Here is a 57,671-nt window from a genome sequence, read left to right on the forward strand (position 1 = left end):
GGCTCGGTACCAGATTTTCGAAATTACCGCCGGTTGCGCCGGTAATCGTAGTGCTGACAGTGCTGCCGTTGTTGTAGACGTCGTTCGCTGGGGTATCGACGGCCACCGAGCCAGTGGTTTGCCCAGCAGCGATGGTGATGACCGAGCCGTTGCTCAAGGTGACGGTCACCGGCGTTTGCGCCGGGTTGGTCAGCGTCGCGGTGTAGGTGATCTGGCCGCCTTCGGTGACCGTATTGCCTGCGGTCAACGTGACGGTGGTGGTGTCGACTGTATCGGTGATCTGGGTTACCGCCGGTGCGGTAGGCAGAGTCACGGCGATGCCGCTGCCGCCGGTGGTGCCGGTAACGGTTACGCTGATCTGGCTTGGGTCGTTGTAGACGGTGTTGTTCGGTGCCAGTGGGACGTTGACGGTGCCGGTGGTTTGTCCGGCGGGAATCACGATCACCGAGCCATTGGACAGCGTCACAGTCAGGTCGGTCAGCGGCGCCTGGGTCACGGTCGCCGTGTAAACCAGCACGCCGCCGGCTTCGGTCAGGGTTGGCGTGGCGCTCAGGGTCATCGTCGCATTGACGACGGCGTTGGCGGTCGTGTCGGCGGTGGTATCGCCACCCAAGGTGTTGTCATCGGTAGCGGCAGCCGCCGCGAGACCTTCCGTCGGGAAACCGATAGTCGGGTCGACGCTTCCAGCCGTGGCATCCAGCACTACCACGCTATGGCCGCCCCCGGCGGTCCCGCCTGCGCTCGCTTCGCCAGCGCCGGCTGCGGTCGCTTCGAGGGCTGTCGTCGGGTCGACGCCCGCCGCAATGGCTTGCTGCAATTCTTCTACGGACGGCGCGGCCTGGGCAGTGGCCTGCGCAAGATCGGTAGATGAGTCGGGCGCGTTGGCGCTCCACTGGGTGTCGCGACCCAGGTCCAGGGTGCGGCCATCGGCCAGGTCCAATGTGACGGCCCCGGCAGGCCCGGTGTCCAACTGGTCGCCGGTGTACAGGCGATCACCTTCAATGAGTACGCGCCGGATGCCCTCGGGGGATACGGCGAAAACCTGACCAACAATGCTTTTGACGACGGCAACAACACTGCTCATTGAAGACTCTCCGGGTGCCACGCTCTGTAGACTTCCATGGACCCGGCAGCTTGTGGCTGAAGTGGTCTGGACGTTTTCGATTCTGTAGATGAAATATTTTGACGTATTAAATCGTCAATATTTTGGCTTGTTTTTTCGTTTTATTTGTTCATGCCAAAGTATTGACCTTCTGCGGCCCATCCTAAACAATCAAGCCAGTAATGTCACATTGATATTTAAGCGGCGGCCTGTTCTTTCGGTGCAAGATTCAGTACCTGTTTCGAACTTTCCGACATACGGTCATTCCGGTTGCCATCATCCGATGCAGCGCCACGTTTCGCTGTGATCCACGACAAGAGTTTTCGGGAAATTTCCAACCATGCGTTCGCATCTGCTCAAGGCTTTACCTTTCGCCCTCGCCGCCAGTTTCGTACAAGCACAAACCTTGCCGCAGGCCATGCAACAGGCACTCGATGTCCACCCTGAAATCCAGGCCGGCGTGAACAGCCGACTGGCAGCCGACTATCAATTGAAGGCAGCCAAGGGCGGCTACCTGCCTAGAGTGGACCTTGCAGCCGGATACGGCCGTGAAGGTACAGACAGTGTTTCCACCCGCTCGGGCAGCAATAATCACTGGGAAACCCTGAACCGCAGTGAGTCGAGCCTGCGTCTGTCGCAAATGGTTTTTGACGGTTTTGCGACGTCCAGCGAAGTGGGGCGTCAACAAGCCAACGTCAACTCACGTGCGTATTCGCTGCTGGATGCTTCCGAGCGCACCGGGCTGACCGTGGCCCAGGTCTACCTGGATGTGCTGACCCGTCGCGAGTTCGTGCGCCTGGCCGAGGAAAACCTCAAGAGCCACGAGCGTATCTTCGACCAGATCAAGCTGCGCACCGAGCGTGGCGTAGGCAATCGCGCCGACCATGACCAGGCCGAAGCACGCGTGGCCCAGGCACGCAACAACCTGATCACCGAGCAAACCAACCTGGCCGACGCGGAGACCAACTACCTCAGCGCCGTGGGCCAACTGCCCGACCAACTGGAGCGTCCCGCCGATTCCATGGCGCTGTTGCCGGCCAACCTGAACGAAGCCCGTGCGCAAATGTTGGAGAACAGCCCGGTATTGCGTTCGGCCGAGGCGGATATCGCCGCCGCAGAGCAGCAATATGAAGCCGCCAAGTCGAGCTTTTACCCTCGCTTCGACGCCGAGCTGGGCCGCACTGCCGACAACGACCTGGACGGCCAGAACGGTCACAACAATGAATGGCAAGCCATGCTGCGCATGCGTTTCAACCTGTATGCCGGCGGCAGCAACAAGGCAGACCTGGAGTCCAAGTCCTACCTGTCCAACCAGGCCCTGGACATCCGCAACAATGCCTTGCGCCAACTGAATGAAGAACTTGGCCTGGCCTGGAACGCCTTGAACAACGCCAACACCCAGATACCGATTGCCCAGCAGTATGTGGACCGCAGCGCCAGCGTGCGCAATGCTTACCAGAAGCAGTTCAGCCTTGGCGAGCGGACCCTGCTCGATCTGCTCGACAGTGAAAATGAGCTGTTCAGCGCTTCCCGTCGCCTGGCGGAAATCAGGAACGTGCAGCTGTTCACCCAATACCGAATCAAGGCAACCATGGGCCAGTTACTCAAAAGCCAGGGTGTAGTCGCGCCGTTGGCATCCGTTGTGCAGACTGACGTGAAACCCAAGGTCCAGTTGCCTGGGATGAATTGAGTCATCCATCCAGTTTGATCAGTAAAGAGTGCAGAGCGTGGAATCAGAAGTCAGTCGAGTCGAACTAGTCCATGACCCGCGCACGCTGCACGACGACCCGTTGCTGGACGGGTTGCTGGCACTCTGCATGCTGCATCAGAAGCCCGCCAGCGCGGCGATGCTCACTACCGGCCTGCCGCTGCCCAAGCAGCGGCTGAGCGTCGAATTATTGTCGCGCGCGGCGGCCCGGGCTGGTTTGCAGGGGCGGGTACTGCAACGCCGGCTCGAGCAGATTCCGGCCATTGCGATGCCTGCGCTTTTGCTTCTCAAGGAAGGCCGTAGCGCCGTGCTGCTGGGCTGGACGGAGGATGATCGGGCGCGGTTGCTGCTCAGTGAAAGCGACGGTGGCGAAGTGACGGTCAGCCGTGAGCTGCTGTCGGATGACTACAGCGGCAAGGTTTTCTTCGCCCAGCCGCAACATAAATTTGACGTGAACCACGGCACGCTCATCCCCCGGGCGCGCTCCTGGTTCCGTGACACCCTCAAGCGTTCCCGCTGGCTGTACGCCGATGCCATCGCCGCCAGCCTGCTCATCAACATCATCGCCATGGCCGCGCCGCTGTTCGTGATGAACGTCTATGACCGCGTGGTGCCGAACCAGGCCGAGTCGACCCTGTGGGTGTTGGCCATCGGCATCACGGGCGCCTACGTGTTCGACCTGATCCTGAAAATGTTGCGTAGCCTGTGCCTGGACCTGGCCGGCAAAAAAACCGACCTGATCATTTCGGCGACGCTGTTCGAGCGGATCGTCGGCATGGCCATGAAATACCGACCGGCGCGGGTCGGCAGCTTTGCTCAGAACATCCATGAGTTCCAGAGCCTGCGGGATTTCCTCGCGTCGCTGACCCTCACCAGCCTGATCGACCTGCCGTTCACGCTGTTGATCCTGATGGTCATTGCGATCATCGGCGGACACCTGGTGTGGATTCCGGTCGTGGCGTTCCCGCTGGCCCTGTTGATCGGCTACGCCTTGCAGAAGCCCCTGGTGGCAACCATGGAGCGGACCATGGCCCTGGGCGCCGAGCGCCAGTCCAGCCTGATCGAGACCCTGGCCGGCCTGGATGCGGTAAAGGTCAACAACGCCGAGAGCGAGCGTCAGTATCAGTGGGAGCAGACCATCGGCACCCTCAGCCGCCTCGAACTGCGGGTGAAGATGCTGTCCGGGCTGGCGATGAACATCACGTTGCTGATCCAGCAGTTGGCCGGCGTGGTCATGATCGTCTTCGGCGTCTACCTGATCATCGCCGGTAACCTGAGCATGGGTGGGCTGGTGGCCTGCTACATGCTCAGCGGCCGCGCCCTCAGCCCGTTGGCTTCGCTGTCGGGCCTGCTGACCCGCTACCAGCAGGCGGGGGTGACCATGACTTCCGTCGATCAGATGATGGAGCTGCCTCAGGAGCGCAATTTCGACGAGCGTCCGTTGAGTCGCAACGTCCTGCAGGGCGCCATCGAATGCCGCCAGTTGAGTTTCACCTACCCGAATCAGCAGAACGCTGCGCTGAAGAACATCAACCTGGTGATCAAGCCCGGCGAGAAGATCGGCATCATCGGCCGCAGCGGCTCGGGCAAGAGCTCCCTGGCCAAGTTGCTCGTGGGCCTTTACCAGCCGGACGACGGCGCCTTGCTGGTGGACGGCGTGGACATCCGCCAGATCGATGTCAGCGAATTGCGCTACAACGTCGGCTACGTGCCCCAGGACATCCAGCTGCTGGCCGGTACCCTGCGGGACAACCTGACCTCCGGTGCCCGTTACGTCGAGGATGAGCTGGTGCTCCAGGCGGCGGAGTTGGCGGGTGTGCATGAGTTCGCACGGCTGCATCCGCAGGGCTATGAACTGCAAGTGGGTGAGCGCGGGCAGAACCTGTCCGGCGGCCAGCGTCAGAACGTCGCCCTGGCTCGTGCGCTGCTGCTCAATCCGCCCATCCTGTTGCTGGATGAACCCACCAGCGCCATGGACAACACCGGTGAGGAACGTTTGAAACAACGCCTGGCTGCCGTGGTGGAAAACAAGACGGTGCTGCTGGTGACGCACCGGGCATCCCTGCTGTCGCTGGTGGACCGTCTGCTGGTGGTCGACCGTGGGCAGATCCTGGCCGACGGCCCGAAAGCTGCCGTAATGGAAGCGTTGAAGAAGGGGCAGATCAGTGTTGCTTAAGTCGGGTTTCAAGGGGGCCGTAGGCCGTTACTTCAAAGGCTCCGACTCGCTGCACGGCCAGCCGCTGCCCGAGGTCAACAAAGCCTTGATCGAGGATGCTCCCCGTGTGGTGCGTCTGACGATCTGGGGCATCATTGGCTTCTTCGTGTTCCTGGTGCTGTGGGCCAATTTCGCCGTGGTCGACGAAGTGACCAAGGGCGACGGCAAGGCGATTCCCTCGTCCAAGATCCAGAAAATCCAAAACCTGGAAGGCGGTATCGTCGCCGAGCTGTTCGTCAAGGAAGGGCAGATCGTCGAGGCCGGTGCGCCGTTGATTCGCCTGGACGACACGCGGTTTGTCTCCAACGTCGGGGAAACCGAGGCCGACCGCCTTTCCATGCTGTTGCGGGTCGAGCGCCTGAGCGCCGAGGTCGAGGACCGGCCACTGAATTTCCCGGCCGATGTGCTCAAGGCCGTACCGGGCCAGGCGGCCAGCGAAGAGTCGCTGTACATCAGTCGTCGCCAACAACTGCACGATGAAATCGGCGGGTTGCAGGAACAGTTGGTCCAGCGCCAGCAGGAATTGCGCGAATTCGTTTCCAAGCAGGCGCAATACCGTTCCGGCCTGGCGTTGCAACGCCAGGAAATCAACATGTCCGAACCGCTGGTGGCCCAGGGCGCGGTTTCGCCGGTGGAAGTGCTGCGACTCAAGCGCGCTGAAGTCGAAACCCGTGGACAACTGGACGCCACGACGCTGGCGATCCCCCGTGCCGAATCGGCGATCAAGGAAGTGCAACGCAAGATCGACGAAACCCGCGGCAAATTCCGCAGCGAAGCCCTGACACAGCTCAACGAGGCACGCACCGATCTGAATAAGGCCCAGGCTACTGGCAAGGCCCTCGAAGATCGGGTGAGTCGCACCCTGGTCACCTCGCCGGTGCGGGGTATCGTCAACAAGATGCTGGTGAACACCATCGGCGGGGTGATCCAGCCCGGCAGCGACCTGGTGGAAATCGTGCCGTTGGACGATACGATTCTGGTAGAAGCGAAAATTCGTCCCCAGGACATCGCCTTCCTGCACCCCGGCCAGGACGCCACGGTGAAATTCACCGCTTATGACTACACCATCTACGGTGGACTGAGGGCCAAGCTGGAACAGATCGGCGCCGACACCATCACCGACGAAGACAAGAAAACCACTTACTACATCATCAAGCTGCGCACGGAGCGTAGCCACTTGGGCACTGATGAGAAACCGCTGCTGATCATCCCTGGCATGGTGGCCTCGGTGGACATCATCACCGGCAAGAAAACCGTGCTCAGCTACCTGCTCAAACCGATCATCAAGGCACGGGCCGAGGCACTGCACGAGCGATAAGGCTGCGCCTCATCCTGTGGGAGCGGTGATCCCCCCGTGGGAGCGGTACCCCCTGTGGGAGCAAGGCTTGCCCGCGATGGCGGTGAGTCAGCGACAGATAGGTGTCTGATCTGGCGCTATCGCGAGCAGGCTCGCTCCCACATCAGGTTCTTCATTTTCAGGCTGAAAATCATATCGATATTCCTTATCGGTATTTAATTTAATTTTCTTATATCGATAAAGTCATTCTCTGCGTACCTGCCGACCAATCGGCGCGCCGCACGACCTGAACCCTAACGGCATCGCCGTCAGTTTTGATCGATGCGCGCCCGTGAAGCGTGCGTGGGAGTGATGTATGCCAGCCGTCTCTTATTCTCCAGATCCAAGCGCCGTCAATGTCGCGCCGCAATCCTTCGAAATCCGCCCGTTCAACGGCGCCGTCGGTGCCGAGATCGTCGGCCTGGACCTGTCCCGGCCAGTCAACGATCAGGATTTTTCCCGTATCCATCGCGCTCATCTGGACCACCACGTACTGGTGTTCCGCAACCAGCGCATCACCCCCGAACAACATATCGCCTTCAGCCGCCGCTTTGGCGTGTTGCAGATTCATGTGCTCAAGCAATTCCTGCTGGCCGGGCATCCGGAAATCCTCATCGTTTCCAACATCATCGAGAATGGCCAGTCCATCGGCCTGGGCGATGCCGGCAAGTTCTGGCATTCCGATCTCTCCTACAAGCCACTGCCCAGCCTGGGTTCGATGCTGCACGCCCAGGAACTGCCGAGCGAAGGCGGTGACACGCTGTTCGCCGACATGCACAAGGCCTGGGATGGCCTGCCCGAGGCGCTGCGCAAAGCGGTCGAAGGTCGATTGGCGGCGCATTCCTATACGGCGCGCTACAGCGAAAGCAAATTTGAAGGCAACTGGCGACCGACGCTGACCCCGGAACAGTTGGCCCAGGTCGCTGAAGTCGTGCACCCGATCGTGCGCACCCATCCGGAAACCGGGCGCAAGGCGTTGTTCGTCAGTGAAGGCTTCACCACCCGCATTCTCGGTCTGCCGGAGGACGAGAGCCAGGCGCTGTTGGCCGAGTTATATGCCCACAGCGCGCTTCCCCAGAACATCTATCGCCATCAATGGCAGCCCCACGACCTGGTGTTCTGGGACAACCGCTCGTTGATCCACCTGGCCGCCGGTTGCCCGAGTCATCTGCGCCGCAAGCTGTACCGCACCACCATCCAGGGCGACGCCCCTTTCTGATCGGCTGCGCCTCGCGCAAAGAGCCCGGAGAATCATCATGTCCAAACGCATTGCCTTTGCACCTTTGGCCGCCGCCATCGGCCTGGGATTCAGCCTGCTGGCCGGCAGCCTCGTTGCCCCCGCCGGCGCCCACGCCGAAGGCGAGATTCGTATTGCCGAGCAATTCGGGATCGTTTACCTGCTGCTCAATGTCGTGCGCGACCAGCAGTTGATCGAGAAACATGGCAAACAGGAAGGGATCGACATCAAGGTCGACTGGACCCAGTTGTCCGGCGGTGCGGCGGTCAACGACGCGCTGCTCTCGGGGTCCATCGACATTGCCGGGGCCGGTGTCGGGCCACTGCTGACGATCTGGGATCGCACCCGTGGCAAGCAGAACGTCAAGGGAGTGGCTTCCCTGGGTAACTTTCCCTACTACCTGTTGAGCAACAACCCCAAGGTCAAGACCATTGCCGATTTCACCGAGCAGGACCGTATCGCGGTACCGGCGGTAGGCGTTTCGGTGCAGTCGCGTTTCCTGCAATACGCCGCTGCGAAGCAATGGGGCGACAAGGAATTCAACCGCCTGGACAAGTACACCCTCGCCGTCCCTCACCCTGACGCCACGGCTGCCTTGATTGCCGGTGGCACGGAGCTGACCGGGCATTTCTCCAATCCACCGTTCCAGGACCAGGCTCTGCAAAACCCGAGCGTTCATGTGGTACTCAATTCCTATGATGTGCTGGGGCCGAATTCGCCCACGGTGCTGTTCGCCACCGAAAAATTCCGCAACGAAAACCCGAAAACCTACAAGGCGTTCGTCGAGGCGCTGACCGAAGCGGCCGAGTTTGCCCAGAATGACAAGGGCGCGGCGGTGGATACCTATCTGCGAGTGACCAAGGCCAAGATCGACCGGGCCACTTTGCTGAAGATCGTCGACAATCCGCAGATCGAATTCACCGTCACGCCGAAAAACACCTACCCGCTGGCCGATTTCCTGTACCGCGTTGGTGCGATCAAGAACAGGCCGGCAACCTGGGAAGACTATTTCTTCCAGGACGCCAAGCCGTTGCAGGGGAGCTGAGCGCCATGAACGCGACAGTGCAAGGCCACGCGGCCAGCAGCTTCGCCAGCGTCGATACGGCGCTGTTGTCGGTGGATAACGTCAGCCTGGAATACCGCACCCCACAGCGTGTGGTGCGGGCCACTCACCGGGTGAGTTTCGAGGTCGATCCGGCGGACCGTTTCGTGTTGCTCGGCCCATCCGGTTGCGGCAAGTCCACCTTGCTCAAGGCCGTTGGCGGTTTCATCACCCCCTGCGAGGGTGAGATTCGCCTGCAAGGGCAAACCGTTCGCGCACCGGGGCCAGACCGGGTCGTGGTGTTCCAGGAGTTCGACCAGCTACCGCCCTGGAAAACCGTCAAGCAAAACGTGACGTTCGCGCTGCTGGCTTCGCGCACCCTCAAGCGCCAGGAAGCCGAGGAGCGTGCGCTGCACTATCTGGACAAGGTCGGTCTGGCAGCGTTTGCCGATGCCTACCCCCACACCTTGTCCGGCGGTATGAAGGCCCGTGTCGCCATTGCCCGGGCATTGGCGATGCAACCGAAAATCCTGCTGATGGACGAACCCTTCGCCGCCCTCGATGCCCTGACCCGGCGCAAGATGCAGGAAGAATTGCTGCTGCTGTGGGAAGAGGTGCGCTTCACGCTGTTGTTCGTCACCCATTCCATCGAAGAGGCGTTGGTGGTGGGCAATCGCATCCTCTTGCTGTCGCCGCATCCGGGGCGTGTACGGGCGGAAGTCCACAGCCATCAATACGGTTTGCACAGCCTCGGAGGCGAGGCGTTCCAGCACACGGCACGGCGCATCCATGGGCTGCTGTTCAATGACGACCTGACGGCGCAAACCGAGCCTGAGCTGGATTTCACCGACATTCGTATCGCGTACTGAGGGGGAGTTTTTCATGAGCCAGTTATCGCCCGTGCGCGAAGAATACGAAGTCGACCTGCAACCCCTGGCCCACGTGTCGCTGGAGCGGGCACTGCCCCTGAGGCAGCGCCTCTGGCAACAAGGCTGGCTGCGCAAAAGCCTGATCCTGTTACTGCTGGCGCTCTTGTGGGAAGCGGTGGCGCGTTATCAGAACAACGACCTGCTGCTGCCGGGGTTCCTGCAAACGACCACCGCGTTGTACGACGGTTTGCTCAGCGGTGAATTACTGGGCAAGGTCTGGCTTTCCCTGGTGGTGCTGCTCAAGGGGTATCTGCTGGGGATTGTCCTGGCGTTCGGCCTGACCACGCTTGCGGTGTCGACGCAGTTGGGCCGCGATCTGCTCAGCACCCTGACCTCGATGTTCAACCCGCTGCCCGCCATCGCCCTGTTGCCATTGGCCTTGCTGTGGTTCGGCCTGGGGCAGAACAGCCTGATTTTTGTGCTGATGCATTCGGTGCTGTGGGCGCTGGCGTTGAATATGTATGCGGGCTTTCTCGGCGTCTCCGACACGCTGCGCATGGCCGGGCGCAACTATGGGCTCAAGGGCCTGCGCTTCGTGTCGTTCATCCTGATCCCGGCGGCGCTGCCGTCGATCCTCGCCGGTTTGAAGATCGGCTGGGCCTTTGCCTGGCGCACGTTGATCGCGGCCGAACTGGTGTTCGGTGCTACCAGCGGCAAGGGGGGGCTGGGCTGGTACATCTTCCAGAACCGCAACGAGCTGTACACCGACAAGGTGTTCGCGGGGTTGGCGGTGGTGATCCTGATCGGGTTGTTGGTGGAGAACCTGGTGTTCGACAGTTTGGAGCGGGTGACGGTGAAGCGGTGGGGGATGCAGCGGTGATGGTGCGGTGTCAGGGCGGACGCCATCGCGAGCAGGCTCGCTCCCACAGTGGATGGGTGTCGTTGCGAATAGTGCATTTAACACCGAACCCTGTGGGAGCGAGCCTGCTCGCGATAGCGGTAGCCAATTCACTGCAAGAACATCAGCCCGACGCCTGAACCTCAAGACGATCCATCGCTCGCTCCACCAGCAAATGCCCGCCATCGGCGATTCGACTGATCGCCAGGATTACGCTGCGGCGCGTGCCGTCGACATCATCGGCCAGGTCGGCGGCGATGGCGCTGATGGAGCGCAAGTCTTCGGAGGCATTGGCCAGCAGGGTTTCGATGTCGATGTCCGGGGCGACCCTGAAGAGATGGGATGTGTCCGCGGTTTTTTCATCGGTGGGCTTGGGGTTGAGGTAGTAATCGAGGGCGCGTTCGGCGGCTTCGTCGAGCTTCTTGGCTTTTGCGGATTTGTCGGAGACGTTGCCAGGGCTTTCTGGCGGATTCGGGGTTACTTTGAACATGAGATATTACCTAAACAGTCAGTGGAAACCGTCACCGTTCGCTTGCACGCGAATAGGGGTGGCGGCCGTACGCAGGTGTGCAAGACCGGGCCTGTTTAGGACACCCAGCAGATCCAGGGATCTCCTGCGCGCAGCCGCCATAAAGCCAGTGGGCAGCAGGGGCCCCTGATCAATGTAGCGTCGCAACCTAAACAGTTTGTTCGGACTTGCACGTCCGTGTCACCGTTTTTTCAGTGACAAACCCAGACTAGCGGTGGGCCCGAAGCCGGACAAGTTCACCAAAACCGCTACAACTTGAAGGAAATCTCCTAGGACGCTGCTGGCCGCAATTAGCCCGGTAAAACCGCTTCCTTTTCCATTAGACTTGCAGCCCTCAAGCACGTCTCCAGGACACGGAATGCCAATCCCTCCCAACCCGCTGCGCAAAGCCTTGGTCGTTTGGCTCTATGCCGCCGCCCTGGTGCATCTGCTCGTTGGTATCACGTTGAGCTGGGCAGGCCAGTCGGGATTGCTCGATGCGGGATTGCTCGATGGTTATCTGCAAACCCTCGAACAGGTTTTCTGGGGCGTCGATGGGGCACCCGCAGCCGCCCGTGCGCAACAGGTCTGGTGGCTGGCCTTGTTCGGGGCCACGTTACAAAGTTATTCGCTGTACATGCTGGCCCTCGTGCATATCGGCCATCGGCTGAGGCGTGCCATGCCGTGGGGCTGGTTGATCGCCGGCATCGTGCTCTGGGCGCCCCAGGACATGCTGATCTCGGCCCAGATGCGGGTCTGGTCCCATCTGGCGTTCGACGCCTTCGCCCTGTTGACGTTACTGCCGCCGCTGTTCTGGCTCTATTGCCATGATCGTCGCCATTTTCCCGATAACGCCTTGAGTCCATCGAACCATGCCTGAGATTTCTCCTCTCGACTGGGCCATTACCCTGTTGATTGCCCAAGCCATCCTGGGTGCGCTGGACACCCTGTATCACCATGAACTCACTGTCGCGCTGCCTTATCGCCACAGTGCCCGCCTGGAGCTGTCGATTCACGCGTTGCGTTCGTGCTTCTACGGGATTCTGTTCCTGGGCATCGCGCATCTGGCGTTCCAGGGCACATGGGCCATTGTGATTGCGTTGCTGTTCGCGCTGGAGATCGGCCTGACGCTGTGGGATTTCGTGGTGGAGGATCGCAGCCGCAAACTGCCGGCTATCGAGCGGATCATGCACACGGTGCTGGCGGTCAACGGCGGGGCCTTCTTCGCGTTGTACGGGGTGCAACTGGCGCAGTGGGCGAGTTTGCCGACCGGCCTGGGTTCGATCGACCTGGGCTGGCGCGGTTGGCTGCTGACGCTGTTCGCCATCGGCGTCAGCGCATCGGGCATTCGCGACGGGTTGGCGGCGCTGCGCATGCAACGCAAAGGCATGCCGGCCAATCCGTTTGCCGGCGGTGCCTATAAACGCGTGCTGGTGACAGGTGGGACCGGGTTCATCGGTGAAGCCTTGGTCAACCAGATGCTGGACGCCGGGCATACCGTCAGCGTGTTGGCCCGCGATCCATTGAGAGCGGCCTACCTGTTCGACGGTCGCGCCCGTTGCCTGCGTTCGCTGAGCAAGCTGGGCCACAATGAAGCCTTCGATGTCGTGATCAACCTGGCTGGCGCGCCGGTAGCCGGCCCGCGCTGGAGTCCAAAGCGCCAGGCACAGCTGCTGGCCAGCCGGGTCAACACCACCGAAGCGCTGATGACCTGGTTGAAGAATGCTCGGTACAAGCCGGCGTTGTGGGTCCAGGCCTCGGCCATCGGTTTCTATGGAGTGCGCGATGCCAGTGAGAGCCTGGATGAGCATGCCGCCAAGGGCGACGGCTTCATGGCCGAACTCTGTGCCCGCTGGGAAGCCTCGGCGCTGCCGGCCACTGAGCTGGGCGTGCGTCAGGTGGTGATGCGCCTGGGCGTGGTGTTCGGTCCGGGCGGCGCACTGTTGCCGTTGCTGATTCCGTTTCGCTTGGGGTTCGGCGGGCGGATGGGCGACGGCCGGCAGATCATGAGCTGGGTGCACCGCGACGATGTGATTGCCGTCATCGCACGGGCCTTCGACGACGACAATCTCAGTGGAACCTACAATCTCGTGGCGCCGGAGACCGTCAGCCAGGCCGTGTTCGCCGAGCGCGTCGGCAAGGTCCTCAAGCGCCCGGTGTGGTTCCACATTCCTGCCGCGCCGGTACGCGCCCTGGCGGGCGAGATGGCCCAGTTGTTTTTCGATGGCCAGCGGGTGGTGCCGAACCGTCTGATCGAGGCCGGCTATGTATTCCGTTACCCGGCACTCGATGCAGCCCTGCGCGACCTGGCCTGAGGAGCATCCATGAGCAAGCCGCTGATGTACCTGTTGGCTGGCAATGGCAGCGCCGCCGATTGGTGGGACGACGTGTTGCCGCACTTCGAAGATCACGAAGTGGTGCCGCTGGAGCTGCCCGGCTTCGGCAATCATCCGGACGCACCCTGCGAAGACCTGGCCGCCTACGCTCAGGCGCTGCTGGCGATGACGGTCAAGGGCAGTGCGATCGTCGCAGTCGGGGTGAGCGCGTTGCTGGTGCTGCATGCCTTGCAACGTCGACCGGGGCACTTTTGCCGCAGTGTGTTGCTGGCGCCGGTGGGCGCCTTCCTGTGGCAGCGACGGCTTCCGGCATTGATGTCGCCGCTGCCGGTTCGCAAGAGCATTCATTGGTTGTTGGCGAACTCGCCGACGCTGTTTGCCCGCAAGTTTTCCAACCAGACCTGGACGCCTGAGCAATACCAGCGCATGGGCGCCGGCTATGCCCGCTGCCGCGCCTTTGTGCCGCTCTGGGATCTGCTGCGTGCGGACACCGCGTTGCCGTTGCTGGAATGGATCACTGATCCGGTCGAGTTGGTCTGGGGTGATCAGGACAACCTGCTGGGCATCGAGCAGGCGGCCGCCTGGTCCGCCATTCTCGCCCGGGCCGACCTGACCATCAGCCTCAAACCCGGCTGGGGTCACTACCCCTGGATCGACGCGCCGGCCGAGTTCGCTGCGTGGCTGGAGTCGGGTGAGCTTGGGTTCGTCGCCCATACCAAGGGTGGTCGCTTGCAGCTGGCCGCATTGGCCGGCCAGGCGGTGCCCCCCGCGCTGACGCTCAACGCGGCTGACGATCCGCGCCTGCCGGCATTTCTCGACAATCAACCGGACGCGAGCTGGGCGGTGCGCTCTTCCAGTTATGGTGAGGATCAGGCCGACGCGGCGAATGCCGGCTTGAGCAGCACCTTCCTGCGAGAACCGACCGGCAACGTGCCGGCGCGTATCGCCGAGTTGACGGCGGCGGGTGTCGAGGAAGTGGTGGTGCAGCGGTTCATCACACCGGTGCTGTCCGGGATCGCTTTTGTGCGTCACGTGTCAGTCGAGCTGGAGTGGGTCGAAGGTCATCTCGAGTCCTTGGCCGATGGTCAGGTGACCCCGGAACGCGCGATCATTTCCCGCCTCGGCGATTCCTGGAGCAGCGGCACGTTCAGGCCATCCCATGGCCTGACTGCCGACGTACTGTGGCGTTTCCTGCAGGGTGTGTTGCGGGTTTTCCACTACGTGCCCGGTGACGTCGAATGGGCTTGGGACGGTGCCCGGCTCTGGTTGTTGCAGTACCGGCCGATCAGCGATTACGGCTGGCGTCGACACCTGACCGCCGCCAACATCGCCGAGATCCTGCCGCCGCAACCCAGCGTAATGGTGGAATACGCCCAGCGGCGGGCGGCGGCGAGCATTCCGGCGGTCATGGCCCGTTGGGACTGCCGGGTGTTGCAGGACAACGAACCTTTCACGGCGGTGTTTGGCGGGGCTTCGTACATCAACAATGACTTGTTTCTTGCACGACTGGCAGATTGGGGCATCAGCTCCAGCAACTACTCGGGTGAGGTTGGCGGTGCCACGCCGAATTTGCCTTGGCGACCGCTGCGCCTGATTCGTTCGCTGCCGTTGTTCCTGCGCATGCAGCGCGTAGCGCGCGGGCATCTGTCGACGCTCGAAAAAGGCTTGCGACGTTTCGATCGGGAGCTGACTGAGTTGATCGGGCAGGGCGCTGACGGACAACAATTGGCCGACTGGTTCACCCGGTTCTACGTGTTCGTAGTGCAGGGCAACCTGTGCATCGCCACCGCGCTGGCGAGCAGTGGCGGTGACGCATTGGGGCGGCCTCCGACCGCGTATGACAATCTGCAAGCCGCTCCTCATCGCCTGCCCTGGGAAACCGACCCGGCGACGCCGCGCCCGGCGCGGACCGAACTGCCCTTGCAGGCTTTTCCGCGTTGGCCCCTGGCGGTTCGCCTCGCCCATTCAGCCGGCCTGCCGGGTCTGCGCGGTTACTATTTGCAAGTGCGCGAGTGGTATCGCGACAACCTGATGCGAATGTTCTTTCGCTTGCATCACGCCATGCCGACGGATGATCGGGCCCACTGGTTCGCTCCGCACCCGGACATCCGTACGCGTGAGGGCAGCTTCTGGCAGGATGGTCGCGAAGGCACCGAGCAGGCCAGTGGATTCCTGATCTATCCGGGCCAGGCCCAAGGCATCCTCGGTGACGACATTCTTTTGGAGGACACCCTCGACCCCGGTCGTCATGCCCACTATCAGCAGGCTCGGGCGGTGATTGCGCGTATGGGCGGACGCCTGTCCCACGGTTCGACCTTGCTGCGTGAATTGCGCAAGCCTTCGGCGGTATTGCCTCAGGTGAACGTGGGCTGGCTGGGACGGGAAGTGGTGTATCGCGATGGTGAACTGACGCTGGTGGAGTAGGCGTGTTCGAAATTTGATCTGATAGGATTGCGCCTGGATCAATCCTGATTGAATACGAGTGCTCACTATGCAACTCCCGGACATGAACCTGCTGGTCGCCCTCGACGCGCTGCTCGATGAGGGCAGCGTGGTCGGTGCCGCGCGGAGGATGAACCTCAGCCCCGCCGCCATGAGCCGCACCCTGACGCGAATCCGCGACGCCATCGGCGACCCGATCCTGGTGCGCGCCGGTCGCGGGCTGGTGCCCACGCCCAAGGCGCTGGCCTTGCGCGAGCAGGTGCGCGACGTAGTGGAACAGGCGGCGCTGGTGTTTCGCTCGGCCGATGCCGTGGACCTGAGCACCTTGCGGCGACGCTTCAGCATTCGCGCCAACGATTTTTTTGTCGGTGTGTATGGCGGCAAGCTGTTCGACACCCTGGAGCGCCAGGCCCCCCATTGCGAGTTGCGTTATGTTCCGGAGGGCGACGGTGACGATGAGGCCCTGCGCGAGGGGCGTATCGACCTGAGCATCAGCAACACCCGGCCGGTGATGCCAGAGGTGAAGGTGCAGAACCTGTTTTCCACGCATTTCGTTGGCCTGGTGCGCGAAGACCATCCGCTGCTCGATGGCGAGATCACCGCCGAGCGATTCGCCGGTTTTTCCCATATCAGCATGTCACGGCGCGGTATCGCCCGCGGTCCCATAGACACTGCGCTCAATGCCCTTGGCCTGGAGCGGCGGGTGGCGGTCATCGCGCCGAGTTTCCATGCGGCGATGTTCACCTTGCCCGATTCAGACCTGATCCTGCCGGTGCCCAAGGAAGCCTTGCTGAGCGTCAAGCGCCTGGGGTTGCGCCTGCGTTCGTTTACCCTGCCGATCCCGCTGCCAACGCTGATGCTGACCCAGGCCTGGCATCCGCGCTACGACAACGACCCCGCCCACCGCTGGCTTCGGGAAACCCTCAAGGCCTGTTGCGAGGAGACGTGGACGGCGGCGCAGCCTGAATCAAACGCAGCCCAGTGAATCCTGTGGGAGCGGGCTTGCTCGCGAATGCGGTGTGTCAGACGCCATTGTTGTTGTCTGACACACCGCATTCGCGAGCAAGCCCGCTCCCACAGGGGGATTCATTGCTGCGCAGAACGCATTTATAAACTGCCAATAAGTCACTTTTTGTCAGTCCTCCCGCTTTTTAAACTGCTCCGGTATTCTTCCGGAGTTTTCCAATCCATGACCTCCCTCACGACCACGGCACTCCCCGCGGCAACCGCCGCGCCGTCGGCGTTCGGTCCGCGAGTCGTCATCGGCTTGGTGGGTGTGTTGCTGGCGGTGCTCGTTTCGGGGTTGAACGAGATGGTGACCAAGGTCGCCCTGGCGGATATCCGTGGCGCGATGGCCATCGGGTATGACGAAGGCACTTGGCTGGTGGGGTGTTATACCGCTACCTCGGTGGCCGCCATGGCCTTCGCGCCTTGGTGCTCGGTGACCTTTTCGCTGCGCCGCTTCACGCTGTGGGCCATCGGCTTGTTCGCCCTCCTGGGCGTGCTGTGTCCGTTGGCGCCGAACTACCAAAGCCTGCTGCTGATGCGGACCTTGCAAGGTCTGGCCGGCGGCGCGTTGCCGCCGATGCTGATGACCGTCGCCCTGCGTTTCTTGCCGCCCGGCGTAAAACTTTATGGCCTGGCCGGTTATGCCTTGACCGCCACGTTCGGTCCAGGCCTGGGTACGCCCCTGGCAGGCTTGTGGACCGAATACGTCGGTTGGCAATGGACCTTCTGGCAAATCATCGTGCCCTGTCTGATCGCCATGGCTGCAGTGGCCTACGGCCTGCCTCAGGACCCGCTGCGCCTGGAGCGCCTCAAGCAGTTCAACTGGCGTGGCCTGCTGCTGGGTTTCCCGGCGATCTGCATGCTGGTGATCGGCGTGCTGCAAGGCAACCGGCTGGATTGGTTCGAGTCGAGCCTGATCTGTACCTTGCTGGGTGGCGGCGTGGTGCTGCTGGTGCTGTTCATGATCAACGAATGGTCGCAGCCGGTGCCTTTCTTCAACTTGCAGATGTTGGGCATACGCAACCTGACGTTTGCACTGGTGACGCTGGCCGGTGTGTTGGTGGTACTGCTGGCGGTGATCATCATTCCGTCCAGTTACCTGGCCCAGGTCCAGGGATATCGGCCGGTGCAGACGGCGCCAGTGATGCTGTTGATGGCGTTGCCGCAGGTGATTGCACTGCCGCTGGTGGCGGCGTTGTGCAATCTGCGTTGGGTCGATTGTCGCTGGGTGCTGGGGATCGGCCTGGGCATGCTGGCGTTGTCCTGCATCGGCAGTTCGCAGTTGACCTCTGCGTGGATTCGCGATGATTTCTACGGTTGGCAACTGCTGCAGATCTTCGGCCAGCCAATGGCGGTGCTGCCGTTGCTGATGCTCTCCACCGGCAGCATCTCGCCAATGGACGGCCCGTTCGCTTCGGCCTGGTTCAACACGGTCAAGGGCCTTGCCGCCGTGATCGCTACCGGTGTGCTGGATGCGCTGACCACATCGCGCCTGCATTTCCACTCCACGATGCTGGTGGACAGCCTCGGTAACTCACCGTTGGTCGACACCGACTCCGCCTCGCTCGCCCATCGCCTTCACGAGCAGGCCGTGGTGCTGACGTTCTCCGATCTTTACCTGTGCATGGCAGGCGTTGCGCTCGTCCTGATCCTGCTCATTTTCTGGCTGCCGACGCGGATCTACCCGCCTGGCGCGCCACGTTGAATCCGGGAGCTCCCATGAAGACTCAAGTGAAAAAACCAGTTGTGCTCGCCGTTGCCGCGGCGATTGCGCTTGGTGCGTTGGTTTACCTGCTGGCCCCTGGTAAACGTGTGCAGCAGAGCACCAACGATGCGTTCGTTTCGGCTGACTACACCCTGGTGGTACCGCGTGTGGCGGGTTTCATCAAGGAGGTGCTGGTGGAAGATCACCAGCAGGTGAAGGCTGGGCAATTGCTCGCGCTGATCGACGACCGAGATCTGCGCGCCGCGGCCCAGGCCGCCGATGCACAGACCCTGGTGGCGCGTGCCCAGCTGGAAAACGCCCGGGCAACCCTGGAGCGTCAGGCTTCGGTGATCGCCCAGGCCCAGGCCACGGTGGTCGCCGCCAAGGCGGAGATGGCCTTTGCCGAGCATGAGCGCAATCGTTACCAGCACCTGGCCGGCGTGGGTGCCGGGACGGTGCAGAATGCCCAGCAGGCCCAGACCCGGATCGACCAGGCCACTGCGCGGCTGGCCAATGCCACGGCGGTGCTGGCCGCCGAACGTAAGCAAGTGGAGATCCTGACGGCCCAGCGTGACGCTGCCGAAGGCGGATTGAAGAAGGCTCAGGCCGCGCTGGAAATCGCCAGTTACGAGCTGTCGTACACCCGCATCGTCGCGCCCCAGGATGGCATGGTCGGCGAGCGGGCTGTGCGGGTCGGCGCCTACGTGACGCCGGGCAGCAAGCTGCTGGCGGTGGTGCCGCTGGCCCAGGCCTATGTGGTCGGCAATTTCCAGGAAACCCAACTCACCGATGTGCAACCGGGCCAGCGGGTAGATGTACGCGTCGACACGTTCGGCGGTGAAACGCTGCATGGTCGCGTGCAGAGCATCGCCCCGGCGACTGGCGTGACCTTCGCTTCGGTCAAGCCGGACAATGCCACCGGTAATTTCACCAAGGTCGTGCAGCGCATACCGGTGAAGATTGTCCTGGATCCCGGCCAGCCCCTGGCCGAGCGGCTGCGAGTGGGGATGTCGGTGGAGGCGCGGATCGATACCGCCAGCATGGGGAGTGATGGGCGTGAGGTGACGCAGCGATGAAAAGATGGGTTGGCTGGTCGGGCCTCATCGCGAGCAGGCTCGCTCCCACACTGGATCTGCGCCATGCAGGAAGTTCGGAGCCAAGTCAGAATTCCCTGTGGGAGCGAGCCTGCTCGCGATGGTGCCAGTGGCGTCTCACACCTGCCAGTGCCTTGCTCATGATCAGCCTGTCAGCCTGCACCGTCGGTCCGGATTTCCACCGGCCCGAGCCGCTGCAGGTGACCCAATGGTCCAAGCCCGCCAACGCGGCCGTCAGCCAGGTGATTCCCACCGACATGAACGAACACTGGTGGGAGGTTTTCAATGACCCGACCTTGACCGCGCTGACCCGTCGCGCCTTGGCCGGTAATCTTGACTTGAAGCTCGCCGACAGTCGATTGCAACAGAGCCGTGCCGCTCGGCAGGTGATCACCTCGGCGCAGTTTCCGAACAGCGCCGCCACTGGCGGTTATGGCCGTAAGCGCAACAGCGGCGAGGGGCTGAATGACCCGTCGGGGAACAATGGTGACGCGGCTTTTTACCTGTGGGAGGCAGGTGTCTCTGCGTCGTGGGAACTGGACATGTGGGGCCGTGTGCGCCGTGAAGCCGAAGCGGCGGACGCCCATCTGGAAGTCGTCCGCAATGACCGTCGTGGTGTGCTGGTGGCGGTGCTCGCCGAGACTGCCCAGGATTATCTGCAACTGCGCGGTGTACAAAGCACCCGTGCCGTCACCGAGCAGAACCTGGAGGTGGCGCGCCACAGTCTGAGGCTTACGCAACTGCGGCTGGCCGATGGTGTTGCCACGGACCTGGACGTGGCCGAAGCGGCAGCTCAGGTTGCGACCATCGAAGCCCGATTGCCCGCATTGCAACAACGCCAGTCGCAGCTGATCAACGCTCTAAGCTTGTTGCTGGGCCAGCCACCGCAGGCGTTGCAAGCCGAACTGTCGGACGACGCACCCGTGCCCCAGGCCCCGCGCCAAGTCGCCATCGGCCTGCCGTCACAGCTGGCCGAGCGTCGACCGGACATTCGTCAGGCCGAGGCCCGGCTGCACGCCGCCACGGCCACTATCGGCGTAGCCAAGGGGGATTTTTATCCGCGCATCACCTTGTCGGGCAACGTCGGTTCCCAGGCCCTGCAACTGGGTGATTTCGGCTCCTGGGGCTCGCGGGCGTTCGGCATCGGTCCGCAATTCAGCCTGCCGCTGTTCGACGGTGGGCGCCTGCGGGGTGTGCTGCATCTGCGCGAGGCCCAGCAACAGGAAGCGGCGATCGCCTATCAGCAGACCGTGCTCAAGGCCTGGCATGAAATCGACGATCAACTGAGCGCCTACAATGCGAGCCAGCTGCGCCGCGACAGCCTCGCCGAAGCCGTGCGCCAGAACCGGATCGCCTTGCGTACCGCACAACAACAATACGTGGAAGGCGTGGTGGACTTTGTCACCGTCCTCACGGTGCAAGGCGCGTTGCTGGCCACCCAGGAACAACTGGTGGAAAGCTCCACTGGCGTTTCCCTGGCCATGGTGGGGTTGTACAAGGCGCTGGGCGGTGGTTGGGAATCGGTGTATCCGGCGGCGGAAGTGCTTACCAATAATCCGGTTTGATGGCGGGGGCCTTGTGGGTGGGAACCCGATTGGGAAATTGATGGGATTGGAGCTCGTCGCAGGTGACGACGCGGCGCATCCAGTGGGCGCATTCTTTTAAAGAACCTGGCGCCAGTCGTTTGGAGTCGGTTCGATAAGGGAGTACTACGCCGACTTTCAAATGAGGAAAATCCTCTCGAATCGCCCTCAATGCTGGAGCCATATCGGTGTCGCCGGAGACTAGCACGAGCTGCTCGATACGCTCTTCCCGCGATTTTGCTTCTTGTCTAGAAGCAGTTCGATACATGCTGATTGCAATGTGGACGTCGGTTTCCTTTTCTTCGAGCTTCCAGATAGGAACCGTATCCTGACGTGAAGCGCCGATCGTTCTGCTTACAAAACGGGGCGCGTTTGCGCGTTCGAGCTGATGACGTCCATAGTGAACGTTGACTTTGTTGGCCTTCAATGCGCGGACGTAGGCGTCATGGGCTTCCTTGGATGCGACTCCTCGCGTTGCCAGCTCCGGCTTGACGGAGGACGTGAAGTAATCGACGGAGACGAGCGAACTCTTGGGATTCTCGACCCGGGCGATGTGCGTCAATAACTGCGTCAGGTTTAGCCACTTATAGGGTGTGCCGGCAAGCAGTCCATAAAAAACGTTATACCCGTCAACGAAAAAAGCGGTGCGCACAAACTCAATCCCCAAAAACGAAAAAACCGGCCGAAGCCGGTGTTTTCACCCCAACGGCCAGAGAACTTAATCTCTGCGTACGAGGTTGAGCAGTGAGAGGATCCTAATTCTGGAAAGATTCCGCGTCAACCGTGGACGATCTGGCTCTGGCACCGGCAAGACGAGTTTTGTGCGTCTTCACAACTGATGGTCACGCTGTTCTGGAGCCAATGTGTGAGAACGTATTTCAATGGCCTTCCATAGCGTTGGTGGTTGCTGAGGGGCTTGGATTGTCCATCGTCCCTGGTTGATCAAGACGAGCGGATCTACCGAGATATTTGTGGGATTTGATCCCAGCCTCTGTCAGAAAAAACCAAGCGGTGTTTGAGCCCACTCATGGCTTTTTGAAACAAGAGTTTTCCACTCGCTTTTCCCGACTCCCTTGACGCTTCCCACTGCTGTCGTAGACTCCGCCCATCCGTCAGGGAGTAGCGGTTATGTTGCGTTTGGGTAGTTGGGTAATGGGATTGGCCTTGGCCTTCGTAGCGTGTGGCGTCCAGGCGCAGACGCCTGCAGCGGACGATCCGCTGCTGGAGAACAATGTCACCGCGAGTGCACCGGGTGGCAGCGAGGCGCGGGGGGTGCTTCGGGCGCGGGACCAGGCGGTGCTGGCCAGCGAGTTGGCCGGGCGTATCGTGGAGTTGCCGTTCAGTGAGGGCGAGTCGTTCAAGAAGGGCGATACGCTGGCGCGTTTCGATTGTTCGGCCTATCAGGCCCAGCTCAATGCGGCCCAGGCGGCGGCCCGGGGGGCCAGTGAAGAGTTGGCCCATAACCGCCAGTTGGCGTCGTTGAAATCGGTTGGGCGTTTTGAAGTGTCGCGGGCCGAGGCCCGGGTCAGCGAGGCGCAGGCGCAATCCCAGGTTTACCAAGTCCAGGTCAAGCGCTGCAGTGTCGTTGCGCCGTTCGACGGGCAGGTCGTATCGCGCAAGGTCCAGCGTTATGAAAGCGTGGCGGCCGGTGCGCCGTTGCTGGATGTGGTGGATAACCGCACCCTGGAAATCCATCTGCTGGTGCCGTCCCGCTGGATGGGCAGGCTCAAGCCGGGTCAATCCTTTACGTTCATTCCCGATGAAACCGGCAAGCCGCTGCAAGCGACGGTCAAACGGCTGGGCGCACGTATTGACGAGGGCAGCCAGACCCTATTGTTGGTGGCCAGCCTGCCCGACGCCAATGGTCTGTTGTCCGGCATGAGCGGTACGGCACGTTTCGCGGAGCCCAAGTGAACGCGCCGCTGACGGGCAGCACCGAGCAGGTCTTCGCCCGCTTCCTCGACCTGGAACGCCAGACGCGAGCCGCGCGTACTCCGGCGCAATTGAGCTACAGCCTGGTCAATGATGGGCAGGCATTGTTCGGGTTTCGCCACGCTGCGTTATTGATCGCTGGCAAGGTGCAGGCGGTGACCGGCGTCAGCGCCGTGGAGCCCAATGCGCCGTTCGTGGCGTTTGTCGAGCAGGCAGTAGCGCAGTTGTTCAAGCAGGGCCTGCTCGACCAGGCCCGGGTGATCGCCGCCGATGGGGTGAGCGAAGCCGTCCGGGCGGACTGGGCAAGCCTGTCGGCCGGACAGGTGTTCTGGTTGCCATTGATCGATCAGCAGGGCCAGGTCTTCGGCGGATTGTGGCTGGCCCGTGACCTGCCATGGACTCCCCCCGAACAGGTGCTGCTGTCCCAGCTGGGCGATACCTACAGCCATGCCTGGCTCGCGTTGCAACCGCGCAAACCCTGGCGCCTGCGCTGGACGCGCAAGCGCCAGGTCGCATTGGCGGTGGTGCTGTTGCTGGGGTTGCTGATTCCGGTGCGCCAGTCGGTATTGGCGCCGGCCGAGGTGGTGCCTCTGGGTGGACAGGTCGTGGCGGCGCCGCTGGATGGCGTGATCGCCGAGTTCCTGGTCAAGCCCAACCAGACCGTCAAGAACGGCGAGTTGCTGCTGCGCTTCGAAAGCACCAGCCTCAAGGCCCAGGCCGATGTGGCCGAGCGTGCCCTGGGTGTGGCCGAGGCAGAGCTCAAGGCCAATTCCCAACGCTCATTCGCCGATGCCGAATCGAGCTCCAAGATCGATCTGCTGGCCGCCCGCGTCGAACAGAAACGCGCCGAGCGCAACTACGCCATCGAGCTGCTCAAGCGCAGCGAAGTGCGTGCCGAGCGAGATGGAATCGCGGTCTTTCCCGATGCCGAGCGCTGGCTTGGCAAGCCCGTGCAGACCGGTGAGCGGTTGATGGAGATTGCCGACCCGAACCAGGCCGAGTTGCGTATCGAATTGGCGGTGGGCGATGCGATTGCATTGACCCCCGGTGCGCAGGTAGCGCTGTTTCTCGACAGCGATCCGTTGCAGCGGCACCTGGCCTGGCTGGAACGCTCGGCCTACGAAGCGCAGCCCACTGCCGCCGGACAACTGGCGTATCGCCTGGATGCGCGTTTCGATGCGGCGGCGCCGCGTATCGGCTTGCGGGGCACGGCGAAGATCTTCGGTGACCGCGCGCCCCTGGCGCTGTACCTGTTGCGGCGGCCCCTGGCCGGCCTGCGCCAGAGCGTAGGCTTGTAGCATGAGCCTGCCGAGCCTGCGACCGGACCTGCAGTTGTCCCCGGCGGCTCCGGACCCGGACGGGTCCCCTCAATGGACCTTGGCCGATCCGGTGCGCGGTCGTTATTTCAAGCTCGGCGCGGCAGCGATGCGCATGCTGCGGCATTGGTCCCTGGGCGATCCGGAGCAGGTGCTGCACGCGGCGAATCGGGAGCCGGGCCTGCCGCTTACCCAGGAGTCGCTGGAGCAACTGCTGGGTTTTCTGCGCGGGCACGACCTGATCAGTGCGATGGATCCGCAACAGCGCGACAGCTACCTGTTCAAGCAGGTCGCCCAGCGCCAGAGCCTCTGGCAGATCCTGCTGCATCAGTACCTGTTTTTCCGCATCCCACTGTGGCGCCCGGATGCCTTTCTCAATCGGGCCTGGCCGTGGCTCGCGCGATTCGGTCCTGGCTTGCTGCGTTATGGCCTGCCCCTGACCCTGGGGCTGGGCATTTTCCTGGTTTCGCGGGACTGGCAGCGGTTCGTGGCGACCTTCCCGCATCTGTTCAGCCTCGGTGGTGCGCTGGCATTCGGCGTAGCATTGTTGTTCGCCAAACTGTGCCATGAGTTCGGCCATGCCTTCATGGCCAAGCGAGCCGGGTGTCGCGTGCAAAGCATGGGCGTGGCATTCATGGTGCTGCTGCCGATGTTCTATACCGACGTCAGCGATGCCTGGCGGATCAATGACCGCCGGGCCCGCTTGCTGATCGGTGCCGGCGGGGTCCTGGCGGAGTTGTTACTGGCGTGCATCGCATTGCTGGCCTGGTCGTTGCTGGGTGACGGGCCGGCGCGTACGGCGGCGTTCATGCTGGCCAGTGCCACCTGGATCACCACGCTTCTCATCAACCTGAACCCGTTCATGCGTTTCGACGGTTATTTCCTGCTCAGTGATTTCTGGGCGGTGGATAACCTCCAGGGCCGTGCGTTCGCCCTGTGCCGCTGGCGTCTGCGCGAAGCCTTGTTCGGTTACGGAGCGTCGGCGCCGGAACCCTGGTCGCCGAAGATGCGTCGTCGCTTGCTGGTGTGGGGGTACGGCGCCTGGTTGTGGCGGGCGGCGTTGTTCCTGGGTATCGCCCTGGCGGTCTATCACCTGTTCTTCAAGGTGCTGGGCATTTTCCTGATGATGGTGGAATTGGTGTGGTTCATTTTTATGCCCATCGTGAATGAATGGCGACAATGGTGGAGCCGTCGCGAACAGGCCCATGGTCCACGGGTGCTGCTGACCGGCCTGGTGTTGGCGGGGGTGGTCCTGCTGCTGTTGTTGCCATGGCGCAGCGCCGTGGACGTGCCGGCCATGCTGGAGGCCGGTCGCACCAGTGCCTTGCATGCCCCGGTGGCGGCGCGGGTCAAGCAGGTGAATGTGCACGACGGCCAGACCGTTGCCCAAGGCGATGTATTGATTGAGCTGGAGTCGCCGGACATGGCCTCGCGCCTGGCCATCGTGCGTCGGGAAATCGAGATCCAGCAGCTGCAGATGCGCCGCCAGGCCGGGCGTAGCGAAACCGCTGCCGACGCTGGCATTGTCGAACAGCAATTGGCTGAAGCAGTGGCCGAATACCGAGGCCTGGTCGCTCAGCGCGAGCGTCTGTTATTGCGGGCACCGCACGCCGGCCAAGTGCGCGATCTACTGCCGCAATTGACGGTGGGCCGCTGGCTGGCGCCCACCCAGGCGCTGGCGCGAGTGGTGCAGACCGATTCACGATTGCGCGGCTACCTGACCGAAGCCGAGCTCTGGCGGGTCGAGAGCGGCGCGACAGGGCGCTTCATTGCCGATGATCCGGTGCACGCCTCGATAGCCGTACGCCTGGATGAAATCGACACCAATGGCGCGGCCTGGGTCGAGCAGCAGGCGTTGACGTCCGATCATCATGGGCCGATAGCCGTACGCCGTGATGCGCAGCAACGGGCCGAGCCGGTGCAGGCTCAATACGGTGTGCGTTTGAGTGCCATCGAGGCTACGAACGCGCCGGTACAGCCGCTGCGCGGTGTCGTGGTGTTGCAAGGGCAGGGCGAGTCGGTACTGGGAGCGGCCTGGCGACGCTTGGCGGCGCTGGGCGTCAGGGAAAGCGGATTCTAAGGAGCGGGCATGGAATCAGTCGCGGCAGAAGGATTGGTGATACGACCATCGCGGTTCAGCGACGGGCCGTTCTTGCAAAGTCTGTATCAGGCGGCGCGGCCGGATCTGCAATGGATCGATGGCGACCCCGAGCAGGTGCGGCAGGTCATCGACCAGCAGTTTCAGGTGCAGGAACAAGGGTTGGGGGAGAACTTTCCTGACGCCATGCATTACGTCGTGGAAAAGCTCGGCACGGCCATCGGCGCCCTGAGCACCGATTTCGGGCCCAACGAGATCCGAGTGCTGTACCTGGCTTTCATCCCCCAGGCTCGCGGCCAGGGTTACGGTCGTGCGGTGCTGCAGGGGGTGCAGAAAGCCGCGCAACAGATCCGCTGTCCGGTGGCGACGGTGGTCTGGACCCATAATCCCCACGCTCGTCGGCATTACCTGGCAATGGGTTTCGAAGTCCAGGAAAGCAACCTGGCGGCAGAGCGTTTGGTCTGGTATCCGAAAGGCAACTGAGCAGTTGCTGTCGACTGCGGGGGCGAGCTTGCCGGTGATGAGGGTGGGCCATTGGACATGGATGCAAACTGACCCTCCGCCATCGCGGGCATGTTCGCTCCCGCAGGGCATCAGCCTCGTTCAGTTGAATGCGATGTGGAAGTAGCCCACCGTCGGATCCCGACCTGCAGCGGGTACCCTCGACACGAACACCCCTTCGAGCGTGCCCAGCCCGGGCATCTCCAGGTCACAGAGTCCATCCACGAACTCGGTGCTTTCCAGACTGTTGAGTTCCACGTTGAACGGCATCCGTTCGGCGTTCGGCATCCTGGCCCGGGGTGTTTCTTCCAGATGTTCGATCCGCACCGGCAAGCGACTGCCGTCCGGCAGGACCAGGCTTCGGGTCTGGCCCAGCAGCGGCTGGAAATGGTGGCTATGAACCTTTTGCAGCATGTCGTCACTCCACAAGGCCGGAGGGCCGTGGCCCTCCGGTGGGTCGTCAGTTGCGGGAAGGGAAGATACCTTCGAGGGCGATGCTGAAGTTGATCGCCAGGAATGGGTTCATGATCGGCAGGGGCAAGCCGGCTCCGGCGGGAGAAACCGTACCGCTGACGGTCGTGCTCACGCCCTGCAGCGGCACCGGCGAGGCGCCTATCTGGTCGGAATAGATCGCCGCCGAACCTGGCCCTGTACCCGAGGTGCCGATGAATGAGTTGGTGGCCGTGGGTGTGTTCACCGGATTGCTGGCCGGGTTCGCCAATTGCAGGGTAGTCGAGGCGGTAAGGCCGGTGAGTGTGTGGGTGTGGGCAGGCAGGTTGTTCAGCGTCGGGGTGACGTTTTCGGTGCCGGAGACTTCACCGATCACACGGGGAGTCAGGCCCAGGCCGTTGCCCATGCCCATGAGCATGCGCCCTTGCAGGTTGGGCAGCATGAAGGTGGTCTGGCCGTTGCCCCCGTAAGTCACGCCGAGCAAGGAAAACAGCGCCGAGTTTTGCGCGATGCTGATGGTCTGCCCGTTGCACAGCGCCCAGCCACGGGGGGCGAAATTAAAGGCGAACGGCTGGATGGTACCCATGAATACTTCCATAAAATCCTCATCCCTCAGGTCATTGGTCTGGCGGTACCTGGCGGATACGACGAGTAAGATGCGATCAGTCCGACTCCTCACTTCCAGGCCTGGTCACGCACGGCTGAGCGTAGACGGGGATGTTTCGTTCTGCCGGGCCAAGGCGCTGAAAAAAGCAGCCGTGCGGCTTAAACGATTCAGGTTTCCCGGCGCTCCCTACCGTCCATCTTTTTTACGGTTTCAGGTGGATTTGATATCAAAGTACTACTAGGCGACATTTGTTTCCTCGGCTACGCTTTGCGCTACAAAGGGACTACAAATGGTGAAGGGATTTGTCGCAGTTTCACTTTATCTCCGGCCTGCCACGCTCGGGCTCGACCCTCCTCTCCGCGATTCTTCTGCAGAATCCACGCTTCCATGCCGGCATGACCAGTCCCGTTGGCTCACTGTTCAGTGGCGTCCTGCAACAATGCAGCGCCGGCAGTGAGTTTGGCTCGGTGATCGACACCGAGCAGCGTCGGCGTCTGTTGCGTGGACTGTTCGACTCGTACTACGCCGACAAGGCCGACAAGCCTGTCATCTTCGATACCAACCGCCATTGGTGCGCCCGGCTGCCGGCCTTGCAGGATCTTTTCCCTCAGGCCAAGACCATCGCGTGCGTGCGCAACGTCGCCTGGATTCTCGACAGCCTGGAGCGGCTCTATCGCGCCAACCCGTTCGAGAACACCAAGCTGTTCAACGACGATGACGAGCGCAACACCGTCTACAGCCGCTGCGAAACCCTGGCCCAGCGTAATCGCCTGGTGGGGTTTGCCTGGACAGCGCTCAAGGAAGCCTATTACGGGGAAAACGCCGAATCGCTGCTGATCGTTGATTACGACCTGCTGAGCCAGGCCCCCGAGCGAGTGATGCGGCTGGTCTACGAATTCATCGGCGAGCCGTGGTTCGAGCACGATTTCAATCACTTGACCTACGACGCGCCAGCCTTCGACCAGGCCCTGGGCGTGGCCGGGCTGCACAAGGTCAAGCCCAGGGTCGCGCCGCAGGCCCGGCGCACGCTGCTGCCGCCGGATCTGTTTGAAAAATATGCCGAGTTGTCGTTCTGGCGCGACGGGTCCGCCAGCGCTGCCAATGTCATCCGTGTGAAAACCGACGCCGCGATCAGCTGATCGCGGTTTTCTTTCATTCGCGTATTCAAGAAGTTCGAGTCCAGGTGATCGTCATGTGGTGGAGCAAAGGTAAATCGCGGGTAACCGAGGGCGCACAGGCCCTGGCATCGCCAATGATCATGTCCCTGGAGCCGCGAATGTTGTTCGACGGCGCGGTGGCCGCCACCGTGGCCGACGCGGCGCAGCCGGACGCCCAGCCCACGGCCGAAGCCGCCAAGACGCCCACCGCCGATCAGTCGGCCGATAGCAGCCATGCGCCCCAGGGGCAGGTGGATGCCACCCAGGCCGCCGTTCCGGGCAAGTCCGTGGTGTTTGTCGACTCACGGGTCAAGGATGCCGCTAACCTGCTCGAGGGCGTGGCGCCCGGTACCGAGGTGGTGCAACTGGATGCCACCAAGGATGGCCTGCAACAGATCGCCGATTACCTGGACACCCACCAAGGCATCAGCTCGGTGCAGATCATCGCCCACGGTAACGCCGGGGACTTGTGGCTGGGCAACAGCTATTTGTCGGCGGACAACGTCCAGGCCCGCAGCGAAGTGCTGGCGCAGATCGGCCAGGACATGAATGTTGGCGGCGATATCCTGATCTATGGCTGCTACACCGCCGAAGGTGATCGTGGCCTGAGCCTGGTGGATTCCCTGTCGCAGTTGACCGGCCGTGACGTGGCGGCATCCAACGACCGCACGGGCCTGGGCGGTGACTGGGACCTGGAAATCGCCACCGGCAACATCGAAAGCGCCAATGTGCTATCGGCCAAGGCCATGAGCGAGTACCAGTGGGGCCTGGCCACCTGGACCGCCACCAACAATGCCAATTCCGGCGTGGGCTCCTTGCGCGCGGCCTTGGGTTCTGCGCAGAACGGCGACATCGTCACCTTCAACAGCAGCATGACCGTCGCCCTGACCCAGGTACTGGTGGTGAACAGGAACGTCACCATCGATGGCGACCTCAACAATGACAACGTTGCCGATGTCACCCTGGATGGCCAATTCCGTACCCAGGTCATCAGCGTGTCGTCCGGTACCACGGCCACCCTCGACGGCCTGGTGATTACCCGTGGCATCGTCTCGGGTAATGGCGGTAATGGCGGCGACGATGCGCTGGTGGCCAAGGGCGGCGGGATCTATAACGCCGGCACCTTGACCCTGCGTAACGTCACGGTCACTGCCAACGTGGCGGCAGGTGGCGGTGGCGGTGGCGGTGTGACGCCGGAATACGCCGGTGGTGGCGGCGGCGGTGGTGGCGCGATCGGCGGAGGGATCGGCGGCCGCGGTGGCGATACGCTCAACTCCTCGGGCTCCCTTGGCTCGACCAACCAGGGCGGTGCCGGTGGTGGCTTCTTCAATATCGGTGGCCGTGGCGGCTCCTCTACCGGCGGTGCCGGCGGCGCTGCCTATCCCGGCTACAGCACCGGTTCTGCCGGTGGCTCGGCCTCCAGCGCCGGGTTGTCCATTGGTGGCGGTGGCGGCGGCGACGGCTATAACGACATCGGCGGTGCCGGCGGTGGCGCAGTCGGCGGTATCTACAACGACACCGGCGCGACCCTGCGGATCATCGGCAACTCGGTCATCTCCAACAACGTCGGCGCAGGCGGCGGTGGTGGCGGTGGTGGTGCCGGCGGGGGCTACACCCAGGCGGGCGGCGCGGGCGGTGTCGGTGTCGGCGCGATCTGGAACAAGGGGGCGGTGCTGATCACCGCCGCCAACTTCGCGGCAATGAGTGGCAACGCCGGCGGCAGCGGTATTGGTGGGACGAGTGCCGGCACGGCCGGTGTCACTCCGGCGTCAGTGGCCAATGTCTATGGTGACGGCGGTACCATCAATACCAACTATGTACCGGACGAAACCCCACCTACCGCGACCATCGTGGTTGCTAACACCAGCTTGAACTCCGGCGCCACGTCGCTGGTGACCATTACCTTCTCCGAAGCCGTGACGGGCCTGAGTGCCTCGGATCTGACGGTGCAGAACGGCACCATCGGTACGCTGACCAGCGGCGACGGCGGTGTCACCTGGACCGGCACCCTGACCGCGGCCAGCAATATCACCGATACCACCAACCTCATCACCCTGAACAACACCGGGGTCTCCGACCTGGCCGGCAACGCCGGCGTGGGCACCACCGATTCGAACAACTACGCGGTCAACGACACCGTGCTTCCCACCGCCTCCATCGTGGTGTCCGACACCGCACTCAGGGCCGGTGAAACCTCCCTGGTGACCATCACCTTCAGCGAAGCGGTAACCGGTCTCACCACTGCCGACCTGACGGTCGCCAACGGCACGCTCACTGGCCTGAGCAGTGCCGACGGCGGTATCACCTGGACGGCCACCCTGACCCCGGACGCCAGCGTCACTGACACCAGCAACCTGGTGACCCTGGACAATACCGGCGTTGCGGACCTGTCCGGCAACGCGGGTACGGGAACGACCAACTCGAACAACTATGCCATCGACACCGCCCGTCCAACGGCCACTATCGTGGTGGCGGATACAGCGCTGAGCGTTGGTGAAACCTCCCTGGTGACCATTACCTTCAGCGAGGCCGTGACCGGCTTCACCACCGCCGACCTGACTGTCGCCAACGGCACGATCACTGGCCTGAGCAGCGCCGACGGCGGCATCACCTGGACCGGGACATTGACTCCGAGCGCCAGCATCAGCGACACCACGAACCTGGTCTCGTTGAACAGTGGCAGCATTGCCGACCTGTCCGGGAACGTGAATACCGGCACGACCGACTCCAACAACTATGCGATCGATACGCTGCGCCCGACGGCTACCATCGTGGTGGCCGATACGGCGTTGAGCGCCGGCGAAACGTCCCTGGTGACCATCACCTTCAGCGAGGCCGTGACCGGTTTCACCCTGGCCGACCTGACGGTTGCCAACGGCTCCCTGAGTGGCCTGAGCAGCAGCGACGGCGGCATCACCTGGACCGCCACTCTGACGCCGAGCGCCAGCGTCACTGATGCGACCAATCTGATCATCCTGGCCAATACCGGTGTACTGGACGCGGCCGGCAACGCCGGCACCGGCACCACCAACTCCAACAACTACGCGATCGACACCCAGCGCCCGACTGCAACCATCGTGGTCGCCGATACGGTACTGAGCGTGGGTGAAACCTCGCTGGTGACCATCACATTCAACGAAGCCGTGACGGGCCTGACCACCGCCGACCTGACGGTCGCCAACGGCACGGTCACCGGTCTGAGCAGTGGCGACGGCGGCATTACCTGGACGGGAACCTTTACGCCGACGGCGGGCATCAGCGATACCACGAACCTGATCACCCTGAACAACACCGGGGTGACTGACGCCGCGGGCAACGCCGGCAGCGGGACCACCGATTCCAACAACTACGCCATCGACAACGTGCGTCCGACCGCCACCATCGTGGTCGCCGACAGCACGCTGAGCGCGGGCGAAACGTCGGTGGTCACCATTACCTTCAGCGAAGCCGTCACCGGTTTCACCCTGGCCGACCTGACCGCGGCCAACGGTGTGCTGAGCGGGCTGAGCACCAGCGACAACATCACCTACACCGCGACGTTCACCCCATCGGCCGGCATTTCCGATACCAGCAACCTGATCACCCTGGACAACACCGGCGTCACGGACGGAGCGGGCAACGCGGGCAGCGGCACCACCAATTCCAACAATTACGCGGTCGATACCCAGCGCCCGACCGCCACCATCGTCGTGGCCGATACGGCGTTGAGTGTCGGTGAAACATCATTGGTGACCATCACCTTCAGCGAGGCGGTCAGTGGCTTCGACAATTCTGACCTGACCGTCGCCAACGGCACGCTGAGTGCAGTCAGCAGCAGCGATGGCGGCATTACCTGGACCGCTACCTTTACCCCTGCCCTGGGCGTCGTCGACACCACCAACGTGATCGTGCTGAACAACGCCGGCATCAACGACGCGGCGGGCAACACCGGTACCGGCACCACCAGTTCGAACAACTACCAGGTCGACACCAACGTGCCGACGGCGACCGTGGTCATCGCCGACTCGTCGCTGAGCATCGGTGAAACCACGACGGTGACCATCACCTTCAATGAAGCGGTGAATGGGTTCGACAACAGCGACCTGACGATCCGCAACGGGACGCTGAGCAATGTCTCATCCATCGACGGGGGCGTTACCTGGACGGCGACTTTCACCCCGAGCGTCGGTATCTCCGATGCCAGCAACGTCATCACCCTGGACAACACCGGGGTGCGCAATGGCGCGAACAACGCCGGCGTAGGCACCACCGACTCCAACAACTATGCGGTCGATACCGTGCGCCCCACCGCGACTATCGTCGTCGCCGACACGGCCATTGCCGCTGGCGAGACCTCGCTGGTGACCATCACTTTCAGCGAGGCGGTGACCGGTTTCACCAGCGCCGACCTGACGGTCGCCAACGGTTCGATCTCCGGACTGAGCAGCAGCGATGGCGGCATCACGTGGACGGCCACGTTCACGCCGACCGGTGGTATCACCGACACCAGCAACGTCATCACTCTCGCCAATGGCGGCGTCGCCGACCTGGCCGGCAACGTGGGCAGCGGCACGACGGACTCCAACAACTACAGCGTCGACAGCCAACGCCCGGTCGCCACCATTGTGGTGGCCGATTCCAACTTGAGTGTCGGCGAAACGTCATTGGTGACCATTACCTTCAGCGAAGCGGTGACTGGCTTCACAAATGACGACCTGAGCGTTGCCAACGGAACCCTGAGCGCCGTCAGCAGCAGCGACGGCGGCATCACCTGGACGGCCACGTTCACCCCGGCTCCCGGTACCCGGGATGCGACCAACCTGATTACCCTGGACAACAGCGGTGTGAGCGATGCGGCTGGCAATGCGGGTACTGGCACCACCAATTCCGGTAACTATGCCATTGATACCCAGGTGCCGACCGCGACCATTGTGGTAGCCGATACTTCCCTGAGCATCGGCGAGACGTCGCTGGTGACCATCACCTTCAACGAAGCGGTGAGTGGTTTCGACAACAGTGACCTGACCATCAGCAACGGGACGCTGAGTAACGTTTCGTCTTCCGATGGCGGCGTCACCTGGACGGCGACCTTCACCCCGAGCGTCGGCGTTTCCGATACCAGCAACCTGATCACCCTGGACAATACCGGGGTGCGCAACGTTTCGAACAACGCCGGCGTCGGCACGACCGATTCCAACAACTATGCCGTCGATACCGTGCGTCCCACCGCGACTATCGTCGTCGCCGACACGGCCATTGCCGCTGGCGAGACCTCGCTGGTGACCATCACTTTCAGCGAGGCGGTGACCGGTTTCACCAGCGCCGACCTGACGGTCGCCAACGGTTCGATCTCCGGACTGAGCAGCAGCGATGGCGGCATCACGTGGACGGCCACGTTCACGCCGACCGGTGGTATCACCGACACCAGCAACGTCATCACCCTCGCCAATGGCGGCGTCGCCGACCTGGCCGGCAACGTGGGCAGCGGCACGACGGACTCCAACAACTACAGCGTCGACAGCCAACGCCCGGTTGCCACGATTGTGATGAGCGATTCGACGTTGAGACCGGGTGAAACCGCACAGGTGACCATCACCTTCAGCGAGGCGGTGACCGGTTTCACCAACGACGACCTCAGCGTTGCCAACGGCACCCTGAGCGCTGTCAGCAGCAGTGACGGTGGCATCACCTGGACAGCCACCTTCACGCCGACCGTGGGTCTGAGCGACGCCACCAACCTCATTACGCTGGACAATGCCGGCGTGAGCGACGCGGCCGGCAATGCGGGGACCGGTACCACCAATTCGACCAACTATGCGGTCGAGACCCGAGTGCCGACGGCCACTGTCGTGGTTGCGGACAGCTCGCTCACAGTGGGCGAAACCTCCCTGGTGACCATCACCTTCTCGGAAGCGGTCAGCGGTTTCGACAATTCGGACCTGAGCGTTGCCAACGGCACGTTGAGCAACGTTTCGTCTTCCGATGGCGGAGTGACCTGGACCGCCACCTTCACGCCGGCAACCAGTGTCAGCGACACCAGCAACCTGATCAGCCTGGACACCAGCGGCGTGACCAACGTATCGGGCAACAGCGGCGTCGGCGTGGTGGACTCCAACAACTACGCAGTCGACACAGTGCGTCCGGGCGCCACCGTCGTGGTGGGCGACAACACCCTGGGCATCGGCCAGACCACTACCGTGACCATCAGCTTCACAGAGGCGGTGACCGGGTTCGACCTGTCAGACCTCAGCGTTGCCAATGGCGTGTTGTCCAATCTCTCCAGTAGTGACGGCGGCCTGACCTGGACCGCGACCTTGACGCCGACAGTGGGCGTCAGCGACACCACCAACCTGATCCTGCTCGATGCCAGCACGGTGCAGGACGTCGCCGGCAATGCCGGCGTGGGTATCGCCATCTCCGGCAACTATGCGCTCGACGCCACCCGGCCGACCGCGACGATCGTCGTCGCCAATCCGAATCTGGGCGTCGGCCAGACGACCCAGGTGACGTTCACCTTCAGCGAAGCGGTGACCGATTTCGACCTGTCGGACCTCAGCGTCACCAACGGTGAACTGACCAACCTGACCACCAGCGATGGCGGCAGGACCTGGACCGCGACGTTCACCCCGACGGTGAACCTGACTGACCCGAGCAACTTCATCGCCCTGGATACCAGCAATGTCAGTGACCTGACAGGCAACGCCGGGGCCAGCGTGGCGGTGTCCAACAATTATGCAATCGACACCGTGGTGCCTAACGACGTGAAGCCACCACCGGAGTTTTTGACAACGGACCCGATTACGGTCGTTCCACCGTCCGACGTGCCGTTGCAGCCGATCATCTTTAACCCGCCGACAGGCGACCTGGGATCGCCGTTGGGCTTCCCTCCGTTGTTTGAGCAGCGGGATGTGGGCGGCGGCCTGCGGCCGATAGGCGACATCTTCATCAACCGTGGCGAACTGGCGCCGAGCTATATTGCCCAGGTCTTCAGCAACGACGCCGGCGGCGATGGCTCGGGGCATGGGTTCCTGGGCTTTGGGGGCGGCGATGGCGGTGTGTTTGGCATCAGCACGATCTCGAGCCTGTTCAATCAGGACTCCGGTTCCGAAAGCGAGTCGCTGGACGCCTTCGACAACCCGTCGATGCAGGGCGGGGATGTGTCCCAGGGGATACGGGGAATGTTCGGGGCACCGACGCTGGGCCAGCAATTGCAGCACCTCAAGGACACTGAACAGCGTCAGGTCGACAGCCTGGCAACGGCTCTACAACAGGTGGGTATCAGTCGGGTACTGGCCTGAAGAATTCAAAAAAAATTGTGCGGCAGCCAGGGGCAATCCAGGGAATGAATAGAAGTCAGAAGTTATTCGGTATGAGTCTGCTGGCGTTGGTGGTCAGCGGGTGTGCAGTCACCAGTGAACCGATCGATCGCAGCGCCAGTGAACAACGCGCCAAGACCGACTTGCAGAACATGTACAAGGATCAGGAACCCCTCAGTGGTCCGCTGACCCTGCACCAGGCCATGGCCCGGGCAGTGAAGTACAACCTGGAAGGCCGCCTGAAGGTCATGGAAGAGGCCCTGGCCAAGCGGCAACTGGACCTGGCCAGTTTCGACATGCTGCCGCGCATGGCGCTGGACGCGGGTTATGTCGGTCGTAACAACGTCAACGCTTCCAGTAGCCAGAGCGTCGAGACCGGCACCCAGTCCCTGGAACCGTCGACCTCCCAGGACCGCGACCGTGAAGTGGCGGACCTGACCATGGTCTGGAACGTGCTCGACTTCGGTGTCAGCTACATCAGCGCCAAGCAGGCCGGCGACCAGCGCCTGATCGTACAGGAGCGCCGGCGCAAGGTGATCAACACCATCGTCCAGGACGTGCGCTCAGCCTACTGGCGAGCCATGGCCGCCGAGCGGTTGCTCAAGCAGATCGACAGCCTGATGGCCCGTGTCGAGGCGGCGCGCAACAACAGCCAGAGCATGAGCGAGCAGCGCATCGGTGACCCGGTGCAAGCCTTGGGTTACCAGCGTTCGCTGATCCAGGCGACCCGCCAGCTCGAAGAGCAACGGCGCGCGTTGTCCCTGGCCAAGACCGAACTGGCGACCCTGATCAACTTGCCGCTGGGCACCGAACTGACCTTGGCGACGCCGGATGAATACGAGATCCCGGAACTCAAGGTCGACATGGCTCGCCTGGAACAGGAAGCCCTGACCAGCCGCCCTGAACTGCGCGAGCAGGACTACCAGACACGTATCACTGCCGCCGAGACCCGCAAGGCCATGCTGCGCCTGTTGCCGGGGCTGGAGTTTTCTGCCGGCGGGCATTACGACAGCAACTCGTTCCTGGTGGAACAGGGCTGGGCCGACTATGGCGTGAAAGTCACCTGGAACCTGTTCAATGTGATCTCCGCGCCGGCGGCCATCGACGTGGCCAAGGCCGGTGAAGAAGTGGCGGCGGCGCGTCGCCAGGCGATGTCGATTGCGGTGCTGGCGCAACTGTATGTCGCCAATGCCAACTATCGTGATGCGCTGCGCCAGTTCAAGACCAACCAGCAACTGTCGGACATCGACGGGCAAATCGTCGGTCAATTGCGCAGCCGTCATCAGGCCGCCGGCATCGGTGAGCTGGACCTGATCCAGGGCGAGCTCAACACCTTGCAGGCCGATCTGCGGCGGGACCTGTCCTATGCCGACCTGCGCAACGCCTATGGCCAGATCTTCGCCAGCGCTGGCCTCGACCCGTTGCCCGACGAAGTGAAATCCACCGAGGTGCAGTCGATTGCCACGGCGCTGGCCAATCGTGAAGCCGCCTGGGCACAGGGCGACATCACGGTTCCCAAGGCAGCGGTGACGCCCTGACAGGGCGCTGCCATGACGCGCCCTGCGTTCTCACGGCTGCCGGTGGCGGTGAACCTGCCCTTGCTATTGCAAGCACTGGCGGCCATTGAAGATGAGTGCTGGCAGGGGCATTTCAACAATGCCTACCACACCGGCGACTGGAGTGGCGTGGCGCTGGTTTCGGCTGCCGATGCGTTGACCGAATTGTCACCCGGACGCGGCCAGCCCTTGTTCCGGGCGCCCTGGACAGCTGACGGTCGTTGGCAGGAAGCGTTGCGTGATTGGCCTCTGGATATCGTCTCGGCCCGATTGCTGCGACTCGGGCCCGGCGGACGGATTCACGAGCACCGTGACTATGACTTGGGTGGGCCGGACGGTGACCTGCGTCTGCACATCCCCTTGCTCAGTCCGCCTGAAGTGGATTTCTGGCTGGATGGACAACGCATTCCGATGAAGGCCGGAGAGTGCTGGTTCCTCGACTTGTCGCGGCCCCATCGCGTGGATAATCGAGATGCGTTGCCAAGGGTTCATCTGGTACTCGATTGCCGTCCTGACCCATGGCTGGAGCAGCAGATTGTCCAAGGGCTACCTGCCACACCGGCCGCTGGCACCGGCCAAAGCGACTTGATGCGTTTTCAGCAGCAGGTGCAAACCGATCCGCAACTTGCCCGGACCCTGCGAGGGTTGCACGACGTAGAGGCCTTCGCCGAACGTGTCATCGAGTCGGCTGCCCGGTGCGGGCTGCATGTCACTCGCGAAGAACTGCGCGCGGCCATGCGCAACGGCCGTCGGCAGGGGCGTGAGCAATGGAAGGCCTGAGCCTGGACGGCTGGCTGCCGATCCGCGTATGGCAGGAGAGCGGGCAGTGGAAGGTCGATTGGTGCTGGTTCGGGGATCGACGATTGTCGCAGCCGTTTTTCGGCGACGCGGTGGAGCAGGCCCTGCGCTTGCCATTCAACCAGGTGTTTCGTCGCCAGACGCCTTTGAGCAGCCTGGCGCAATGGCAACGGCAAAGTCCTGGTCTTGATCCCGGTGTGTTCATTTTCCACGCCTCCCGATGCGGTTCGACATTGGTCAGCCAGATGCTTGCACAACTGCAAGACCACATCGTCATCTCCGAGCCTGCGCCGCTGGATACCCTTCTGCGTTGCGACTTGCCGCACGCTGAGCGGTGCCTGGCGCTCAAAGGGTTGTTGTCGGCCTACGGGCAACGCCGACGAGGTATCGAGCAGCGGCTGGTAGTCAAACTCGACGCCTGGAATATCGGTGAATTGCCACTGCTGCGCGAGTGCTTTCCCGATACCCCCTGGCTGTTCGTGTATCGCGATCCCGTGGAAATCGCCGTTTCTCACTTGCGCCGTCCCGGCATGCACATGGTGCCCGGTATGATCGGAGCGAGTGTGCTGGACGATGAATTACCATTCGCCGGGCAGGAAGATTTCATCCCGCGACGACTGGGGCGTCTGCTGCAAACAGGCGTGGAACACTGCCGGGCGTTTGCCGGAAGGGTGGTCAACTACGGCGAATTACCCGGGGCGATGGCGGGCAGGCTGGCGGATTTTTTCCGGCTGGATGATACACAACTCAAACAGGCTTTCACTGCAGTCGGACAACACGCCAAACAACCGTTGCAGGCGTTTGCCGGTGATAGCGAAGACAAGCGTCGAGAGGCTTCGCCGCTGTTGCGCGAGCGGGTAATGCATTGGGCCCAGGAGCCCTACGAGGCGCTTGAGCGCCTGAGAAAATCCTGAGGCCACAGGGATGGGCGTACTTTAGGCTCAGTTTGAAAAGTCTTGAGACGAAGGTCAGGCAAGGCGAAAACCGGCGAGGAAGCGCAGTTTACTGGAGTAAATGAGCATTCCGAGCCGGTTTTCAACGCAGCATGAACGAGTATCAAGGCTTTTCAGACAGAGCCTAAGGCTTGTTGGGCGACAGCTCTGCCATCCCCTTGAGCAATTCGATCGGCAGTGGAAACACGATGGTAGAGCTCTTGTCCCCGGCAATGGACCCCAGCGTCTGCATGTAGCGCAGTTGCATGGCACCCGGCTGGCGCCCGAGCATTTCGGCGGCCTGCATGAGTTTTTCCGAAGCTTGCAATTCGCCTTCGGCGTGGATCACTTTGGCCCGTCGCTCCCGTTCGGCTTCGGCTTGCCGGGCAATGGCGCGGATCATCGATTCGTTGAGGTCCACATGTTTGATCTCGACGTTCGCCACCTTGATACCCCAGGCGTCGGTCTGGGCGTCAAGCACCTGTTGGATGTCGCCGTTCAACTGCTCGCGTTCGGCCAGTAATTGATCCAGGTCGTGTTTACCGAGGACGGCGCGCAGGGTGGTCTGGGCCAGTTGGCTGGTGGCCATGAGGAAATTTTCCACCTGGATAATTGCCTTCTGCGGGTCGAGTACTCGGAAATACAGCACCGCGTTGACCTTCACCGAGACGTTGTCGCGGGTGATCACGTCCTGAGGCGGTACGTCGAGCACAATGGTGCGCAGATCGACGCGGATCATTTGCTGGACCACCGGAATCAGCAGGATCAGCCCCGGTCCTTTGACTTGCCAGAACCGCCCCAGTTGGAACACGACCGCCCGTTCGTATTCGCGCAGGATCCGGAATGTGGACGCCGCCAGCGCGATCAACAGTATCAGCAGCAGCGTAAAACCGATTTGCATACCCATCTCATGCTCCTTGTGAATCGGCGGGGGCCACTTCCAGCAGCAGCCCCTTTCGAGCGATGACGCGTACCGCTTGCCCGATTCGCAGCGACGTCGCACAAGCCACCTGCCAACGCTCGCCTTCCAACCGGACCCAGCCATGGTGATGATTACCGGCCTGCAGCTCAGTCACCGTGACGACGCTGCCCAACAAGGCGGAATCGCCGCTGACAGGTTGGCGCGGGTGGGTCTTCAATGCACGAACCAACAGGACGATCAGCAACAAGGCGCTGACCAGCCCCAACCCGATCATCAAGGGCACAGGCACGTCGGCGTTGGTCAGGATAATCGCGCCGATGACACACGAGACAATGCCCCCCAGCCCGGCCACGCCGTAATTGGGCAAGGCCGCTTCAACGACCAGCAGTGCCGCGCCCAGGGCAATCAACCAAAACCCCACCGGGTTGGCGGCCGCCAGCCCGAGGTCCTCGGCGCCGAACGCAGGTGTGCTCATGACCAGCAAGGCGACCAACACGAAGCGAATGTTCACCGGACCCTCCACAGCACCGACTCGGGTGGCTTCACTTACAGTCTAGCCGAGTCATGGATTGATCGAACTCCGAACAGTCTGGCGGTCATTCAAGGGCTAGACTACCAAGAGACTAAACTGCCAAGAGACTAAACTGCCAAGAGAAAAACGCGTCCTGCCATCCTTGAAGTCCAGGAGCCCCCATGGAAAAGCCAGTCCACAACCTCCCTGCGTTGTTCAAGCAACTGGGTCTGCCCGACGATGCCGAGAGTATCGATAAGTTCATGGTCAGCCATTCACCCCTCAAGCCCGGCCTGCACCTGGCCGACGCCTTTTTCTGGAGCGAGGGCCAGCGGCAGTTGCTTCGGGAGGAAATTCTCGAGGACGCGGATTGGGCGGTGGTGGTGGATCAGTTGGATGTGTTGCTCAGGAAAGGGCGTGAGGGGTGATCCGTATTGACTAATATTTTGGTTATTAATAAATAGCTTCTTATTCCTTAAAGAATATAACTCTCCTGCCTATACTCGTGCCTGAACTGACACGCAGGAGAGCACCCATGCGCAACGAATCGATTCGCTACCTGATTGTGCCGGGCTGGCAAGGATCGCCGGAAAATCATTGGCAAACCCACTGGCAGAACAGCCTGCCCAACAGCGTCCGGGTCGAGCAGGCCGATTGGTTGACGCCCCGGCGCGAAGACTGGGTCGCCGCACTGGCCGAAGCCATCGCCGCCGACAGCACGCCAGTGATCCTCATCGCCCATAGCCTGGGTTGCATCACGGTTGCCCATTGGGCCGCCACTGCGCCGTTGCAACTTCTCAGGCAGGTGCGTGGGGCGTTGCTGGTGGCGCCCGCAGATGTCGAGCGCCCGGCCTGCGCTCCGGCGTTGCGCAATTTCGCGCCGATTCCCTGCGACCTGTTGCCATTCCCAAGCCAAGTGGTCAGTTCTGACAACGACCCTGCCATCAGCGCCCCCCGTGCGCTGGAACTGGCGCGCCGCTGGGGAGCCGAGGCCGGGATCCTGTCGGGGGCGGGACACATCAATGTGAAGTCCGGCCACCATCGTTGGGAGCAGGGTTTCGCGTATCTCTACCGGCTGCAAAACCGCCTGGAGCACCACGCCCTGCGTCGCGCGTGAATCGCCCGTGAATATAAGTGCCCTCCCGTCTTGCCGACGGTGCAGGGCTGGAGTCTGCCATGAGTTCGCATGAGCATTTCGGTCAGTCATTGCTGACCTTTCCCGATGCGGAAAAAAGCCCCCTGAGCATCCGCGCCAAGGCGCTGGTGTTTGTCGACCCGCGTTCGCGGCAGTTGCGCCAGGAACTGGAAACATTGGCACCGCGCTCGGTCTCGGTGTTGATCCGCGGTGAAACCGGTACCGGCAAGGAATTGCTGGCCCGTCACATCCATCGCGAGAGCAATCGCGGTGGGTTGTTTGTGTCAGTCAATTGCGGCGCCATCAGCCCGACCTATGCCGACGCCGAATTGTTCGGTTATGCCGCCGGCAGCCATAGCGGCTCAGCCAGCAGCCGGGCCGGGTGGTTCGGCTCGGCCAATGGCGGCACGCTGTACCTGGATGAGATCGGCGATCTGCCGCTGCCGATCCAGGTCAAATTGCTGGCCGCCCTGGAAAATCACGAAGTCACCCGTGTGGGCGCCCATCAACCCAGCCCCGTGGACGTGCGACTGGTCGCCGCCACCAGCATCGACCTGGCGCAAGCAGTGGCCGCCGGGAAATTTCATGACCGGCTGTATCACTACCTGAGTGAAGGCCGGCTCGAGTTGCCGCCCTTGCGCGAACGGGTCGGCGATATCCTGTCCCTGGCCGAATATTTTTTGGGCATCTACAGCCAGCGCCTTGGCCTGGCCGTGCCGCTGATCAGCGAAGCGGCGCAACGTGCGCTTGAACGGCACAGTTGGCCCGGCAACACCCGCGAGTTGGAGAACGTCATTCATTTTGCGTTGTTGGTGAGCATTGGGGATTACATATTGCCGGAACATCTTAATTTGCCGCGTTTAACGGAAGCTCGGATATCCGATTCGCATGTGTAGCAGGAGCAGAGGGCACCATATAAATTATTGATATATGTGAATCTATAAAAGATATTGTTAAGGAATAAAAAATATCGGTATCTTCCGTACCACGCCAGCGATAGCACTTCGCTGGCACCTTCACATAGGCCGTCGTCAATGACGACAGTGATATTCGATAAGGACACTGCATGAAAAAGGTTCTGTTGTTCACCGCATTGGCGGCAGCCCTGACCTCGGGCCTGACCCAGGCGGCGGATAAACTGGTGGTGGCGGCGACTCCGGTGCCCCACGCTGAAATCCTCGAACTGATCAAGCCGGCCCTGGCCAAGGAAGGCGTCGACCTGCAGGTCAAGGTCTTCACCGACTACGTCCAGCCCAACGTACAAGTTGACCAGAAGCGCCTGGACGCCAACTACTTCCAGACCTTGCCCTACCTGAAGAACTTCAACGAAGGCAAAGGTACGAATCTGGTGACTGTGATCGGCGTTCACGTCGAACCGTTCGGTGGTTATTCGAAGAAGTACAAGAACCTGGCCGATCTGCCAAACGGCGCGACCATCGCGCTGCCTAACGAAGGCAGCAACAGCGGGCGTGCCCTGCTTCTGCTGCAGAAGGCTGGCCTGATCGAGCTCAAGGATCCGAAAAACGCCCTTGCAACGCCGAAAGACATCGCCAAGAACCCGCACGGCTTCAAGTTCAAGGAACTGGAATCGGCCATGCTGCCACGGGTCCTGGACCAGGTTGACCTGGATCTGATCAACACCAACTATGCCCTGGAAGCGGGTCTTAACCCAGCCAAGGACGCTCTGGTGATCGAAGGTTCGGATTCGCCCTACGTGAACTTCCTAGTGGCCCGTCCTGACAACAAGGACAACCCGGCCATTCAGAAACTGGCCAAGGCCCTGACCAGTCCTGAAGTGAAGGCGTTCATCGAGAAGAAATACAGCGGCGCGGTATTGCCGGCGTTCTGATCGGACTACGCGTGCTTGAAACCTTCAACGCCGACGGCTTGCCAGCGTCGGCGTTTTTTATTGCCTGGATTCCTCTATGCAGGCCGTGTCTTCAATGCCCGGCGCAAGGCCATCAACAGTTTGACGATATCTTGTGGGTCCAGGGGTTGCGGAGCTTTCACGTTAGCCATTTTTATCGTCCTTGTGATGGAAGCCATGGAGTCTGGCCTTGAGCTGTGATTCCTTGGAGAGGTTGCTAGAAAATTAGACCCATCCTACAGCGCAAAGGAAAATAGCCTTCTTACTCGGCCTCTGCAAATACCGTCAGTCAATCCGGCCAGTTCCACGCAGGAGCATCCAGCATGCCCTGGCCCACTACGCCGGTCTGGCCCAAGTCTTTCTCCAGCATGATGCAGTTGCAATCGTCGTCCTGCTGCAAGGCGGCGATCAGGCGCGTGGCGTGGGATACGACCCAGACCTGGCAATTGGCCGAAGCCCGGATGATCAGCCGCGCCAAGGCAGGCAACAGGTCCGGGTGCAGGCTGGTTTCCGGCTCGTTGAGCACCATCAGCGAGGGCGGTCGCGGTGTGAGCAGGGCGGCCACCAGCAGCAGATATCGCAGGGTGCCGTCCGAGAGCTCGGCGGCGGATAGCGGACGCAGTAGGCCATGCTGCTGGAATGCGATGGCGAAACGTCCGCCCTGGAGTTTTTCGATGTCCAGGCGGGCGCCGGGAAATGCATCGCCGATGGCGGCATGCAGCGCCTCGACGTCGCCGATCTCCAGAATGGTCTGCAGGGCGGCCGCCAGGTCGCGGCCGTCGTGGTGCAGCACCGGCGTGCGGGTGCCCAGTTGCGGCTGGCGCACCGGAGCCTCGGCGTCGCTGCGAAAATGATCATAGAAACGCCAGCGACGGATGAACTCGCGCATTTGCAAGACCTCCGGGGACGTACGCAGGCTGCCCACCTGGTCGAACAGGCTGTCGAAGGTGCTGGTGTGCTGGGCCAGGACATCCCATGAGCGACCCTCCCGGGCGCGCACCATCGGCCCGTTGCGGTCCACCAGCAGGCTGGCGGGACGAAAGACCGGCCCGGCCCAGATGGTCTCGCGCTTGATCTGCGGATCCAGCGAAAACGCGGAAAGACTGGGTTCCGGCAGGCCCAAGGCGATCGAATAGGAAAAATCTTCGGCGGCGAATCCCAGGCGCAGGCGTTTTCTGGCCTGGCGTACGTTGCCCTGGACGGGGACCTCGCCGTTGCGCATGCGTCGGCTGATGTGTTCCGGCCCGGCCCAGAAGGTCGAATCCAGTCCGCCTTCACGAGCCAGGGCGTTGACGACCCCGCCTTGGGCCGTCTCCGCCAACAGCCGCAGGGCGCGATACAGGTTGGATTTTCCGCTGCCGTTGGGACCGGTGATCAGGTTCAGGCGGCCGAGGGGAATGACCAGTTCATTGATGGATCGGTAGTTGGCCACCGCAAGGGTCTTGAGCATGAGAGATTGTCCTGCTGGCTGGACTTGCAGGCGCCGACTCGCTTGGCTTGCCATTGCCTGCGCAAAAAAAGAGCAGTTTGCCTGATTGCTTCTGCATTGTGATTCTGTGCAACCACTGAACCCTGCTCTAAGCTCACAGTCGTATCGTCACTGGCACGTCCGTACAACGCAAAGGAGTCTGCATGGCTGGTCCCCGCATCAAACTGGTAGTTGGCCTGGGCTTGTGTGCGTTGTTGGTGGGGTGTGGTGATAAAAAGCCCGAGGAAAAAGCATTGCCACGGGTGTTCGTACAGCAGGCCATGCCCACCGAGTATGCGGCCTCGGTGACCCTGACCGGCGACGTCCAGGCTCGGGTGAAGACAGACCTGTCGTTCCGCGTGGGCGGCAAGATCATCGAGCGCAAGGTCGACGTGGGCGACCGTGTCTCGGCCCGGCAGGTACTGGCCCGACTCGACCCGCGGGACTTGCAGACCAATGTCGACTCCGCCGAGGCCCAGGTGGCCGCCGAGCAGGCGCGGGTCAAGCAGAGTGCGGCGGCGTTCGTGCGCCAACAGAAGCTCTTGCCCAAGGGCTACACCAGCCAGAGCGAATACGACGCGGCCCAGGCGCAACTGCGCAGCAGCCAAAGTGCGTTGACGGCTGCCCAGGCTCAACTGGCCAACGCGCGGGAGCAATTGAGTTACACCGCATTGATTGCCGACGCCCCGGGTATCATCACGGCGCGGCAGGCGGAGGTTGGTCAGGTGGTACAGGCCACGGAGCCGATTTTCAGCCTGGCCCGCGATGGCGAGCGCGATGCGGTGTTCAACATCTACGAATCCTTGCTGAGCGAGCCACCCTCTGATCCGGCGATCGTCATCAGTCTGTTGGACAACCCCGCGATCCAGACCACCGGCAAGGTGCGCGAGATCACCCCGGCGGTGTCCGCCGAGACCGGCACCGTGCAGGTCAAGGTCACCCTCGACGATCTGCCCGAAGGCATGCGCCTGGGATCGGTGGTCAGTGCCACCGCCAAGTCCGCCGGCAGGACAGCGGTGGAGCTGCCATGGTCGGCCCTGACCAAGGACCTTCGCGAGCCGGCCGTGTGGCTGGTGGACGACGAGGGCAGGGCACGGTTGCGAACCGTCACCGTCGGCCGCTATCTGACCGGCAAGGTCATCATCAGCGACGGCCTCAAGGGCGGCGAAAAAGTGGTCACCGCCGGCGGGCAATTGCTGCACCCCGGCGTACGGGTCGAGATTGCCGAAAATACCTATGAAAAACCCCCGACGGGAGTCCAGCCATGAAGCGCTTATGGATGATCTCGGTCGGATTGTTGCTCGCGGCCTGTTCGAAAGAAGAAGCGCCGCCGGAGCCGGTGCGCCCGGTATTGTCGGTTGAGGTCCGGGCCTTGGATCAACAGGCGCTGGGACGGTTTGCCGGCAATATCCTGGCGCGTTATGAAAGCAACGTCGGTTTCCGTGTGCCGGGACGGATCGCCAGCCGCAACGTCGATGTCGGTGCCGAAGTGAAGAAGGGCGATTTGCTCGCCACCCTCGACCCCACTGATCAGCAGAACCAGTTGCGCGCCGCCCAGGGCGACCTGGCGCGGATCGAGGCGCAGTACATCAATGCCCAGGCCAATGCCCGTCGGCAACAGCAGCTATTCGACCGGGGCGTCGGTGCCCAGGCGCAGTTGGATATGGCCCAGACCGAGTTGAAAACCACCGGCGCCTCCCTGGAACAGGCCCGGGCCTCGGTGGAGCAGGCCCGCGACCAACTCAACTACAGCGAACTGCGGACCGACCACGACGCTGTCGTTACCGCCTGGAACGCCGAGGCCGGGCAAGTGGTGACAGCCGGCCAGCAAGTGGTGACCCTGGCGCGACCGGACGTCAAGGAGGCGGTGATCGACCTGCCGGCCGGGCTGGCCGAGCGTCTGCCCGAGGACGTGGTATTCGAAGTCACCGCGCAACTGGACCCGGCCACCCGCACCACCGCCATCGTGCGCGAGATCGAGCCCCAGGCCCAGAGCGCCACCCGCACCCGCCGGGCGCGCCTGACCCTCACCGATACCCCGCCGGGCCTGCGCCTGGGCACGGCCATCAGCGTGACCCTGAGCTCGGCCATCGAGCCACGGATCGAACTGCCGCTCAGTGCCTTGCAAGAGGTCGATGGCAAAGCTCGGATCTGGCTCGTTGACCCGCAGAACCAGACCGTCTCGCCCCGTGATGTGCGCATCCTTGAGCGAACGGCCGACACGGTGCTGGTGGCCAACGGTATCAAGCCCGGCGACCGCGTGGTCAGCGCCGGTGTGAACAGCCTTCAGCCGGGGCAGAAAGTGAAACTTGACGAGGACGCACGATGAAAGGGCCCTTTAACCTCTCCGAATGGGCCCTGCGGCATCAGTCATTCGTCTGGTACCTGATGTTCGTTGCGCTGTTGATGGGCGTGTTTTCCTACATGAACCTGGGTCGCGAGGAAGACCCGTCGTTCACCATCAAGACCATGATCATCCAGACGCGCTGGCCCGGCGCGACCCAAGAGGAAACCCTCAGGCAGGTCACCGACCGCATCGAGAAGAAACTCGAGGAGCTCGATTCCCTCGATTATGTGAAAAGTTACACCCGGCCCGGGGAGTCGACGGTGTTCGTGTATCTGCTCGATACCACCAGCGCCAAGGACATTCCCGAGATCTGGTACCAGGTGCGCAAGAAGATCAACGACATTCGCGGTGACTTTCCCGAGGGCTTGCAAGGTCCTGGGTTCAACGACGAGTTCGGCGACGTCTATGGTTCGGTGTATGCCTTTACCGGCGATGGCCTGTCGATGCGCCAGTTGCGTGACTACGTGGAGCAAGTGCGCGCCGAGATCCGCGATGTGCCCGGCCTGGGCAAGGTAGAAATGATCGGTGAGCAGGACGAGGTGCTGTACCTGAACTTCTCCACTCGCAAGCTCGCCGCCCTGGGCATCGACCAGCGCCAGGTGGTGCAGAGCCTGCAATCGCAGAACGCGGTGACCCCCGCCGGAGTGATCGATGCCGGCCCCGAGCGTATTTCCGTGCGCACCTCGGGGCAGTTCCAGTCGGAGAAAGACCTGGCCAACGTCAACTTGCGGCTCAATGACCGCTTCTATCGACTGGCCGACATCGCCGAGATCAGTCGCGGTTACGTCGACCCCGCCACGCCGATGTTTCGTTTCAATGGCACACCGGCGATTGGCCTGGCCATCGCCATGAAGAAGGGCGGCAACATCCAGGATTTCGGCAAGGCCCTGCATGCGCGCATGAACGAACTGACCGCCGACCTGCCGGTGGGCGTAGGCGTGCACACGGTGTCGGATCAGGCCGAAGTGGTGAAGGAAGCAGTGGGCGGCTTCACCAGTGCCTTGTTCGAGGCGGTGGTGATCGTACTGGTGGTCAGTTTCATCAGTCTGGGCATCCGAGCCGGACTGGTGGTGGCCTGCTCGATTCCGCTGGTGCTGGCGATGGTCTTTCTGTTCATGGAGTACAGCGGCATCACCATGCAGCGGATCTCCCTCGGCGCGTTGATCATCGCCCTCGGCCTGCTGGTGGACGACGCGATGATCACCGTGGAGATGATGGTCACCCGCCTTGAAAAAGGCGAAACCAAGGAACAGGCCGCGACGTTCGCCTATACCTCTACCGCGTTTCCGATGCTCACCGGGACCCTGGTGACCGTGGCGGGTTTCGTGCCTATCGGCCTGAACGCCAGCTCCGCCGGCGAGTACACCTTTACCCTGTTTGCCGTGATCGCCGTGGCGATGCTGGTGTCATGGGTCGTCGCGGTGCTGTTCGCCCCGGTGATCGGCGTGCATATCCTCAGCACCAACGTAAAACCCCACGACAATGAACCGGGACGGATCGGTCGGGCGTTCAACGGTGGTCTGCTATGGGCGATGCGCAACCGTTGGTGGGCCATCGGCATTACCGTGCTGCTGTTCGTGCTGGCGGTGTTTTGTATGCGTTTCGTGCAGAACCAGTTCTTTCCCTCTTCGGACCGGCCGGAGATCCTGGTGGACCTCAACCTGCCGCAAAACGCTTCGATGGATGAAACCCGCAAGGCCGTCGACCGCCTGGAAGCGACCCTCAAGGACGATCCGGACATCGCGCGCTGGAGCACCTACATCGGTGAGGGCGCGATTCGTTTCTACCTGCCGCTGGACCAGCAATTGCAGAACCCGTACTACGCGCAGTTGGTGATCGTCAGCAAGGGCCTGGAGTCGCGCACGGCACTCACCGAGCGTTTGCAAAAGCGTCTGCGCGAAGACTTCGTCGGCATCGGCAGCTACGTGCAGTCACTGGAAATGGGACCTCCGGTGGGACGGCCTATCCAGTACCGGGTCAGCGGCAAGGACATCGACCAGGTGCGCAAGCACGCCATCGAACTGGCTACCGAGCTGGACAAGAACTCGCACATCGGCGAAATCATTTACGACTGGAACGAGCCGGGCAAGGTGCTGCGCGTCGACATCGCCCAGGATAAGGCTCGGCAACTGGGCTTGTCTTCCGAGGACGTCGCCCGGTTGATGAACAGCATCGTCAGTGGGTCGCCGGTGACTCAGGTCAATGATGATATCTACCTGATCAATGTAGTCGGGCGTGCTGAGGATGCTGAACGTGGGTCGCCGGAAACCCTGCAGAACCTGCAGATCGTCACCCCAAGTGGTACCTCGATTCCGCTGCTGGCATTCGCCACCGTGCGCTATGAACTGGAGCAACCCTTGGTGTGGCGGCGCGACCGCAAGCCGACCATCACCATCAAGGCCGCCGTGCGCGATGAAATCCAACCCACCGACCTGGTGAAGCAACTGCAACCGGACATCGATAAATTCGCCGCCGGCTTGCCGGTGGGCTACAAGGTCGCCACCGGCGGTACCGTGGAAGAGAGCAGCAAGGCCCAGGGCCCGATTGCCAGCGTCGTGCCATTGATGTTGTTTTTGATGGCGACGTTCCTGATGATCCAACTGCACAGTGTGCAGAAGCTGTTTTTGGTGGCGAGTGTCGCGCCCCTCGGCTTGATCGGCGTGGTGTTGGCGCTGGTGCCGACGGGCACGCCCATGGGCTTTGTGGCGATCCTCGGAATCCTCGCGTTGATTGGCATCATCATCCGTAACTCGGTGATCCTGGTGACCCAGATCGATGAGTATGAGCGTGCCGGCTACACGCCTTGGGACGCCGTGGTGGAGGCCACCGAGCACCGGCGCCGGCCGATCCTGTTGACGGCGGCCGCGGCTAGCCTGGGGATGATCCCCATTGCACGGGAGGTGTTCTGGGGGCCCATGGCCTACGCGATGATTGGCGGGATCATCATTGCTACCCTGTTGACCTTGTTGTTCCTGCCAGCGCTGTATGTGGCCTGGTACAAGATTCGAGAACCGCAGCGTGATTGAAGGGGGCTGCTATGCAGCCCATCGCGAGCAGTCTGGCGTTTTACTTACGCAACAACCGCAATCCATTGAACACCACCAGCAAGCTCACCCCCATGTCGGCAAACACCGCCATCCACAGGGTGGCGAATCCGGTGAAGGTTACGCCGAGAAATATCGCCTTCACCACCAGGGCCAGGGCGATGTTCTGCTTGAGGATGGCCGATGTTTGTCGGGACAGCCGAATGAAGGCGGGGATCTTGCGCAGGTCGTCGTCCATCAGGGCGACGTCGGCCGTTTCGATGGCGGTATCGGTGCCGGCAGCCGCCATGGCGAAGCCGATCTCCGCACGGGCCAGGGCAGGGGCGTCGTTGATACCGTCGCCGACCATGCCGACGCGATGCCCTTTGGCGTACAAGTCTTCGATGGCCCGCAGCTTGTCTTCCGGCAGCAAGTCACCCCGAGCCTGATCCATGCCCACCTCCCCGGCAATCGCCTCGGCGGTATGGACGTTGTCGCCGGTAAGCATCAGAGTCTTGATGCCCAGATCATGCAATTGCCGGATGGCTTCGCGGCTGGAGTCCTTCACCGTGTCGGCCACGGCGAACAAGGCCAGTGGGCCCGAGCTGTCGAGCAGCAGCACCACGGACTTGCCCTGTTTTTCCAGGGCGAAGAGTCGCTCTTCCAGTTCTGGCGAGCAGAGGCCCAAGTCTTCCACCAGACGATGATTGCCCAAGTGATAAGTGGTGCCGTCGATATCGCCGCGCACACCGCGTCCCGGTAATGCCTGGAAGTTATCCACAGCCTGCGGTTTACCCGCAGCAGCTATCGCTTTTGACACCGGATGGTCGGAGCGGGCGGCGAGGCTGGCAGCCAGGGCCGGCGCGGTGGTCTCCACCGTCGGATCCAGCGGCAGGTAATCGGTTTGCACCGGTTTGCCGTGGGTGATCGTGCCAGTCTTGTCCAAAGCCAGGTAATCCAGTTTGTAACCGCCCTCCAGATACACGCCGCCCTTGACCAGGATGCCCTTGCGCGCCGCTGCGGCGAGACCGCTGACGATGCTCACCGGGGTGGAAATCACCAGCGCACAAGGACAGGCCACCACCAGCAACACCAGCGCTCGGTAGAGCCAGTCGAACCACGGCGCTGCCATGAACAGCGGCGGGATGAGGGCCACCGCCAGTGCCAGGGCGAACACTGTCGGAGTGTAGATTTTCGAGAATTGATCGACGAAGCGCTGGGTCGGTGCCCGTGAACCCTGGGCTTGTTCCACGGCGTGGATGATCCGGGCCAGGGTGGAATGCTCGGCCTTCGCCGTCACGGTGTATTCCAGCTCACCGGCCTGGTTGATCGTGCCGGCGAACACCTTGTCGCCTACGGTTTTCTCCACCGGCAGGCTTTCGCCGGTGATGGGCGCCTGGTCGATAGTGGATCGGCCGGCCACCACATCACCGTCCAGACCAACGCGCTCACCAGGGCGAACCCGCACCCGCGCGCCTTGAGCAATGGTCTTGACCTCTTGCACTTGCCAGGCGCCATCGGCCTGTTGCACGGTGGCCTGTTCCGGCGCCATCTGCATCAAGCCGCTGATGGCATTGCGCGCTCGGTCAAGGGATTTGGCTTCGATCAGTTCGGCCACGGTGAACAGGAACATCACCATCGCCGCTTCTGGCCATTGACCGATCAACACCGCGCCGGTCACGGCGATGCTCATCAGGGCGTTGATGTTCAAATTGAGGTTCTTGAGGGCGATCCAGCCTTTCTTATACGTACCGAGGCCGCCGCTGAGGATCGAAACCAAGGCGATGATGGCAACCACCCAATTCGGTGCGGCCCCCGTGAAATGGATCACTTCGGCGCCCAACGCGGTGACACCGGACAGCGCCAGCGGCCACCACGGTTTGGTCGGGGCAGGCAGGCTGGCGGTTTCTTTCTCCTGGCCCGGCGTCAGTGGCTCGGCCTGCATGCCCAGGGACTTGATCGCCTCGATGATCGGCGTGTCGTCAGGCAGCGCGTGGGTCACGTCGAGTACGCGGTTGATCAGGTTGAATTCCAGCCGCAGCACGCCCTTGAGCTTGCCGAGTTTGTTCTGGATCAGCGTCTGTTCGGTGGGGCAGTCCATGGCTTCGATGCGAAAACTGCTCTGGCGCGAACCTTTCGTCGGCGCTTTGCCAAGATCGATTACCGCCGGGGGCGCCTTCGAGGCGCAGCAGGAATGCCCGTGGTCATGGCCGTGGCCGGGTTTGTGGGTATGGAGGGAATCGCTCATCAGTGACATCCATGAAAAAGTGCCTGTTGCGCAGTAAAGACCCTGTAGCCACTATAGGGTCAAGCACTTATTCTGGAGGCTGCATGATGAAAATCGGAGAACTGGCCAGACTCACCGACTGCCAGGTCGAAACGATCCGCTACTACGAACGCGAGGGTCTATTGCCGGAGCCGGCCCGCAGCGACGGCAACTACCGCGTCTACACCCAGGCCCATGCCGAGCGGCTGACATTCATCCGCAACTGCCGCACCCTGGACATGACCCTGGACGAAATCCGCAGCCTCCTGGCCCTGCGCGACAGCCCCCAGGACCAGTGCGAAAGCGTCAATGCACTGATCGACGAGCACATCCTCCACGTCAAGGCCCGCATCGACGGCCTGCTGGCCTTGCAGGCTCAACTGATCGACCTGCGCCATCGCTGTGGTGAGGGACCGGACCTGGATCAATGCGGGATTCTGCAGCGCCTGGAAGTGAGCGGAGCGGTGGCGCCGGAGGTGGAGCATTCACATGTGGGGCGCAGTCACGGGCATTGAGTGCCCTTGCGCCGGAACTTGAAGGTCATGAAGATCCAATGTGGGAGCGGGCTTGCTCGCGAAGGCGGTGTATCTGACAAGATTCCTTTATCCGATACACCGCCTTCGCGAGCAAGCCCGCTCCCACAGAGATGGATAGCGGTGTGCTTCAGACCGCCATCGGTGCAGTCATCGGCGCATGGTGCTGGTAGCCTTCGAGGGAGAAGTCGCTCGGCTCCACCCGCTCCAGCCACTCCGGCTGGTAAACGCCGGTCTTGGCAAATTCCGGCACACGCTCGGAAATTACCAGCCTGGGCATCGGGAACGGCTCGCGCTTGAGCTGTTCATTGAGCATGTCCAGGTGGTTTTCGTAGACGTGGGCGTCACCGATGAAGTAGGTGAACCAGCGCGGTGTGTAGCCGGTCAGGCGACCGATCAGGCTCAGCAGGGCGGCACCTTCGGTGAGGTTGAATGGCGTACCCAGCCCCAGGTCGTTGGAGCGGATGTAGAGGGTCAGGGAAATTTCCTTCGTCTCGACGTTCGGGTGGAACTGGTATAGCAGATGGCACGGCGGCAGGGCCATTTCATCGAGTTGGGCGCAGTTCCAGCCGTGGAACAGGATGCGCCGGCTGCCCGGGTCCTTGATGATGGTGTCGACGCATTGGCGCACCTGGTCGATGGCCTTGTACAGCACCACGTAGGCCTGGCCATTTTCCTCGCCTTCGGCGATTTGCCGGTAGCCCTGGGCCAGGGTCTGCTCGATGGCCGCCGGGTTGTTCAGGGGAATCTGCTTGTAGGCCGGCCACTTGCGCCACTGTACGCCGTAGATCTCGCCCAGGTCGTCTTCGCCCTGGCGGAACGGGTTGGCCAGCCACTGGGCGTTTTCATTGGCGTTCTGGTCCCAGACCTTGCAGCCCAGGGTGCGGAATTCGGCGGCGTTGTTGACCCCACGCAGGAAGCCGCACATCTCGCCGATGGCCGATTTGAAGGCCAGCTTGCGGGTGGTGATGGCCGGGAAGCCGTCCTTCAAGTCATAGCGCAGCATGGCGCCCGGGAAACTGATGGTGTTCACGCCAGTACGGTTGGCTTGCTTGGTGCCGTTCTTGATGACGTGGGCCACCAGATCAAGATATTGCTTCATGGGTTACCTGTGTCCTTGAACCCGGAGCGGCGCCCCGGGGTTCGAATTTAAGCCTTGGCCGCCGCTGCCGGCGCGCGGTGATAAGCCAGCCAGATCAGTATCAGTCCACCGATGATCATCGGCAGGCACAGTACCTGGCCCATGGTCAGCCAGTTCCAGGCCAGATAGCCGAGCTGGGCGTCCGGCACGCGGACGAATTCAACGATGAACCGGAAGATCCCGTAGAACAGCGCGAACATGCCCGACACCGCCATGGTCGGTCGCGGCTTGCGCGAGAACAGCCAGAGAATCAAGAACAATGCCACGCCTTCCAGGGCGAACTGATAAAGCTGCGACGGGTGGCGCGGCAACTGCGCCGGATCGCTGAACGGCGGGAAGACCATCGCCCATGGCACGTCGGTTGGCTTGCCCCACAATTCGGCGTTGATGAAGTTGCCGATGCGCCCGGCGCCCAGACCGATCGGCACCATGGGGGCGACGAAGTCCATCAGCTCGAAAAACGACTTGTTGTTGCGCTTGCCGAACCAGACCGCCGCCAGCATCACGCCGATGAAACCGCCGTGGAACGACATGCCGCCCTTCCAGACCTCGAAGATCAGCGTCGGGTTGGCCAGGTAGGCGCTCAGGTCGTAGAACAGCACATAGCCCAGGCGCCCGCCGACGATCACACCCATGGACAACCAGAACACCAGGTCGGACAGTTTCTCCTTGTTCCAGGTGGGATCGAAACGGTTCAGCCGACGCGATGCCAGCAGCCAGGCGCCGCCGATGCCGATCAGGTACATCAGGCCGTACCAGTGGATTTTCAGCGGACCGATGGCCAGGGCCACCGGATCGATCTGCGGGTAAGGCAGCATGGACATTCCTCGTAAACGTCAAAAATACCCGGGCGACCCTGCCACCTCGGGATTAAGCCAGGATTGCGTCAGAACAGAAAACTTACGCCGACGCAGAACAGCAAGGCGGCGAACAGTCGTTTGAGCAAGCGCGGCGACAAGCGATGGGCCAGCCGCGCGCCGAAGCGGGCGAAGACCATGCTGGTCAGGGCGATGCCCAGCAGCGCCGGCAAATACACAAAACCGAGACTATGAGCCGGCAACAGTGGATCATGCCACCCCAGAATCATGAAACTTGCGGCACTGACCAAGGCAATCGGCAAGCCACAGGCCGAAGAGGTCGCCACCGCCTGCTGCATCGGCACACTGCGCCAGGTCAGGAACGGCACGGTCAGCGAGCCGCCGCCGATGCCGAAAATCGCCGAGGCCCAGCCGATCACCGAGCCGGCCAGGGTCAGCCCGGCCTTGCCCGGTACCGTGCGGCTGGCCTTGGGCTTGAGATCCAGGCCCAACTGCGCGGCAACGATCAGGGCGAACACGCCGATGATCTTCTGCAGATGCGGGCCGGCAATCGCTTCGGCGGTGATTGCACCGAAACCGGCGCCGATCAGGATTCCCAAAGTCATCCAGGTGAAAATCGGCCAGCGCACCGCGCCTTTGCGCTGATGCTCGCGCACGGCATTGACCGAGGTAAAGATGATCGACGCCAGGGACGTGCCGACGGCCAGATGCGTCAACACCTGCGGGTCGAAGCCCTGCAAGGTGAAGCTGAACACCAGCACCGGGACAATGATGATCCCGCCCCCCACGCCGAACAGCCCGGCCAGCACGCCTGCGCAGGCGCCAAGCAGCAGATAGAGCACAAATTCCACCAGACTCTCCCCGCCCATCCCCGAAATAAGAGCGGCATGGTAACGGATCCAGGGCTCCAGGCTCTACTGAAGGCGATGGATGCCGGGGCGATGTGTGGGTAGAGTGACCCATGGAGCGGAACCTCTGTGGCGAGGGAATTAATACCCTCGCCACGAAAGCGGATTGTTCGGTTCATTTTTTAACAGGACGACCTGATGTGCCTGATCGTATTTGCCTGGCGACCCGGCCACGCCCAACCGCTGATCGTGGCGGCCAACCGCGACGAATTCTACGCCCGTCCGACCCTGCCCCTGGCGCAGTGGGAAGACGCGCCTGAGGTCCATGCAGGCCGCGATCTGGAGGCTGGCGGTACCTGGCTCGGCGTTGGCGCCGGGGGTCGCTTCGCGGCCCTGACCAACATCCGTGATCCGGGCCAGCTCCCGGCGCTCAAGTCCCGGGGCGAACTGGTGGCGCGGTTCCTCACTGGTCAACTGCCGATTGCCGACTATCTGAGCGAAGTTGTGCCCCGAGCTGCGGAATACGGCGGTTTCAATCTGTTGCTCGGCGACGGCACCGAGCTGTGGCACTACAACGCTCGCGATACGCGGCCCCAGCGCTTGGCCGAAGGCCTCTACGGTTTATCGAATGCCGGGCTGAACACGCCGTGGCCGAAACTGCTCAAGGCCCGAACGGCGCTGGGCGAGGTGCTGGACGATCCGCAGCCACAGGCGTTGCTGGCGCTGCTCAACGATCCGCAACCCGCGCCAGTCGCGGAGCTGCCGGACACGGGCGTGGGATTGGCGACCGAGATGCTGCTGTCGAGCGTGTTCATTGCCAGCCCGGCGTATGGGACGCGAGCGAGTACGGCGTTGATCGTCCATGCCGATGGGACGCGGCACATGATCGAGCGCAGCTTCGGGCCGCATGGGGGGCATTTGGGGGAGGTGGAGATCAGGATTTAGTCTCGGGATGAAAGTGCTGGCCCCTTCGCGAGGGAGCCCGCTCCCACAGGGGACCTTCGGTTGTTCACAAGATATGTGTCCACCAAAGATCTACTGTGGGAGCGGGCTTGCTCGCGAAGGGG

Annotated in this window: 44 protein-coding genes; 32 read left to right on the top strand and 12 right to left on the bottom strand. The window is 62.3% G+C overall.

Going from position 1 to position 57,671, the window contains the following annotated elements; genetic code table 11:
• A partial coding sequence (locus LCU97_RS14880; RefSeq protein WP_232776990.1) for a retention module-containing protein occupies positions 1–1,084 on the bottom strand: 1,084 nt, incomplete at its 3' end.
• A 358-nt stretch (positions 1,085–1,442) separates the two neighbouring features.
• Between LCU97_RS14880 and LCU97_RS14885 the strand changes: the two genes are divergently transcribed.
• The 7 genes from LCU97_RS14885 to LCU97_RS14915 all read left to right on the top strand — a co-directional run bounded on the left by LCU97_RS14885 (position 1,443) and on the right by LCU97_RS14915 (position 10,389).
• Entirely contained in the window at positions 1,443–2,792 is a 1,350-nt protein-coding gene (locus LCU97_RS14885) for a TolC family outer membrane protein (protein WP_232776991.1), read from the top strand.
• 37 nt (positions 2,793–2,829) lie between these two features.
• A complete protein-coding gene (locus LCU97_RS14890; RefSeq protein ID WP_232776992.1) occupies positions 2,830–4,986 on the top strand; it encodes a type I secretion system permease/ATPase in 2,157 nt (718 codons plus the stop codon).
• Positions 4,976–6,343: an HlyD family type I secretion periplasmic adaptor subunit gene (locus tag LCU97_RS14895; RefSeq protein WP_053148157.1), complete on the top strand. Its 1,368-nt coding sequence runs from the start codon at positions 4,976–4,978 to the stop codon at positions 6,341–6,343. The genes LCU97_RS14890 and LCU97_RS14895 overlap by 11 nt, the downstream gene beginning before the upstream one ends.
• A gap of 334 nt (positions 6,344–6,677) precedes the next feature.
• Positions 6,678–7,580 (top strand): TauD/TfdA dioxygenase family protein, encoded by a 903-nt coding sequence (locus LCU97_RS14900; protein ID WP_232776993.1) that lies wholly within the window; start codon positions 6,678–6,680, stop codon positions 7,578–7,580.
• Between the two features lie 37 nt (positions 7,581–7,617).
• A complete protein-coding gene (locus tag LCU97_RS14905) occupies positions 7,618–8,643 on the top strand; it encodes an ABC transporter substrate-binding protein (protein ID WP_232776995.1) in 1,026 nt (341 codons plus the stop codon).
• 5 nt (positions 8,644–8,648) lie between these two features.
• On the top strand, positions 8,649–9,509 hold the full coding sequence (locus LCU97_RS14910; protein WP_232776997.1) for an ABC transporter ATP-binding protein: 861 nt from the start codon (positions 8,649–8,651) through the stop codon (positions 9,507–9,509).
• A 13-nt stretch (positions 9,510–9,522) separates the two neighbouring features.
• Entirely contained in the window at positions 9,523–10,389 is an 867-nt protein-coding gene (locus tag LCU97_RS14915; RefSeq protein ID WP_232776998.1) for an ABC transporter permease, read from the top strand.
• Positions 10,390–10,531: 142 nt separating this feature from the next.
• On the opposite strand, the gene LCU97_RS14920 is transcribed toward LCU97_RS14915, so the two are convergent.
• Positions 10,532–10,897, bottom strand: coding sequence for a DUF6124 family protein (locus tag LCU97_RS14920; protein ID WP_053148146.1), 366 nt, complete (start codon positions 10,895–10,897; stop codon positions 10,532–10,534).
• Between the two features lie 397 nt (positions 10,898–11,294).
• On the opposite strand from LCU97_RS14920, the gene LCU97_RS14925 reads away from it, so the two are divergent.
• The 7 genes from LCU97_RS14925 (at position 11,295) to LCU97_RS14960 (ending at position 21,065) form a co-directional block, all read left to right on the top strand.
• Positions 11,295–11,795, top strand: coding sequence for a hypothetical protein (locus LCU97_RS14925; RefSeq protein ID WP_053148137.1), 501 nt, complete (start codon positions 11,295–11,297; stop codon positions 11,793–11,795).
• Positions 11,788–13,230 (top strand): TIGR01777 family oxidoreductase, encoded by a 1,443-nt coding sequence (locus tag LCU97_RS14930; RefSeq protein ID WP_232777000.1) that lies wholly within the window; start codon positions 11,788–11,790, stop codon positions 13,228–13,230. The genes LCU97_RS14925 and LCU97_RS14930 overlap by 8 nt, the downstream gene beginning before the upstream one ends.
• A gap of 9 nt (positions 13,231–13,239) precedes the next feature.
• Complete coding sequence (locus LCU97_RS14935; protein ID WP_232777002.1) at positions 13,240–15,675, top strand: PEP-utilizing enzyme; 2,436 nt, start codon at positions 13,240–13,242, stop codon at positions 15,673–15,675.
• Between the two features lie 67 nt (positions 15,676–15,742).
• The gene (locus LCU97_RS14940; protein ID WP_053148132.1) at positions 15,743–16,678 is read left to right on the top strand and encodes a LysR family transcriptional regulator; all 936 of its coding nucleotides are present in this window, start codon (positions 15,743–15,745) and stop codon (positions 16,676–16,678) included.
• Positions 16,679–16,882: 204 nt separating this feature from the next.
• A complete protein-coding gene (locus LCU97_RS14950) occupies positions 16,883–18,406 on the top strand; it encodes an MFS transporter (protein ID WP_232777004.1) in 1,524 nt (507 codons plus the stop codon).
• 14 nt (positions 18,407–18,420) lie between these two features.
• Positions 18,421–19,482, top strand: coding sequence for an HlyD family secretion protein (locus LCU97_RS14955; RefSeq protein ID WP_053148128.1), 1,062 nt, complete (start codon positions 18,421–18,423; stop codon positions 19,480–19,482).
• Positions 19,479–21,065, top strand: coding sequence for an efflux transporter outer membrane subunit (locus LCU97_RS14960; protein ID WP_232777006.1), 1,587 nt, complete (start codon positions 19,479–19,481; stop codon positions 21,063–21,065). Before LCU97_RS14955 ends, LCU97_RS14960 begins: the two co-directional genes overlap by 4 nt.
• Here the strand turns inward: LCU97_RS14960 and LCU97_RS14965 are convergent.
• Complete coding sequence (locus LCU97_RS14965; RefSeq protein WP_232777008.1) at positions 21,046–21,735, bottom strand: NYN domain-containing protein; 690 nt, start codon at positions 21,733–21,735, stop codon at positions 21,046–21,048. The genes LCU97_RS14960 and LCU97_RS14965 overlap by 20 nt on opposite strands.
• 476 nt (positions 21,736–22,211) lie before the next feature.
• Here LCU97_RS14965 and LCU97_RS14970 point away from each other — a divergent pair, with 476 nt between their 5' ends.
• The 4 genes from LCU97_RS14970 to LCU97_RS14985 are packed head-to-tail and all read left to right on the top strand — an operon-like array spanning position 22,212 to position 26,912.
• Positions 22,212–22,997 (top strand): efflux RND transporter periplasmic adaptor subunit, encoded by a 786-nt coding sequence (locus LCU97_RS14970; protein WP_232777010.1) that lies wholly within the window; start codon positions 22,212–22,214, stop codon positions 22,995–22,997.
• Positions 22,994–24,313 (top strand): efflux RND transporter periplasmic adaptor subunit, encoded by a 1,320-nt coding sequence (locus LCU97_RS14975; RefSeq protein ID WP_232777012.1) that lies wholly within the window; start codon positions 22,994–22,996, stop codon positions 24,311–24,313. The genes LCU97_RS14970 and LCU97_RS14975 overlap by 4 nt, the downstream gene beginning before the upstream one ends.
• A 1-nt stretch (position 24,314) precedes the next feature.
• Positions 24,315–26,411, top strand: a complete 2,097-nt coding sequence (locus LCU97_RS14980; RefSeq protein WP_232777014.1) for an efflux RND transporter periplasmic adaptor subunit — start codon at positions 24,315–24,317, stop codon at positions 26,409–26,411.
• 9 nt (positions 26,412–26,420) lie between these two features.
• On the top strand, positions 26,421–26,912 hold the full coding sequence (locus LCU97_RS14985) for a GNAT family N-acetyltransferase (RefSeq protein WP_053148116.1): 492 nt from the start codon (positions 26,421–26,423) through the stop codon (positions 26,910–26,912).
• Positions 26,913–27,032: 120 nt separating this feature from the next.
• On the opposite strand, the gene LCU97_RS14990 is transcribed toward LCU97_RS14985, so the two are convergent.
• Positions 27,033–27,344, bottom strand: coding sequence for a DUF6916 family protein (locus LCU97_RS14990; RefSeq protein WP_053148114.1), 312 nt, complete (start codon positions 27,342–27,344; stop codon positions 27,033–27,035).
• Between the two features lie 46 nt (positions 27,345–27,390).
• A complete protein-coding gene (locus LCU97_RS14995; protein WP_053148112.1) occupies positions 27,391–27,978 on the bottom strand; it encodes a phage tail protein in 588 nt (195 codons plus the stop codon).
• 311 nt (positions 27,979–28,289) lie between these two features.
• Between LCU97_RS14995 and LCU97_RS15000 the strand changes: the two genes are divergently transcribed.
• From LCU97_RS15000 to LCU97_RS15020, 5 genes are read left to right on the top strand one after another with little or no spacing between them, the layout of a single operon-like run.
• Positions 28,290–29,126, top strand: a complete 837-nt coding sequence (locus LCU97_RS15000) for a sulfotransferase family protein (protein WP_053148110.1) — start codon at positions 28,290–28,292, stop codon at positions 29,124–29,126.
• Positions 29,127–29,179: 53 nt separating this feature from the next.
• Positions 29,180–36,421, top strand: a complete 7,242-nt coding sequence (locus LCU97_RS15005; RefSeq protein ID WP_232777016.1) for an Ig-like domain-containing protein — start codon at positions 29,180–29,182, stop codon at positions 36,419–36,421.
• 44 nt (positions 36,422–36,465) lie between these two features.
• Positions 36,466–37,977: a TolC family protein gene (locus tag LCU97_RS15010; protein WP_053148105.1), complete on the top strand. Its 1,512-nt coding sequence runs from the start codon at positions 36,466–36,468 to the stop codon at positions 37,975–37,977.
• Positions 37,978–37,989: 12 nt separating this feature from the next.
• Positions 37,990–38,775 carry an aspartyl/asparaginyl beta-hydroxylase domain-containing protein gene (locus LCU97_RS15015; RefSeq protein ID WP_232777017.1) on the top strand — a complete coding sequence of 262 codons (786 nt, stop codon included), beginning with the start codon at positions 37,990–37,992 and terminating at the stop codon, positions 38,773–38,775.
• A complete protein-coding gene (locus tag LCU97_RS15020; protein ID WP_232777019.1) occupies positions 38,763–39,707 on the top strand; it encodes a sulfotransferase in 945 nt (314 codons plus the stop codon). Before LCU97_RS15015 ends, LCU97_RS15020 begins: the two co-directional genes overlap by 13 nt.
• Before the next feature lie 163 nt (positions 39,708–39,870).
• Here LCU97_RS15020 and LCU97_RS15025 read toward each other — a convergent pair whose 3' ends face one another.
• Positions 39,871–40,632, bottom strand: coding sequence for a slipin family protein (locus LCU97_RS15025; RefSeq protein WP_053148098.1), 762 nt, complete (start codon positions 40,630–40,632; stop codon positions 39,871–39,873).
• A 1-nt stretch (position 40,633) separates the two neighbouring features.
• Positions 40,634–41,122 carry an NfeD family protein gene (locus tag LCU97_RS15030; protein ID WP_269802957.1) on the bottom strand — a complete coding sequence of 163 codons (489 nt, stop codon included), beginning with the start codon at positions 41,120–41,122 and terminating at the stop codon, positions 40,634–40,636.
• A 218-nt stretch (positions 41,123–41,340) separates the two neighbouring features.
• Between LCU97_RS15030 and LCU97_RS15035 the strand changes: the two genes are divergently transcribed.
• The 4 genes from LCU97_RS15035 to LCU97_RS15050 all read left to right on the top strand — a co-directional run bounded on the left by LCU97_RS15035 (position 41,341) and on the right by LCU97_RS15050 (position 44,142).
• The gene (locus LCU97_RS15035) at positions 41,341–41,586 is read left to right on the top strand and encodes a DUF2789 domain-containing protein (protein ID WP_232777023.1); all 246 of its coding nucleotides are present in this window, start codon (positions 41,341–41,343) and stop codon (positions 41,584–41,586) included.
• A 107-nt stretch (positions 41,587–41,693) separates the two neighbouring features.
• Positions 41,694–42,275, top strand: a complete 582-nt coding sequence (locus tag LCU97_RS15040) for an alpha/beta hydrolase (protein WP_053148092.1) — start codon at positions 41,694–41,696, stop codon at positions 42,273–42,275.
• A 59-nt stretch (positions 42,276–42,334) separates the two neighbouring features.
• A complete protein-coding gene (locus tag LCU97_RS15045; protein WP_053148090.1) occupies positions 42,335–43,189 on the top strand; it encodes a sigma 54-interacting transcriptional regulator in 855 nt (284 codons plus the stop codon).
• 170 nt (positions 43,190–43,359) lie between these two features.
• Complete coding sequence (locus tag LCU97_RS15050; protein ID WP_232777024.1) at positions 43,360–44,142, top strand: MetQ/NlpA family ABC transporter substrate-binding protein; 783 nt, start codon at positions 43,360–43,362, stop codon at positions 44,140–44,142.
• 307 nt (positions 44,143–44,449) lie between these two features.
• On the opposite strand, the gene LCU97_RS15055 is transcribed toward LCU97_RS15050, so the two are convergent.
• On the bottom strand, positions 44,450–45,610 hold the full coding sequence (locus LCU97_RS15055; RefSeq protein WP_232777026.1) for an AAA family ATPase: 1,161 nt from the start codon (positions 45,608–45,610) through the stop codon (positions 44,450–44,452).
• Between the two features lie 182 nt (positions 45,611–45,792).
• Here LCU97_RS15055 and LCU97_RS15060 point away from each other — a divergent pair, with 182 nt between their 5' ends.
• Genes LCU97_RS15060 through LCU97_RS15070 form a run of 3 tightly spaced genes read left to right on the top strand, consistent with a single transcriptional unit; the run spans position 45,793 to position 51,001 of the window.
• Complete coding sequence (locus LCU97_RS15060) at positions 45,793–46,896, top strand: efflux RND transporter periplasmic adaptor subunit (protein ID WP_053148083.1); 1,104 nt, start codon at positions 45,793–45,795, stop codon at positions 46,894–46,896.
• Positions 46,893–47,957, top strand: a complete 1,065-nt coding sequence (locus LCU97_RS15065) for an efflux RND transporter periplasmic adaptor subunit (RefSeq protein WP_232777028.1) — start codon at positions 46,893–46,895, stop codon at positions 47,955–47,957. Before LCU97_RS15060 ends, LCU97_RS15065 begins: the two co-directional genes overlap by 4 nt.
• Positions 47,954–51,001, top strand: a complete 3,048-nt coding sequence (locus LCU97_RS15070; RefSeq protein WP_053148079.1) for an efflux RND transporter permease subunit — start codon at positions 47,954–47,956, stop codon at positions 50,999–51,001. Before LCU97_RS15065 ends, LCU97_RS15070 begins: the two co-directional genes overlap by 4 nt.
• Positions 51,002–51,041: 40 nt before the next feature.
• Here the strand turns inward: LCU97_RS15070 and LCU97_RS15075 are convergent, their stop codons facing one another.
• On the bottom strand, positions 51,042–53,246 hold the full coding sequence (locus LCU97_RS15075) for a heavy metal translocating P-type ATPase (protein WP_232777030.1): 2,205 nt from the start codon (positions 53,244–53,246) through the stop codon (positions 51,042–51,044).
• An 86-nt stretch (positions 53,247–53,332) separates the two neighbouring features.
• Between LCU97_RS15075 and cadR the strand changes: the two genes are divergently transcribed.
• Positions 53,333–53,779, top strand: coding sequence for a Cd(II)/Pb(II)-responsive transcriptional regulator (gene cadR, locus LCU97_RS15080; protein ID WP_053148075.1), 447 nt, complete (start codon positions 53,333–53,335; stop codon positions 53,777–53,779).
• A gap of 148 nt (positions 53,780–53,927) precedes the next feature.
• Here the strand turns inward: cadR and LCU97_RS15085 are convergent, their stop codons facing one another.
• The 3 genes from LCU97_RS15085 to LCU97_RS15095 all read right to left on the bottom strand — a co-directional run bounded on the left by LCU97_RS15085 (position 53,928) and on the right by LCU97_RS15095 (position 56,607).
• Entirely contained in the window at positions 53,928–54,899 is a 972-nt protein-coding gene (locus tag LCU97_RS15085; protein ID WP_053148072.1) for a thymidylate synthase, read from the bottom strand.
• Positions 54,900–54,946: 47 nt separating this feature from the next.
• Positions 54,947–55,756 (bottom strand): prolipoprotein diacylglyceryl transferase, encoded by an 810-nt coding sequence (gene lgt, locus LCU97_RS15090; protein WP_232777032.1) that lies wholly within the window; start codon positions 55,754–55,756, stop codon positions 54,947–54,949.
• A gap of 68 nt (positions 55,757–55,824) precedes the next feature.
• A complete protein-coding gene (locus LCU97_RS15095) occupies positions 55,825–56,607 on the bottom strand; it encodes a sulfite exporter TauE/SafE family protein (protein ID WP_053148176.1) in 783 nt (260 codons plus the stop codon).
• Positions 56,608–56,802: 195 nt separating this feature from the next.
• On the opposite strand from LCU97_RS15095, the gene LCU97_RS15100 reads away from it, so the two are divergent.
• On the top strand, positions 56,803–57,549 hold the full coding sequence (locus LCU97_RS15100) for an NRDE family protein (protein WP_232777033.1): 747 nt from the start codon (positions 56,803–56,805) through the stop codon (positions 57,547–57,549).
• Positions 57,550–57,671: the final 122 nt, after the last annotated feature.

The organism is Pseudomonas uvaldensis (genome assembly GCF_021271205.1).
Classification (GTDB): domain Bacteria; phylum Pseudomonadota; class Gammaproteobacteria; order Pseudomonadales; family Pseudomonadaceae; genus Aquipseudomonas; species Aquipseudomonas uvaldensis.

Bases quoted from the DNA above. Each gene is read 5' to 3' on its own strand.
- LCU97_RS14885 (WP_232776991.1), top strand. From the start codon at position 1,443: ATGCGTTCGCATCTGCTCAAGGCTTTACCTTTCGCCCTCGCCGCCAGT.
- LCU97_RS14900 (WP_232776993.1), top strand. From the start codon at position 6,678: ATGCCAGCCGTCTCTTATTCTCCAGATCCAAGCGCCGTCAATGTCGCG.
- LCU97_RS14905 (WP_232776995.1), top strand. From the start codon at position 7,618: ATGTCCAAACGCATTGCCTTTGCACCTTTGGCCGCCGCCATCGGCCTG.
- LCU97_RS14910 (WP_232776997.1), top strand. From the start codon at position 8,649: ATGAACGCGACAGTGCAAGGCCACGCGGCCAGCAGCTTCGCCAGCGTC.
- LCU97_RS14915 (WP_232776998.1), top strand. From the start codon at position 9,523: ATGAGCCAGTTATCGCCCGTGCGCGAAGAATACGAAGTCGACCTGCAA.
- LCU97_RS14920 (WP_053148146.1), bottom strand. From the start codon at position 10,897: ATGTTCAAAGTAACCCCGAATCCGCCAGAAAGCCCTGGCAACGTCTCC.
- LCU97_RS14925 (WP_053148137.1), top strand. From the start codon at position 11,295: ATGCCAATCCCTCCCAACCCGCTGCGCAAAGCCTTGGTCGTTTGGCTC.
- LCU97_RS14930 (WP_232777000.1), top strand. From the start codon at position 11,788: ATGCCTGAGATTTCTCCTCTCGACTGGGCCATTACCCTGTTGATTGCC.
- LCU97_RS14935 (WP_232777002.1), top strand. From the start codon at position 13,240: ATGAGCAAGCCGCTGATGTACCTGTTGGCTGGCAATGGCAGCGCCGCC.
- LCU97_RS14940 (WP_053148132.1), top strand. From the start codon at position 15,743: ATGCAACTCCCGGACATGAACCTGCTGGTCGCCCTCGACGCGCTGCTC.
- LCU97_RS14950 (WP_232777004.1), top strand. From the start codon at position 16,883: ATGACCTCCCTCACGACCACGGCACTCCCCGCGGCAACCGCCGCGCCG.
- LCU97_RS14955 (WP_053148128.1), top strand. From the start codon at position 18,421: ATGAAGACTCAAGTGAAAAAACCAGTTGTGCTCGCCGTTGCCGCGGCG.
- LCU97_RS14960 (WP_232777006.1), top strand. From the start codon at position 19,479: ATGAAAAGATGGGTTGGCTGGTCGGGCCTCATCGCGAGCAGGCTCGCT.
- LCU97_RS14970 (WP_232777010.1), top strand. From the start codon at position 22,212: ATGTTGCGTTTGGGTAGTTGGGTAATGGGATTGGCCTTGGCCTTCGTA.
- LCU97_RS14980 (WP_232777014.1), top strand. From the start codon at position 24,315: ATGAGCCTGCCGAGCCTGCGACCGGACCTGCAGTTGTCCCCGGCGGCT.
- LCU97_RS14985 (WP_053148116.1), top strand. From the start codon at position 26,421: ATGGAATCAGTCGCGGCAGAAGGATTGGTGATACGACCATCGCGGTTC.
- LCU97_RS14990 (WP_053148114.1), bottom strand. From the start codon at position 27,344: ATGCTGCAAAAGGTTCATAGCCACCATTTCCAGCCGCTGCTGGGCCAG.
- LCU97_RS14995 (WP_053148112.1), bottom strand. From the start codon at position 27,978: ATGGAAGTATTCATGGGTACCATCCAGCCGTTCGCCTTTAATTTCGCC.
- LCU97_RS15005 (WP_232777016.1), top strand. From the start codon at position 29,180: ATGTGGTGGAGCAAAGGTAAATCGCGGGTAACCGAGGGCGCACAGGCC.
- LCU97_RS15010 (WP_053148105.1), top strand. From the start codon at position 36,466: ATGAATAGAAGTCAGAAGTTATTCGGTATGAGTCTGCTGGCGTTGGTG.
- LCU97_RS15015 (WP_232777017.1), top strand. From the start codon at position 37,990: ATGACGCGCCCTGCGTTCTCACGGCTGCCGGTGGCGGTGAACCTGCCC.
- LCU97_RS15020 (WP_232777019.1), top strand. From the start codon at position 38,763: ATGGAAGGCCTGAGCCTGGACGGCTGGCTGCCGATCCGCGTATGGCAG.
- LCU97_RS15025 (WP_053148098.1), bottom strand. From the start codon at position 40,632: ATGGGTATGCAAATCGGTTTTACGCTGCTGCTGATACTGTTGATCGCG.
- LCU97_RS15030 (WP_269802957.1), bottom strand. From the start codon at position 41,122: ATGAGCACACCTGCGTTCGGCGCCGAGGACCTCGGGCTGGCGGCCGCC.
- LCU97_RS15035 (WP_232777023.1), top strand. From the start codon at position 41,341: ATGGAAAAGCCAGTCCACAACCTCCCTGCGTTGTTCAAGCAACTGGGT.
- LCU97_RS15040 (WP_053148092.1), top strand. From the start codon at position 41,694: ATGCGCAACGAATCGATTCGCTACCTGATTGTGCCGGGCTGGCAAGGA.
- LCU97_RS15045 (WP_053148090.1), top strand. From the start codon at position 42,335: ATGAGTTCGCATGAGCATTTCGGTCAGTCATTGCTGACCTTTCCCGAT.
- LCU97_RS15050 (WP_232777024.1), top strand. From the start codon at position 43,360: ATGAAAAAGGTTCTGTTGTTCACCGCATTGGCGGCAGCCCTGACCTCG.
- LCU97_RS15055 (WP_232777026.1), bottom strand. From the start codon at position 45,610: ATGCTCAAGACCCTTGCGGTGGCCAACTACCGATCCATCAATGAACTG.
- LCU97_RS15060 (WP_053148083.1), top strand. From the start codon at position 45,793: ATGGCTGGTCCCCGCATCAAACTGGTAGTTGGCCTGGGCTTGTGTGCG.
- LCU97_RS15065 (WP_232777028.1), top strand. From the start codon at position 46,893: ATGAAGCGCTTATGGATGATCTCGGTCGGATTGTTGCTCGCGGCCTGT.
- LCU97_RS15070 (WP_053148079.1), top strand. From the start codon at position 47,954: ATGAAAGGGCCCTTTAACCTCTCCGAATGGGCCCTGCGGCATCAGTCA.
- LCU97_RS15075 (WP_232777030.1), bottom strand. From the start codon at position 53,246: ATGAGCGATTCCCTCCATACCCACAAACCCGGCCACGGCCATGACCAC.
- cadR (WP_053148075.1), top strand. From the start codon at position 53,333: ATGAAAATCGGAGAACTGGCCAGACTCACCGACTGCCAGGTCGAAACG.
- LCU97_RS15085 (WP_053148072.1), bottom strand. From the start codon at position 54,899: ATGAAGCAATATCTTGATCTGGTGGCCCACGTCATCAAGAACGGCACC.
- lgt (WP_232777032.1), bottom strand. From the start codon at position 55,756: ATGCTGCCTTACCCGCAGATCGATCCGGTGGCCCTGGCCATCGGTCCG.
- LCU97_RS15100 (WP_232777033.1), top strand. From the start codon at position 56,803: ATGTGCCTGATCGTATTTGCCTGGCGACCCGGCCACGCCCAACCGCTG.